General features: G+C 62.4%; 50 protein-coding genes (2 of these 50 cut by a window edge). 15 read left to right on the top strand and 35 right to left on the bottom strand.

All coding sequences use genetic code 11. The features are described from left to right. The 4 genes from truD to ACSSU5_RS16515 all read right to left on the bottom strand — a co-directional run. Nucleotides 1-26, bottom strand: the 5' portion of a protein-coding gene (truD, locus tag ACSSU5_RS16530) for a tRNA pseudouridine(13) synthase TruD (protein WP_492559302.1). It extends 1033 nt beyond the left edge of the window; only the first 26 of its 1059 coding nucleotides appear in the window; the start codon lies at nt 24-26; the stop codon falls past the left edge of the window. Beyond that, nucleotides 23-496 carry a 2-C-methyl-D-erythritol 2,4-cyclodiphosphate synthase gene (ispF, locus tag ACSSU5_RS16525; RefSeq protein ID WP_264309967.1) on the bottom strand — a complete coding sequence of 158 codons (474 nt, stop codon included), beginning with the start codon at nt 494-496 and terminating at the stop codon, nt 23-25. The genes truD and ispF overlap by 4 nt, the downstream gene beginning before the upstream one ends. A 65-nt stretch (nt 497-561) precedes the next feature. Beyond that, a complete protein-coding gene (gene fghA / locus ACSSU5_RS16520) occupies nt 562-1416 on the bottom strand; it encodes an S-formylglutathione hydrolase (protein WP_264309968.1) in 855 nt (284 codons plus the stop codon). Nucleotides 1417-1424: 8 nt separating this feature from the next. Further along, nucleotides 1425-2537 carry an S-(hydroxymethyl)glutathione dehydrogenase/class III alcohol dehydrogenase gene (locus tag ACSSU5_RS16515; RefSeq protein WP_264309969.1) on the bottom strand — a complete coding sequence of 371 codons (1113 nt, stop codon included), beginning with the start codon at nt 2535-2537 and terminating at the stop codon, nt 1425-1427. Nucleotides 2538-2644: 107 nt separating this feature from the next. Between ACSSU5_RS16515 and ACSSU5_RS16510 the strand changes: the two genes are divergently transcribed. Beyond that, complete coding sequence (locus tag ACSSU5_RS16510) at nt 2645-3541, top strand: LysR substrate-binding domain-containing protein (protein ID WP_492559301.1); 897 nt, start codon at nt 2645-2647, stop codon at nt 3539-3541. 131 nt (nt 3542-3672) lie between these two features. Here the strand turns inward: ACSSU5_RS16510 and ispD are convergent, their stop codons facing one another. The 23 genes from ispD to rpsB all read right to left on the bottom strand — a co-directional run bounded on the left by ispD (nt 3673) and on the right by rpsB (nt 29780). Beyond that, complete coding sequence (ispD, locus tag ACSSU5_RS16505) at nt 3673-4380, bottom strand: 2-C-methyl-D-erythritol 4-phosphate cytidylyltransferase (RefSeq protein ID WP_264309971.1); 708 nt, start codon at nt 4378-4380, stop codon at nt 3673-3675. Further along, nucleotides 4377-4658 carry a cell division protein FtsB gene (ftsB, locus tag ACSSU5_RS16500; RefSeq protein ID WP_004375443.1) on the bottom strand — a complete coding sequence of 94 codons (282 nt, stop codon included), beginning with the start codon at nt 4656-4658 and terminating at the stop codon, nt 4377-4379. The genes ispD and ftsB overlap by 4 nt, the downstream gene beginning before the upstream one ends. Nucleotides 4659-4827: 169 nt before the next feature. Then, nucleotides 4828-6117: a phosphopyruvate hydratase gene (gene eno / locus ACSSU5_RS16495; RefSeq protein ID WP_264309972.1), complete on the bottom strand. Its 1290-nt coding sequence runs from the start codon at nt 6115-6117 to the stop codon at nt 4828-4830. A gap of 153 nt (nt 6118-6270) precedes the next feature. Then, nucleotides 6271-7116 (bottom strand): 3-deoxy-8-phosphooctulonate synthase, encoded by an 846-nt coding sequence (kdsA, locus tag ACSSU5_RS16490; protein ID WP_264309973.1) that lies wholly within the window; start codon nt 7114-7116, stop codon nt 6271-6273. A gap of 3 nt (nt 7117-7119) precedes the next feature. Further along, nucleotides 7120-8748 carry a CTP synthase gene (gene pyrG, locus ACSSU5_RS16485; protein ID WP_264309974.1) on the bottom strand — a complete coding sequence of 543 codons (1629 nt, stop codon included), beginning with the start codon at nt 8746-8748 and terminating at the stop codon, nt 7120-7122. Nucleotides 8749-9017: 269 nt separating this feature from the next. Beyond that, nucleotides 9018-10301 carry a tRNA lysidine(34) synthetase TilS gene (gene tilS / locus ACSSU5_RS16480; protein WP_492559300.1) on the bottom strand — a complete coding sequence of 428 codons (1284 nt, stop codon included), beginning with the start codon at nt 10299-10301 and terminating at the stop codon, nt 9018-9020. A gap of 158 nt (nt 10302-10459) precedes the next feature. Beyond that, entirely contained in the window at nt 10460-11407 is a 948-nt protein-coding gene (locus tag ACSSU5_RS16475; RefSeq protein WP_492559299.1) for an acetyl-CoA carboxylase carboxyltransferase subunit alpha, read from the bottom strand. 105 nt (nt 11408-11512) lie between these two features. After that, nucleotides 11513-15037 carry a DNA polymerase III subunit alpha gene (dnaE, locus tag ACSSU5_RS16470; RefSeq protein ID WP_492559298.1) on the bottom strand — a complete coding sequence of 1175 codons (3525 nt, stop codon included), beginning with the start codon at nt 15035-15037 and terminating at the stop codon, nt 11513-11515. A 187-nt stretch (nt 15038-15224) separates the two neighbouring features. Next, on the bottom strand, nt 15225-15848 hold the full coding sequence (gene rnhB / locus ACSSU5_RS16465) for a ribonuclease HII (protein ID WP_264309978.1): 624 nt from the start codon (nt 15846-15848) through the stop codon (nt 15225-15227). Between the two features lies 1 nt (nt 15849). Next, the gene (lpxB, locus tag ACSSU5_RS16460; protein ID WP_264309979.1) at nt 15850-16977 is read right to left on the bottom strand and encodes a lipid-A-disaccharide synthase; all 1128 of its coding nucleotides are present in this window, start codon (nt 16975-16977) and stop codon (nt 15850-15852) included. 1 nt (nt 16978) lies between these two features. Beyond that, nucleotides 16979-17755, bottom strand: a complete 777-nt coding sequence (gene lpxA / locus ACSSU5_RS16455) for an acyl-ACP--UDP-N-acetylglucosamine O-acyltransferase (RefSeq protein ID WP_264309980.1) — start codon at nt 17753-17755, stop codon at nt 16979-16981. Then, nucleotides 17752-18192 (bottom strand): 3-hydroxyacyl-ACP dehydratase FabZ, encoded by a 441-nt coding sequence (gene fabZ / locus ACSSU5_RS16450; protein ID WP_008094893.1) that lies wholly within the window; start codon nt 18190-18192, stop codon nt 17752-17754. The genes lpxA and fabZ overlap by 4 nt, the downstream gene beginning before the upstream one ends. Nucleotides 18193-18304: 112 nt before the next feature. Further along, complete coding sequence (gene lpxD / locus ACSSU5_RS16445; protein WP_264309981.1) at nt 18305-19360, bottom strand: UDP-3-O-(3-hydroxymyristoyl)glucosamine N-acyltransferase; 1056 nt, start codon at nt 19358-19360, stop codon at nt 18305-18307. A 1-nt stretch (nt 19361) separates the two neighbouring features. Continuing rightward, a complete protein-coding gene (locus tag ACSSU5_RS16440) occupies nt 19362-19865 on the bottom strand; it encodes an OmpH/Skp family outer membrane protein (protein WP_027595800.1) in 504 nt (167 codons plus the stop codon). Nucleotides 19866-19909: 44 nt separating this feature from the next. Further along, a complete protein-coding gene (bamA, locus tag ACSSU5_RS16435) occupies nt 19910-22258 on the bottom strand; it encodes an outer membrane protein assembly factor BamA (protein ID WP_264309982.1) in 2349 nt (782 codons plus the stop codon). A gap of 74 nt (nt 22259-22332) precedes the next feature. Continuing rightward, on the bottom strand, nt 22333-23685 hold the full coding sequence (gene rseP, locus ACSSU5_RS16430; RefSeq protein WP_492559297.1) for an RIP metalloprotease RseP: 1353 nt from the start codon (nt 23683-23685) through the stop codon (nt 22333-22335). Nucleotides 23686-23745: 60 nt separating this feature from the next. Beyond that, nucleotides 23746-24936 (bottom strand): 1-deoxy-D-xylulose-5-phosphate reductoisomerase, encoded by a 1191-nt coding sequence (ispC, locus tag ACSSU5_RS16425; RefSeq protein WP_264309984.1) that lies wholly within the window; start codon nt 24934-24936, stop codon nt 23746-23748. Then, nucleotides 24933-25748 (bottom strand): phosphatidate cytidylyltransferase, encoded by an 816-nt coding sequence (locus ACSSU5_RS16420; RefSeq protein WP_264309985.1) that lies wholly within the window; start codon nt 25746-25748, stop codon nt 24933-24935. The genes ispC and ACSSU5_RS16420 overlap by 4 nt, the downstream gene beginning before the upstream one ends. Beyond that, the gene (uppS, locus tag ACSSU5_RS16415; RefSeq protein ID WP_027595795.1) at nt 25748-26503 is read right to left on the bottom strand and encodes a polyprenyl diphosphate synthase; all 756 of its coding nucleotides are present in this window, start codon (nt 26501-26503) and stop codon (nt 25748-25750) included. The genes ACSSU5_RS16420 and uppS overlap by 1 nt, the downstream gene beginning before the upstream one ends. 15 nt (nt 26504-26518) lie before the next feature. After that, the gene (gene frr / locus ACSSU5_RS16410; protein ID WP_264309986.1) at nt 26519-27076 is read right to left on the bottom strand and encodes a ribosome recycling factor; all 558 of its coding nucleotides are present in this window, start codon (nt 27074-27076) and stop codon (nt 26519-26521) included. Next, nucleotides 27073-27816 (bottom strand): UMP kinase, encoded by a 744-nt coding sequence (pyrH, locus tag ACSSU5_RS16405; protein WP_016392310.1) that lies wholly within the window; start codon nt 27814-27816, stop codon nt 27073-27075. The genes frr and pyrH overlap by 4 nt, the downstream gene beginning before the upstream one ends. Before the next feature lie 177 nt (nt 27817-27993). Beyond that, entirely contained in the window at nt 27994-28857 is an 864-nt protein-coding gene (tsf, locus tag ACSSU5_RS16400) for a translation elongation factor Ts (RefSeq protein ID WP_264309987.1), read from the bottom strand. A gap of 185 nt (nt 28858-29042) precedes the next feature. After that, entirely contained in the window at nt 29043-29780 is a 738-nt protein-coding gene (rpsB, locus tag ACSSU5_RS16395; RefSeq protein WP_027595792.1) for a 30S ribosomal protein S2, read from the bottom strand. Between the two features lie 345 nt (nt 29781-30125). Here rpsB and map point away from each other — a divergent pair, with 345 nt between their 5' ends. The 3 genes from map to dapC are packed head-to-tail and all read left to right on the top strand — an operon-like array spanning nt 30126 to nt 34875. Then, the gene (gene map / locus ACSSU5_RS16390) at nt 30126-30908 is read left to right on the top strand and encodes a type I methionyl aminopeptidase (protein ID WP_264309988.1); all 783 of its coding nucleotides are present in this window, start codon (nt 30126-30128) and stop codon (nt 30906-30908) included. 37 nt (nt 30909-30945) lie between these two features. Then, a complete protein-coding gene (locus tag ACSSU5_RS16385; protein WP_264309989.1) occupies nt 30946-33648 on the top strand; it encodes a [protein-PII] uridylyltransferase in 2703 nt (900 codons plus the stop codon). 30 nt (nt 33649-33678) lie between these two features. Further along, nucleotides 33679-34875 (top strand): succinyldiaminopimelate transaminase, encoded by a 1197-nt coding sequence (gene dapC / locus ACSSU5_RS16380; protein WP_264309990.1) that lies wholly within the window; start codon nt 33679-33681, stop codon nt 34873-34875. 35 nt (nt 34876-34910) lie between these two features. Here dapC and ACSSU5_RS16375 read toward each other — a convergent pair whose 3' ends face one another. Further along, a complete protein-coding gene (locus tag ACSSU5_RS16375) occupies nt 34911-36557 on the bottom strand; it encodes a Na+/H+ antiporter (RefSeq protein ID WP_264309991.1) in 1647 nt (548 codons plus the stop codon). A gap of 353 nt (nt 36558-36910) precedes the next feature. On the opposite strand from ACSSU5_RS16375, the gene ACSSU5_RS16370 reads away from it, so the two are divergent. From ACSSU5_RS16370 to ACSSU5_RS16355, 4 genes are all read left to right on the top strand, one after another. Then, the gene (locus ACSSU5_RS16370) at nt 36911-37258 is read left to right on the top strand and encodes an ArsC family reductase (protein WP_264309992.1); all 348 of its coding nucleotides are present in this window, start codon (nt 36911-36913) and stop codon (nt 37256-37258) included. 41 nt (nt 37259-37299) lie between these two features. Then, nucleotides 37300-38334 (top strand): 2,3,4,5-tetrahydropyridine-2,6-dicarboxylate N-succinyltransferase, encoded by a 1035-nt coding sequence (gene dapD / locus ACSSU5_RS16365; RefSeq protein WP_492559296.1) that lies wholly within the window; start codon nt 37300-37302, stop codon nt 38332-38334. Nucleotides 38335-38416: 82 nt separating this feature from the next. Then, the gene (locus ACSSU5_RS16360) at nt 38417-39622 is read left to right on the top strand and encodes a cysteine desulfurase (protein ID WP_492559295.1); all 1206 of its coding nucleotides are present in this window, start codon (nt 38417-38419) and stop codon (nt 39620-39622) included. After that, nucleotides 39619-40029 (top strand): SufE family protein, encoded by a 411-nt coding sequence (locus ACSSU5_RS16355; RefSeq protein WP_264309995.1) that lies wholly within the window; start codon nt 39619-39621, stop codon nt 40027-40029. Before ACSSU5_RS16360 ends, ACSSU5_RS16355 begins: the two co-directional genes overlap by 4 nt. A 108-nt stretch (nt 40030-40137) precedes the next feature. Here ACSSU5_RS16355 and tcdA read toward each other — a convergent pair whose 3' ends face one another. Next, complete coding sequence (gene tcdA, locus ACSSU5_RS16350; RefSeq protein WP_264309996.1) at nt 40138-40947, bottom strand: tRNA cyclic N6-threonylcarbamoyladenosine(37) synthase TcdA; 810 nt, start codon at nt 40945-40947, stop codon at nt 40138-40140. A 133-nt stretch (nt 40948-41080) separates the two neighbouring features. Between tcdA and ACSSU5_RS16345 the strand changes: the two genes are divergently transcribed. Continuing rightward, nucleotides 41081-43672 carry a glycosyltransferase gene (locus tag ACSSU5_RS16345; RefSeq protein WP_492559294.1) on the top strand — a complete coding sequence of 864 codons (2592 nt, stop codon included), beginning with the start codon at nt 41081-41083 and terminating at the stop codon, nt 43670-43672. Nucleotides 43673-43708: 36 nt separating this feature from the next. Here ACSSU5_RS16345 and ACSSU5_RS16340 read toward each other — a convergent pair whose 3' ends face one another. The 3 genes from ACSSU5_RS16340 to ACSSU5_RS16330 all read right to left on the bottom strand — a co-directional run bounded on the left by ACSSU5_RS16340 (nt 43709) and on the right by ACSSU5_RS16330 (nt 47539). Then, nucleotides 43709-46102: a fimbria/pilus outer membrane usher protein gene (locus ACSSU5_RS16340; protein WP_492559293.1), complete on the bottom strand. Its 2394-nt coding sequence runs from the start codon at nt 46100-46102 to the stop codon at nt 43709-43711. Next, nucleotides 46099-46815: a fimbria/pilus chaperone family protein gene (locus ACSSU5_RS16335; protein WP_492559292.1), complete on the bottom strand. Its 717-nt coding sequence runs from the start codon at nt 46813-46815 to the stop codon at nt 46099-46101. Before ACSSU5_RS16335 ends, ACSSU5_RS16340 begins: the two co-directional genes overlap by 4 nt. Nucleotides 46816-46888: 73 nt before the next feature. Continuing rightward, nucleotides 46889-47539 carry a DUF1120 domain-containing protein gene (locus ACSSU5_RS16330; protein WP_264310000.1) on the bottom strand — a complete coding sequence of 217 codons (651 nt, stop codon included), beginning with the start codon at nt 47537-47539 and terminating at the stop codon, nt 46889-46891. 208 nt (nt 47540-47747) lie between these two features. On the opposite strand from ACSSU5_RS16330, the gene dapE reads away from it, so the two are divergent. Genes dapE through ACSSU5_RS16315 form a run of 3 tightly spaced genes read left to right on the top strand, consistent with a single transcriptional unit; the run spans nt 47748 to nt 50106 of the window. Next, nucleotides 47748-48899 carry a succinyl-diaminopimelate desuccinylase gene (gene dapE / locus ACSSU5_RS16325; RefSeq protein WP_264310001.1) on the top strand — a complete coding sequence of 384 codons (1152 nt, stop codon included), beginning with the start codon at nt 47748-47750 and terminating at the stop codon, nt 48897-48899. Further along, on the top strand, nt 48899-49711 hold the full coding sequence (locus tag ACSSU5_RS16320; protein WP_492559291.1) for a putative RNA methyltransferase: 813 nt from the start codon (nt 48899-48901) through the stop codon (nt 49709-49711). The genes dapE and ACSSU5_RS16320 overlap by 1 nt, the downstream gene beginning before the upstream one ends. Nucleotides 49712-49728: 17 nt before the next feature. Continuing rightward, nucleotides 49729-50106 carry a hypothetical protein gene (locus ACSSU5_RS16315; RefSeq protein WP_264310003.1) on the top strand — a complete coding sequence of 126 codons (378 nt, stop codon included), beginning with the start codon at nt 49729-49731 and terminating at the stop codon, nt 50104-50106. A gap of 69 nt (nt 50107-50175) precedes the next feature. Here ACSSU5_RS16315 and ACSSU5_RS16310 read toward each other — a convergent pair whose 3' ends face one another. Then, nucleotides 50176-50385, bottom strand: coding sequence for a cold-shock protein (locus ACSSU5_RS16310; protein WP_027595776.1), 210 nt, complete (start codon nt 50383-50385; stop codon nt 50176-50178). Between the two features lie 232 nt (nt 50386-50617). Here ACSSU5_RS16310 and plsB point away from each other — a divergent pair, with 232 nt between their 5' ends. The 3 genes from plsB (at nt 50618) to ACSSU5_RS16295 (ending at nt 54302) form a co-directional block, all read left to right on the top strand. Beyond that, nucleotides 50618-53104, top strand: a complete 2487-nt coding sequence (plsB, locus tag ACSSU5_RS16305) for a glycerol-3-phosphate 1-O-acyltransferase PlsB (protein ID WP_264310004.1) — start codon at nt 50618-50620, stop codon at nt 53102-53104. 76 nt (nt 53105-53180) lie between these two features. Continuing rightward, entirely contained in the window at nt 53181-53579 is a 399-nt protein-coding gene (locus ACSSU5_RS16300) for a YbaY family lipoprotein (protein WP_492559290.1), read from the top strand. Nucleotides 53580-53612: 33 nt separating this feature from the next. After that, nucleotides 53613-54302, top strand: a complete 690-nt coding sequence (locus tag ACSSU5_RS16295; protein ID WP_264310006.1) for a DUF4197 domain-containing protein — start codon at nt 53613-53615, stop codon at nt 54300-54302. 132 nt (nt 54303-54434) lie between these two features. On the opposite strand, the gene ACSSU5_RS16290 is transcribed toward ACSSU5_RS16295, so the two are convergent. Together ACSSU5_RS16290 and ACSSU5_RS16285 are read right to left on the bottom strand one after the other, a co-directional pair. Next, a complete protein-coding gene (locus ACSSU5_RS16290; RefSeq protein WP_264310007.1) occupies nt 54435-57500 on the bottom strand; it encodes an efflux RND transporter permease subunit in 3066 nt (1021 codons plus the stop codon). 6 nt (nt 57501-57506) lie between these two features. Beyond that, nucleotides 57507-57671: the end of an efflux RND transporter periplasmic adaptor subunit gene (locus ACSSU5_RS16285; RefSeq protein WP_264310008.1), read on the bottom strand. 936 nt of this gene lie beyond the right edge of the window; only the last 165 of its 1101 coding nucleotides appear in the window; the start codon falls outside the window, past its right edge; the stop codon is at nt 57507-57509.

Below are 57671 nucleotides of genomic sequence, written 5' to 3'. Positions count from 1 at the left end.
GGGCCCAGCAGTTCCAGTTCGGTCATGCTGGCAGCAACAGGGCCACCGCGTGCACGGCGATACCCTCCTCACGGCCGGTGAAGCCCAGCTTTTCGGTGGTGGTGGCCTTGACGTTGACCTGGTCGAGCTCAGCCTGCAGGTCTTCGGCAATCAGCTGGCGCATGGTCTCGATGTGCGGGGCCATTTTCGGCGCCTGGGCGACGATGGTGGCGTCGACATTGCCGACCTTCCAACCCTTGGCCTGGACGATACCGACCACATGGCGCAACAAGGCACGGCTGTCGGCACCCTTGAATTGCGGATCGGTGTCAGGGAAGTGTTTGCCGATGTCGCCCAGCGCTGCGGCGCCAAGCAAGGCATCGCTCAGGGCGTGCAGCAGCACGTCACCGTCGGAATGGGCCAGAAGGCCATGTTTGTGGGGGATACGGACCCCGCCCAGGGTAATGAAATCACCGTCGCAGAAACGGTGCACATCGTAGCCATGGCCAATACGCATAGAAAAACGCCCTGATTGAGTCAGGGCGTGATTCTACCTGCTTTGTGCGGTATTGGGGCTGCGCCTTACACCCGGCCCAACGCCACCGCGTGATGGCGCAAGTGGTCTTCGATGAAGCTGGCGATGAAGTAGTAGCTGTGGTCATAACCCGGCTGCAGGCGCAGGGTCAGTGCATGCCCCCCTTTGCGTGCGGCTTGCTCCAGCGCCTCGGGCTTGAGCTGCTTCTCGAGGAAATCATCACGGTCGCCCTGGTCGACCAGCAACGGTGGGCAGCTGCCCGCTGGCGTTTCGGCCAGCAGTACGCTGGCATCCCACTCGCGCCAGCGTGCACGGTCGTCACCCAGGTAGCGGCTGAATGCCTTTTCGCCCCATGGGCAGTCCATTGGATTGCTGATGGGCGAGAACGCCGATATCGAGCGGTAGCGCCCAGGGTTACGCAAGGCGCACACCAACGCGCCATGCCCGCCCATCGAATGGCCACTGATGCTGCGCTGATCAGACGCTGGGAAGTGCGCTTCGATCAGAGCTGGCAGCTCCTCCACCACGTAATCATGCATACGGTAGTGCTGCGCCCAGGGTTGCTGGGTGGCATTGAGGTAGAAGCCGGCACCCAGGCCGAAGTCCCAAGCGCCATCGGGGTCGCCCGGCACCTGCTCGCCACGCGGGCTGGTGTCTGGCGCGACAATGATCAGCCCAAGCTCGGCAGCCAGGCGTTGGGCACCGGCCTTCTGCATGAAGTTCTCGTCGGTGCAGGTCAGGCCGCTGAGCCAGTACAGCACCGGCAGCTTCGCGCCCTGTTCGGCCTGTGGCGGCAGATACACGGCGAACACCATGTCGCAGCCGAGCACCTTGGAGTGATGCCGGTACCGCTTGTGCCAGCCGCCGAAGCTCTTCTGGCAAGAGATGTTGTCCAGGCTCATGGCAGACCTCAGAAGTGGATCACGCTGCGGATACTCTTGCCTTCGTGCATCAGGTCGAAAGCTTTGTTGATGTCTTCCAGGCCCATGGTGTGGGTGATGAACGTATCCAGCGGGATCTCGCCCTTCTCGGCCATTTCGACGTAGCTTGGCAGCTCGCTGCGGCCCCGCACACCACCGAACGCCGAACCGCGCCAGACGCGGCCGGTGACCAGCTGGAACGGACGGGTGGCGATTTCCTGGCCAGCACCGGCAACACCGATGATGACCGACTCACCCCAACCCTTGTGGCAGCATTCCAGCGCCGCACGCATCAGCTGAACGTTGCCGATGCACTCGAAGGAGAAGTCCACGCCACCGTCGGTGAGGTCGACGATCACGTCCTGGATCGGGCGGTCGTACTCTTTCGGGTTGATGCAATCGGTGGCACCCAGCTGACGGGCGATCTCGAACTTGGCCGGGTTGATGTCGATGGCAATGATGCGCGAGGCCTTGGCCTTGACTGCACCAATGATCGCCGACAGGCCGATGCCGCCGAGGCCGAAGATGGCCACGGTGTCCCCCGGTTTGACTTTGGCGGTATTGATGACCGCACCGATACCGGTGGTAACGCCGCAGCCGAGCAGGCAGACCTTCTCCAGCGGGGCTTCCTTCTGGATCTTGGCCACGGAGATTTCCGGCAGCACGGTGTACTCGGAGAAGGTCGAAGTTCCCATGTAGTGGAACAGCTGCTGGCCTTTATAGGAGAAGCGCGTGGTGCCGTCGGGCATCAGGCCCTTGCCCTGGGTGGCGCGGATGGCCTGGCACAGGTTGGTTTTGCCGGAGCGGCAGAATTTGCACTGGCCGCATTCAGGGGTGTACAGCGGAATGACATGGTCACCCACGGCCACCGAGGTCACGCCCTCGCCCACTGCCTCGACGATCGCGCCGCCTTCATGACCCAGGATCGAAGGGAAGATGCCCTCTGGGTCGGCGCCGGACAGGGTGTAGGCGTCGGTGTGGCAGACACCGCTGGCAACCACCCGCAGCAGCACTTCGCCGGCCTTGGGCATGGCTACGTCCACTTCGACGATTTCCAGGGGTTTCTTGGCTTCGAAGGCTACAGCAGCACGGGACTTGATCATCAAAGGTCTCCAGACAGAGGGTCAGTTCAGGCTGACAGTGTAATTCATGCTTTTTTGATGAATAATCAAGGCGAAGACAAAACATTATTGCCACTCAGGGATAATCAATGAGCAGCCGCTGGGAAGGCATCGACGAATTCGTCGCGGTGGCCGAGTCTGGCCAGTTCACTGCGGCGGCCGAGCGCCTGGGCGTGTCGTCATCGCATATCAGCCGCCAGATCGCCCGGCTGGAGGAGCGCCTGCAGACCCGCCTGCTGTACCGCAGTACCCGGCGCGTCACCTTGAGCGAGGCCGGGCAGACGTTTTTGCAGCATTGCCAGCGCCTGCAGGATGGCCGTGAAGAAGCCCTGCGGGCGATGGGCGACCTGGCCAGCGAACCCAAGGGGTTGCTGCGCATGACGTGTGCGGTGGCCTATGGCGAGCGCTTCATCGTGCCACTGGTGACGCGCTTCATGGCGTTGTACCCGCAACTGAGGGTGGAAGTGGAGTTGAGCAACCGCACGCTGGACTTGCTGCACGAAGGCATGGACCTGGCCATTCGCCTCGGCCGGCTCGCCGATTCCAGGCTGGTTGCCGCCCGCCTGGCGCCACGGCGCATGTATCTGTGCGCCTCGCCGGCTTATCTGGAACGTTACGGTCGGCCGCACAGCCTGTCGGAACTGGCACGGCACAATTGCCTGGTGGGGAGTTCGGACCTGTGGGCGCTACAGCAGGACGGTCGCGAGATCAGTCAGCGGGTGCAGGGCAACTGGCGCTGCAACAGCGGGCAGGCCGTGCTCGACGCGGCATTGCAGGGGATGGGCTTGTGCCAGCTGCCGGACTATTACGTGCTGGAGCACCTGAACACCGGGGCACTGGTATCGCTGCTGGAAGGGCATCAGCCGCCGAATACGGCGGTGTGGGCGTTGTATCCGCAGCAGCGGCATCTGTCGCCGAAGGTGCGGCGGCTGGTGGATTATCTGAAGGAAGGGTTGGCGGGGTTGCCGGAGTATCGACTGGGCTGAGGGGATGAGCTGGTTGTGCTGGCCTCTTCGCGGGCAAGCCCGCCCCCACAGGTACTGCACAGGGCTTGAAACTTGTGCTTTACCTGTGGGTGCGGGCTTGCCCGCGAAGATGCCAGTACAGAAGTACTGTGTCAGCGGCGCCCGGCCCAGCGCTGACGCAACCACTCAAGGTCTTCCGGCCGGGTCACCTTGATGTTGTCGCTACGCCCTTCGACCAACCTCGGCGCCTGGCCGGACCATTCGATGGCTGACGCCTCGTCGGTGACCACCACATCGGAAACCAGGCATTCGGCCAGCGCCCGGTGCAAGGCCCCCAGGCGAAACATCTGCGGCGTATACGCCTGCCAGATGGTGCTGCGATCCACAGTAGCGCTGACCCGCCCCTTGCTGTCGGCTCGCTTGAGGGTATCGCGCGCCGGCACCGCCAGCAGGCCACCCACCGGGTCATTGGCCAACTCCGTCAACAGCTTGTCCAGGTCGGTACGCGCAAGGTTCGGCCGCGCCGCATCGTGAACCAGCACCCAATCGCTGTCTGCAGCCCCTTGGGCATGCAGCAGCAGCAAGGCGTTGAGCACCGAGTCAGCTCGCTCACGACCACCCGCCGCGCGCTGGATACGCGGGTCGCTGGCACAGCGCAGGCCTGGCCAGTAAGGGTCGTGCTCGGCAACGCTGACCACCACGCCCTTGAGCGACGGATGGCCAAGAAAACAGTCGAGGCTATGCTCGAGAAGGGTCTGCCCACCCAATTGCAAGTACTGCTTGGGGCGGTCGGCAGCCATGCGGGCACCTACGCCCGCAGCAGGAATCACGGCCCAGAAGGCCGGTAATGTGTCAGTCATTTTTGCGGCAACTGGAAGAGGGTTTCGCCCTCTTTGACCATCCCCAATTCATGACGAGCCCGTTCTTCCACGGTCTCCATACCTTTCTTCAACTCCAGGACTTCTGCGTCAAGCACGCGGTTACGCTCAAGCAGACGCTCGTTTTCGGCATGCTGCTCGGCGATCTGCTGCTTGAGCTCGGTCACTTGCGCCAGGCTGCCGTTACCCACCCAAAGGCGGTACTGCAGGCCACCCAACAGCAGAAGCAGAACGAGGAACAACCAATAGGGACTGCGCATCAAGGTATCCAGGTTAAAAAGACCGCCGCGTACTGTTTACTTCGGGGCCTCGAATAGCACGAAGCCTGGCCGAGGCCAGGCTTCGTCGACAGAAACCCGTTGGAAGTGTAGGAACATTCAGTACGAATGTTCCGACAGCTCCGGCTGCTGTCTTTTTACCATCTCTTGCTTAACCGCGAAACTCGGTACGGCCACGGTAAACCGCCTTGGCACCCAGTTGCTCTTCGATGCGCAGCAGTTGGTTGTACTTGGATACGCGGTCGGAACGGCACAGCGAGCCGGTCTTGATCTGGCCAGCAGCGGTACCCACGGCCAGGTCGGCGATGGTCGAGTCTTCGGTTTCACCGGAACGGTGCGAAATCACCGCGGTGTAGCCGGCAGCCTTGGCCATCTGGATGGCTTCCAGGGTTTCGGTCAGCGAGCCGATCTGGTTGAACTTGATCAGGATCGAGTTACCGATGCCCTTCTCGATGCCTTCCTTGAGGATCTTGGTGTTGGTCACGAACAGGTCGTCACCGACCAGTTGCACCTTCTCGCCGATCTTGTCGGTGAGGATCTTCCAGCCAGCCCAGTCGGACTCGTCCAGGCCGTCTTCGATCGAGATGATCGGGAAGCGCTCGGTCAGGCCTTTCAGGTACTCGGCAAAGCCTTCGGCGTCAAACGACTTGCCTTCGCCAGACAGGTTGTACTTGCCGTCTTCATAGAACTCGGAAGCCGCGCAGTCCAGGGCCAGGGTCACGTCGGTGCCCAGCTTGTAGCCGGCTTTTTCAACAGCTTCGGCGATGGCGGCCAGCGCGTCTTCGTTGGACGCCAGGTTCGGCGCGAAGCCACCTTCGTCACCCACGGCAGTGTTCAGGCCGCGAGCCTTCAGTACAGCCTTCAGGTGATGGAAGATTTCGGTGCCCATGCGCAGGCCATCAGAGAAGGTCTTGGCGCCAACCGGCTGCACCATGAACTCCTGGATGTCGACGTTATTGTCGGCGTGCTCGCCACCGTTGATGATGTTCATCATCGGGACCGGCATCGAGTACTGGCCCGGAGTGCCGTTCAGGTTGGCGATGTGCGCGTACAGCGGCAGGTCCTGGTCCTGGGCAGCGGCCTTGGCAGCAGCCAGGGAAACGGCCAGGATGGCGTTTGCACCCAGCTTGGCTTTGTTTTCGGTACCGTCCAAGGCGATCATGGCATGGTCCAGGGCCTTCTGGTCAGAAGGATCCTTGCCCAGCAGCAGGTCACGGATCGGGCCGTTGATGTTGGCGACGGCTTTGAGCACGCCCTTGCCCAGGTAACGGCTCTTGTCGCCATCACGCAGCTCCAGCGCTTCGCGCGAGCCGGTGGAAGCACCGGACGGCGCGCAAGCGCTACCGATGATGCCGTTGTCGAGCAGTACATCGGCTTCCACGGTGGGGTTGCCACGCGAATCGAGAACTTCACGACCTTTGATGTCGACGATTTTTGCCATTGTTGTAAGCACTCCAGAATTGACGAAAACAACGCAGCTTAGGAAATCCTTGCACTTCACCAGGCGGGGTATGCAGCAGGCAGGCCTGATGAAGCACTCCCTGACCAAACGGTCAGGGAGAGAACGGGCGGTACTTTACCCGAGAAATGAGCTTTACGCGGTTTCTACCGTCGGAAAACTTTTCACCAGGTCGTCCAATTGCTTGAGCTGAGCCAGGAACGGCTCCAGCTTGTCCAGGCGCAGGGCGCATGGACCATCGCACTTGGCGTTGTCCGGATCGGGGTGGGCCTCGAGGAACAGACCGGCCAGGCCCTGGCTCATGCCGGCCTTGGCCAGGTCGGTAACCTGGGCGCGGCGGCCACCGGCAGAGTCCGAGCGACCGCCCGGCATCTGCAGGGCGTGGGTCACATCGAAGAATACCGGGTACTCGAACTGCTTCATGATGCCGAAGCCGAGCATGTCCACTACCAGGTTGTTGTAGCCGAAGCTCGAACCACGCTCGCAGAGGATCAACTGATCGTTACCGGCCTCTTCGCACTTGGCCAGGATGTGTTTCATTTCCTGGGGCGCGAGGAACTGGGCCTTCTTGATGTTGATCACCGCGCCGGTCTTGGCCATGGCCACCACCAGGTCGGTCTGGCGCGACAGGAAGGCCGGCAACTGGATGATGTCGCAGACCTTGGCCACCGGCTCGGCCTGGTAGGGCTCGTGCACATCGGTGATCACCGGCACGTTGAAGGTACGCTTGATCTCTTCGAAGATCTTCAGCCCCTCTTCCATGCCTGGGCCACGGTAGGACGACACCGACGAACGGTTAGCCTTGTCGAAGCTGGCCTTGAACACGTACGGGATGCCGAGCTTCTCGGTCACCCGCACGTACTCTTCGCAGACCTTCATTGCCAGGTCACGGGACTCCAGAACGTTCATGCCGCCGAACAGGACGAACGGCTTGTCGTTGGCGATCTCGATGTTACCGACGCGAATGATCTTCTGGGTCATTGATCAGGCCTTGTTCTTCTGAGCCAGGGCTGCCTTGACGAAACCACTGAACAGCGGGTGGCCGTCACGCGGGGTCGAGGTGAACTCCGGGTGGAACTGGCAGGCGACGAACCATGGGTGGTCCTTGGACTCGACCACTTCTACCAGCGCGCCGTCTTCGGAACGACCGGAGACCACCAGGCCTGCGTCGAGCATCTGTGGCAGCAGGTTGTTGTTCACTTCGTAACGGTGGCGGTGACGCTCGGTGATCACGTCCTTGCCGTAGCAGTCGTGAACCTTGGAACCCGAGACGATCTGGCAGTCCTGTGCGCCCAGGCGCATGGTACCGCCCAGGTCGGAAGCTTCGGTACGGGTCTCGACGGCACCGGTGGCATCCGCCCACTCGGTGATCAGGCCAACGACCGGGTGGCCGCTGCTGCGGTCGAACTCGGTGGAGTTGGCGTCTTTCCAGCCCATCACGTTACGGGCGAATTCGATCACGGCAACCTGCATGCCCAGGCAGATACCCAGGTATGGCACCTTGTTCTCACGGGCGTACTGCACCGCGGTGATCTTGCCTTCGACGCCGCGCAGGCCGAAACCGCCCGGTACCAGAATGGCATCGGCGCCTTCGAGCAGGCTGGTGCCCTGGTTCTCGATGTCTTCGGAATCGATGTAGCGCAGGTTGACCTTGGTGCGGTTGGTGATGCCGGCGTGGCTCATCGCTTCGATCAGCGACTTGTACGCATCCAGCAGCTCCATGTACTTGCCGACCATGGCGATGGTCACTTCGTGCTCTGGGTTGAGCTTAGCGTCGACGACCTTGTCCCACTCGGACAGGTCGGCGCTATCGCACTGCAAACCGAAGCGCTCGGTGACGAAATCATCCAGGCCCTGAGCATGCAGGATGCCTGGGATCTTGTAGATGGTATCGGCGTCTTCCAGCGCAATCACCGCACGCTCTTCAACGTTGGTGAACTGGGCGATCTTGCGGCGCGACGAGCTGTCGATCGGGTGATCGGAGCGGCATACCAGCACGTCAGGCTGCAGGCCGATGGAGCGCAGCTCCTTGACCGAGTGCTGGGTTGGCTTGGTCTTGGTCTCGCCCGCGGTGGCGATGTATGGGACCAGGGTCAGGTGCATCAGCATCGCGCGCTTGGCGCCAACTTCGAAACGCAACTGGCGGATGGCCTCGAGGAACGGCTGCGACTCGATGTCGCCGACGGTGCCGCCGATTTCAACCAGGGCCACGTCGGCATCGCCGGCGCCCTTGATGATGCGACGCTTGATCTCGTCGGTGATGTGCGGGATGACCTGGATGGTCGCGCCCAGGTAGTCACCACGGCGCTCCTTGCGCAGCACGTGCTCGTAGATACGGCCGGTGGTGAAGTTGTTGTTCTGGGTCATGGTCGTGCGGATGAACCGCTCGTAGTGGCCCAGGTCAAGGTCAGTCTCGGCGCCGTCATGGGTGACGAAGACTTCACCGTGCTGGAACGGACTCATGGTGCCAGGATCGACGTTGATGTACGGATCCAGCTTGAGCATGGTGACCTTGAGTCCCCGCGCTTCCAGGATGGCCGCCAGGGAAGCCGAGGCAATGCCTTTCCCCAATGAAGAAACAACACCGCCCGTGACGAATATGTAGCGCGTCATGAAAAACCCTAGAAGTCTGCGTTAAGGCGGCCAGCGCCGCCGGAGAAAGCGAAGGAAGGCCGAAGCCCCCGATCACCTGCGTCAATCACAGTGCATCTCGAAAAACTGCCGCGTCTGTACAAACCAGGGGTATCCCCGGCATGGAGCTCGCTCGTCATTTCCAGAATCAGCCCAGCAAAAAACTGCGTGGTAATCGGCAACTGCCGTGTTTCCGAGGAACGCACAGAAGTTGTATCAAGAAGGGAGGGTAGTCTACCGGAATGTACCCTTCAGCTCAAACCTTGCGCGTTCGTCGGAGGCTGCCAGTGCAGTTGGCAATTTGCCTGCCCGAGCTCGGGCAGACTGGCCACTGCCAGCAAACGCTCGCCTTGGTACAGCAATGGCAGGCGTGAACGCACGAAATGCGGCACCTGCAGCTCGTTGAGCAGGCGCTTGAGGTCGCGTCGGCCGCGCCCTGCAAACTCAAGCACTTCACCACCCTGGCGATAGCGAATAGTCAGGCCCGCCAGGGGCTTGGGCGCAGTCAACCGAACGCTGCCGTTGCCCGGTAACGCCAGCTCGCAGGCCGAGTCTGCCCAGGCGAACTCACCTTGCGGCGTCTGCAGCCAGTCACCGCTCAGCCACCAGATACGGCCGTTGCTGCGCACCAACCGGCCGTCGGCCAGACGCCAGCTCGGCTGCGCGTCGGCTGCGGCATCGCGCAGGTCGGCCCAGCCAGCCCAGTGGCGCGTATCCGGCAGCCGAGTGCGGCGGCTGAGCCAGTATTGCAGGGCATTGCGCTGACGAGCGGGTGACAACGCCGCGAGCACCGCAAGCGCTAAGGAATCGAGCCCCACCCAAGCCGCAGCAGCGCCCTCCTCGGCCAGGGCCAGATCGGCCTGAGCCACCTCATCCAGCAAACCCTGTGCTTCGCCCAGGTGCTCTGCGCAACGGGCCAGGTTCTGGCTGGCCTGCGGCCAGCGCTGCTGCAACACAGGGAACACTTCGCCGCGCAAATAGTTACGGGCAAAGGCGGTGTCGCGGTTGGAGGGGTCTTCGATCCAGGTCAGGCCCTGGGCTTGGGCGTAAGCTTGCAACTGTTGCTGCGCAGTGGCCAGCAACGGCCTGGCCAGGCAGCCCTGCCCCAGCGGACGCTGTACCGGCATCGCGGCCAAGCCACGCAACCCGGCGCCGCGCAGCAGGCGGAAGAGCAAGGTTTCGGCCTGGTCTTCGCGGTGTTGGCCAGTGAAGAGTACTTCACCGGGGCCGAGCACCTCCTTGAATGCCGTGTAACGGGCATCGCGGGCAGCTTGTTCGAGGCTGGCGCCGGGCGCGACCTGGACGTGGATCACACGCAGTTCGATGCCTAGGTTGGCGCAGATGTGCCGGCAATGGGATGGCCAGGCGTCAGCGGCGGGCTGCAGGCCGTGATGGATATGGATGGCGCGCAGCGGGGGTGCGGGGTGGGTACGGGCGTAATCGGCCAGCAGGTGCAGCAGGACGGTAGAGTCCAGGCCGCCAGAGAAGGCGATGTGCCAGGCAGGGGCTTGGAGCCAGGGGGTGAGGTTGATCAAGGGCGCCTCACATGATTCGGAATCGCCGGGGCACTGTGGGAGCGGGCTTGCCCCGCGAACAAGGGCGAAGCCCTTGCCATACGACTCCGTTGCCAGAGCCGGCCTCTTCGCGGGGCGAGCCCGCTCCCACAGGGGCCGCAAAGCGGCCCCGGTGTGTATCAGAGGCCGTAGCTCATCAGGCGCTCGTAACGACGGGCCAACAGCGCGTCATTGTCGAGCTTGCCCAGCATGTCCAGCTGCTGCACCAAGTCGGCACGGATGCTTTCAGCCATGGCGGCCGGGTCGCGGTGGGCGCCGCCCAGCGGCTCCGGGATGACCTTGTCGACGATGTTCAGGCTCTTCAGGCGCTCGGCCGTGATGCCCATGGCCTCGGCAGCATCGGCAGCCTTGTCGGCGGTCTTCCACAGGATCGAGGCGCAACCTTCCGGCGAGATTACCGAGTAGGTGGAGTACTGCAGCATGTTCAGCTGATCGCACACACCAATGGCCAGCGCACCGCCAGAACCACCCTCACCGATCACGGTGGCGATGATTGGCGTTTTCAGGCGCGCCATTACGCGCAGGTTCCAGGCGATAGCCTCACTCTGGTTGCGCTCTTCGGCATCGATACCTGGGTAAGCACCCGGGGTGTCGATGAAGGTCAGGATCGGCATCTTGAAGCGTTCGGCCATTTCCATCAGGCGGCACGCCTTGCGGTAGCCCTCAGGGCGCGGCATGCCAAAGTTGCGGCGTACTTTCTCGCGCACTTCACGGCCCTTCTGGTGGCCGATGACCATGACCGCCTTACCATCCAGACGGGCGGTACCGCCCACGATCGCAGCGTCGTCGGAGAAGTGACGGTCACCGTGCAGCTCTTCGAATTCGGTGAAGATGTGCTGCAGGTAGTCCAGGGTGTAAGGACGACGCGGGTGACGGGCCAGGCGGGCGATCTGCCAGCTGGTCAGGTTGCCGAAGATGCTTTCGGTCAGGGTATTGCTCTTGTCTTGCAGACGGGCAATTTCATCGCTGATGTTCAGCGAGTTGTCGTTACCCACCAGGCGCAGGCCTTCGATCTTGGCTTGCAGGTCGGCAATCGGCTGTTCGAAATCGAGGAAATTCGGGTTCATAGGCATCCGTCTTGGGTCTACGGCCAGGCGGCCGGCCGGTTGATCCGTTTGGCGCCCTACCTTAAGGGATCGGGCGCATTCAGGTCGAGATTAAAATTCGTCGATTCAACGATATTGCAGGAAGACGTTCTCACGCCCGAACTGGTCACGCAGCGCCTGAATCAGGCCGTCGGCCGGGTCGATCGACCACTCATCGGCAAACTGCAGCATGGCCTTGGCGTCACTGCCGGTGTATTCCAGGGTGATCGGGCAGCCGCCGCGGTGACGGGTGATCAGCTCACCCAGCCAGTTCAGGCGGTCGCCCTTGAGCGCGTCATGGGCGACTTTCAGGCGCAGGCTTTCGGCCAGGCGCGTGCGTGCATCCTCCATGGTCATTACCTGCTTGACCCGCAGGCGCAGGCCACCAGAGAAGTCATCGTTACTGACCTCACCTTCGACCACCACCATGGCATCGTTCTGCAGCAGTGACTGAGCCGCCATGAAGGAGTCGGCAAACAGCGAAGCCTCGATACGCCCGGAGCGGTCATCGAGGGTGACGAAGCCCATCTTGTCACCCTTTTTGTTCTTCATGACCCGCAACGCAACGATCATGCCAGCGATCGTCTGAGACTCTCGGGACGGCTTCAGGTCGATGATGCGCTGACGGGCAAAACGGCGAATCTCGCTTTCGTATTCGTCGATCGGGTGACCGGTCAGGTACAGGCCCAGCGTGTCTTTCTCGCCTTTGAGCCGCTCTTTGAGGGTCAGCTCGCGGACCTTGCGGTGGTTGGCATAGACGTCCGAGTCTGCCTCGACGAACAAGCCGCCAAACAGATCGACATGGCCGCTGTCGGCGGTACGTGCGGTCTGCTCTGCCGACTTGATCGCCTCTTCCAGCGCCGCCAGCAAAGTCGCACGGTTGCGGTCGATGTTGGCTTGGTACGCCTTGATTTCGTCATGGAAATACGGGCCGAGGCGGTCCAGCGCACCACTGCGGATCAGTGCATCGAGGGTGCGCTTGTTGACGCGCTTGAGGTCGACGCGATCGCAGAAATCGAACAAGTCCTTGAACGGGCCGCCCTGGGCACGCACTTCGACGATGGCCTCCACCGGCCCCTCGCCCACGCCCTTGATCGCACCCAAGCCATAGACAATACGGCCATCGTCATTGACGGTGAACTTGAAGTCGGAGGTGTTCACATCGGGCGCGTCGAGGCGCAGCTTCATGCTGCGCACTTCCTCGATCAGCACCACCACCTTGTCGGTGTTGTGCATATCCGCCGACAGTACCGCGGCCATGAACGGCGCCGGGTAGTGGGTTTTCAGCCAGGCAGTCTGGTAGGACACCAGACCGTAGGCGGCAGAGTGAGATTTGTTGAAGCCGTAACCGGCAAATTTCTCTACCAGGTCAAAGATGTTGCCTGCAAGATCGCCATCGATGCCGTTATTGGCACACCCTTCGATGAAACCGCCACGCTGCTTGGCCATCTCTTCGGGTTTTTTCTTACCCATGGCGCGACGCAGCATGTCGGCACCACCCAGGGTATAGCCGGCCATGACCTGGGCAATCTGCATCACCTGCTCTTGATACAAGATGATGCCGTAGGTGGGCGCCAGTACCGGCTGCAGGCCGTCATACTGGTAGTCGGGGTGCGGATAGGCCAGCTCGGCGCGGCCGTGCTTGCGGTTGATGAAGTCGTCCACCATGCCCGACTGCAACGGGCCTGGGCGGAACAGCGCCACCAGTGCGATGAGGTCTTCCAGGCAGTCCGGCTTGAGCTTTTTGATCAGCTCCTTCATGCCGCGCGATTCGAGCTGGAACACCGCCGTGGTCTCGGCTTTTTGTAGCAACTCGTAGGTCTTGCGGTCATCCAGCGGAATGAAGTCGATGTTCAGGTCCGGCAGGTCCTGCTTGGCCTGCTCACGGTTGATCGTCTCCATCGCCCATTTGATGATGGTCAGCGTGCGCAGGCCGAGGAAGTCGAACTTGACCAGCCCGGCGGCCTCGACATCGTCCTTGTCGAACTGGGTTACCAGGCCGCCGCCCTCTTCGTCACAGGCGATCGGCGAGAAGTCAGTCAGTTTGGTCGGCGCGATTACCACGCCACCGGCGTGCTTGCCGGTACCCCGCGTGACACCCTCGAGCTTGAGGGCCATGTCCCAGATCTCGCGGCCATCTTCGTCGCCCTTGAGGAAGTCGCGCAGGATTTCTTCCTGCTCGTACGCCTTTTCCAGGGTCATGCCGACTTCGAAGGGAATCATCTTCGACAGACGGTCGGCCAGGCCGTAGGACTTGCCCTGCACCCGCGCCACGTCACGCACCACCGCCTTGGCAGCCATGGTGCCGAAGGTGATGATCTGGCTGACCGCGTTACGCCCGTAGGCATCGGCCACGTATTCGATGACCCGGTCACGGCCATCCATGCAGAAGTCGACGTCGAAGTCGGGCATGGATACACGTTCAGGGTTGAGGAAGCGCTCGAACAGCAGGTCGTAGGCCAGCGGATCGAGGTCGGTGATCTTCAGCACGTAGGCCACCAGGGAACCAGCACCCGAGCCTCGGCCTGGGCCTACCGGCACACCGTTGTTCTTGGCCCACTTGATGAAGTCCATAACGATCAGGAAGTAGCCGGGGAAGCCCATCTGGATGATGATGTCCAGCTCGAACTTCAGGCGGTCCAGGTAGGTCTGGCGCTTCTCTTCATAGTCCGGGGTGGTCTCCTTGGGCCAGAGCACCGCCAGGCGCTCTTCCAGGCCTTCATGGGAGACATGGCGCAGGTAATCGTCGATGCCCATGCCATTGGGCGTCGGAAAGTCAGGCAGGAAGTGCTTGCCCAGTTGCACTTGAATGTTGCAGCGCTTGGCAATCTCGACGGTGTTGGCGATGGCGTCGGGCACGTCGCTGAACAGCTCGGCCATTTCGTCCGAGCTCTTGAGGTATTGCTGGTCGCTGTAGTTACGCGGGCGACGCGGGTCATCCAGGGTCCAGCCTTCGCCGATGCAGACACGGGTTTCGTGGGCGTCGTAGTCGGACTGCTTGATGAAGCGCACATCGTTGGTCGCCACCAGCGGCGCGCCGACCTTGTCGGCCAGGGCCACGGCGGCGTGCACGTATTCTTCGTCGCGGGCACGGTTGGTGCGCTGCACTTCTACGTAAAAGCGCTCGGGGAACATGCCCAGCCAGTCGCGCAGCAGGGCTTCGGCCTCCTCCATCCTGCCGCCCAGCAGCGCCGCGCCGATGTCGCCTTCCTTGCCTGCGGACAACGCGATTAGGCCTTCGCTGGCAGGGGCGATCCATTCACGCTGCAGAATCACCAGGCCGTTACGCTGGCCTTCGACCCAGCCACGCGAAATCAGCTCGGTGAGGTTGCGATACCCCTTGGGGTTCATCGCCAGGAAGCAGATGCGCGACAACGGTGCTTCCGGGTCGGCCCCGGCCAGCCACAAGTCGGCACCACAGATCGGCTTGATGCCGGCACCCATGGCGGTCTTGTAGAACTTCACCAGCGAGCACATGTTGCTCTGGTCGGTGATCGCCACCGCCGGCATGTTCATCCCCGCCAACGCCTTGGCCAGCGGCTTGATCCGCACCAGACCGTCGACCAGCGAGAATTCGGAGTGCACGCGAAGGTGAACGAAGGGAACCGACATGGATGATCCTGTAGCAGAACGACAAGGGCGGGATTGTAGCGTAAAAGCGAGGGGATTTTGGGGCTGCTGTGCAGCCCATTCGCGGGGCAAGCCCACTCCCACAGGTTCTGTGCCCAGCTTGAATACTGTGTCAGACCTGTGGGAGCGGGCTTGCCCCGCGAATGGGCCGCACAGCGGCCCAATTAGGCTAAATCAAGGAGTCAACAACGCCCTCACGGGCCTCCCAAGCCGCCCGCACAGGCGCAAAGGAGCGCCGATGAATGGGCGTAGGCCCAAGCCGTGCCAGGGCTTCAAGGTGCACCGGCGTCGGGTAGCCCTTGTGCCCACCCATGCCGTAGCCTGGATAGATCAGCTCGAACGCGCTCATCTCCCGATCACGCGTCACCTTGGCCAGGATCGATGCCGCCGCAATGGCCGGTACCTGGCTATCACCCTTGATCACCGGCGCCGCAGGTACCGCCAGCTTGGGGCAACGGTTGCCATCGATCAGGGCAAGCTTGGGCGTGACATGCAAACCCTCAACCGCACGCTGCATGGCCAGCATGGTGGCCTGAAGAATGTTCAGGCGGTCGATTTCCTCGACCTCGGCGCGGGCAATGCAAAAGCTCAGCGCCTTCTCGCAGATTTCGTCGAACAGCGCTTCGCGCTTGGCTTCGGTGAGTTTCTTCGAATCGTTGAGGCCCAGGATCGGCCGTGCCGGGTCGAGGATCACCGCAGCAGTGACCACCGCGCCGCACAGCGGGCCACGGCCGACTTCATCGACACCGGCGACCAGGTCTTCGACCAGGTTGAAATCCAGTCCTATTTGCATGTCAGCGGTCCTTGAGCAAGGCCAGTACCGCCTCGGCGGCCTGGTTGGAAGCATCCCGGCGCAGGGTGCGGTGAATCTCGTCGAAACGTTCGGTCTGCTGGCTGCCATCGGCCACCAAGGGGGCCAAGGTCTGCGCCAAGGCTTCGCTGGTGGCGTCATCCTGCAGCAGCTCGGGCACCAGCTCGCGCTGGGCCAGCAGGTTGGGCAGCGACACGTAAGGGCTTTTCACCAGACGCTTGAGAATCCAGTAGGTCAACGGGGCCAGGCGGTAGGCCACCACCATGGGCCGCTTGTACAGCAGTGCTTCCAAGGTGGCGGTACCCGAAGCAATCAGTACTGCATCGCAGGCCGCCAGGGCCTGGTGCGACTGGCCATCGAGCAGCGTCAGCGGCAGCTCGCGCCCTTCGAGCATCTGCTCGAGCTGGGCGCGTCGCGTGGCATTGGCACAAGGCAGCACGAAGCGCACACCGGGCACCCGCTCGCGCAAACGCTCGGCGGCATCGAGGAACAGCGCCCCCAGGCGCCCAACCTCACCGCCACGGCTTCCTGGCATCAGCGCCACCACCGGGCCTTGACCCAGGCCAAGCGCACTGCGCGCCGCTTGTCGATCCGCCTCAAGGGGGATGGTGTCCGCCAGCGGATGGCCGACGAACCGCACCGGTACGCCCTGCTCTTCGTAGAACCGCGCCTCGAAAGGCAGCAGCGTCAGCATCAGGTCGCAACCTTCGCGGATCTTCAGCACGCGCTTCTGCCGCCAGGCCCACACGGATGGGCTGACGTAGTGCACGGTCTTGATGCCGGCCTGACGCAGCTTCAATTCGATATTGAGGGTGAAATCAGGGGCATCGATGCCGATGAACACGTCGGGTTTTTCGGCGATCAGGGTCTGGATCAGCAGCTTGCGGCGCTTGAGCAGCTCACGCAGGCGCCCCAGCACCTCGACCAGGCCCATGACGGCCAGACGTTCCATGGGGAAATAGGATTGCAGGCCTTCGGCTTCCATCAAGGGGCCGCCAACGCCGATGAAACGTACGTCGGGATGGCGCGCCTTGAGGGCGCGCATCAAGCCGGAACCGAGAATATCGCCGCTGGCCTCACCCGCGACCAGGGCTACGCAAAGCTGGGCCATGTCAGCGCGTGATGCCGCGTGCGGAATTCAGGATCGACTGACGGAACAAATCGACCTCAGGGTGTTGGGCTGCCAGTTCGTCCAACGCCTTGATCGCGTCTTCGACGGTCAGGCCCTGACGGTAGACGATCTTGTAGCAACGACGCAGGATATGAATGACCTCGTCGCTGAACCCTCGGCGGCGCATGCCTTCGAAGTTCATGCTACGGGCTTCGGCCGGGCTGCCAAACACCGTGACGAAGGCAGGCACATCCTTGCCGATCGCCGTACCCATGCCAGAAAACGCATGAGCACCGATGTGGCAGTACTGGTGCACCAGGGTGTACCCGGACAGAATCGCCCAGTCGCCCACGTGAACATGCCCGGCCAGCGCGGTGTTGTTCACCAGAATGCAATGATTGCCGATGACACTGTCGTGACCGATGTGCGCGTAGGCCATGATCAGGTTGTGATCGCCGAGGGTGGTTTCGGCACGGTCCTGAACGGTCCCGCGGTGAATGGTCACGCCTTCGCGGATCACGTTGTGATCGCCGATCACCAGACGGGTCGGTTCCCCCTTGTACTTGAGGTCAGGGGTATCTTCGCCAATCGAGGAAAACTGGTAGATGCGGTTGTGCTTGCCGATACGGGTCGGCCCTTTGAGCACCACATGCGGGCCAATGATGGTGCCCTCCCCGACTTCGACGTCGGGGCCAACGATCGACCACGGGCCGACCTCGACGCCCTCGGCCAGCTTGGCCGAGGGGTCGATGATGGCCCGAGGATCAATCGAATTCATAGGGAGCGTTCCGCGCAAGTGATCTGTGCCGAGCAGACCGGTTTGCCGTCGACCAGGGCGCGGCATTCGAATTTCCAGATCATGCTCTTGCGGCTGAGGAACTTAGCTTCCAGCACAAGCTGGTCACCCGGCAATACCGGCTGACGGAAACGCAGTTTGTCGGAACCGACAAAGTAGTACAGGGTGCCATCAGCCGGCTTGGCATCGAGCATCTTGAAACCGAGGATACCGGCCGCCTGGGCCATGGCCTCGATGATCAGAACGCCCGGCATGATCGGGTGGGCCGGGAAATGGCCATTGAAGAACGGCTCGTTGATGCTGACATTCTTGTAGGCACGAATGCTCTGGGCCTCGAAGTCCAGATCCGTCACGCGATCCACCAGCAGGAACGGGTAACGGTGAGGCAGGTATTCGCGAATCTCGTTGATGTCCATCATTTCGGGGGGAAGCCTGTAATAAGAATAGGGAGCGCAGGTGCTGACCACGCGCTCCTTTTGCAGTCCAAAGAGAGCCAGCTAGCGTCTGTTCACTCTTGCTCAGGGAATGGTATCAGCCTTCTGATGCCGGCTGGCCGCCTGAGGTCACGGTATCGATGCGCTTTTCCACCTGCTGGAGACGCTTGGCGATGTCGTCCAGGTGGCGGATACGCGCGGCGCTCTTGCGCCAATCAGCCAACGGCTGCATGGCTGTGCCGGAAGAATAGGCACCCGGTTCGGTGATCGATCGGGTCACCATGGTCATCCCGGACACGAAAACGTTATCACAGACATCAATATGACCGACCATGCCGACACCGCCCGCGATGGTGCAATGCTTGCCAATGCGCGTGCTGCCGGAAATACCGACACAGGCAGCCATGGCGGTGTGCTCACCGATCTGGACGTTATGGGCGATCTGGATCTGGTTGTCGAGTTTGACCCCGTCGGCAATACGCGTGTCCGACAGCGCACCACGGTCCACTGCCGTGTTGACGCCGATTTCCACATCATCGCCGATGGTCACACCGCCGATCTGGGCGATCTTGCGCCAAATGCCCTTCTCGTTGGCGAAGCCGAAGCCCTCGCCACCGATCACCGCACCCGACTGGATGACGACACGCTTGCCGATGGTCACGTCATGGTACAGGGTGACCCGTGGCGCCAGCCAGCCACCCTCACCGATGACGCAGCGGGCACCGACAACGCAGTGGGCACCGATGCTGACGTTGGCAGCAATCTGCGCACCACTTTCGATGACGACGAACGGGCCGATGCTCGCACTGGCATCCACTTGTGCATCTTCAGCCACTACGGCGCTGGGATGAATTCCCGCCACAGCCTTGGGCTTGGGATCGAACAGGTGGGAAATGCGTGCATAGGCCAAGTACGGATCAGCGACGATCAGTGCGTTGCCCGCAAAGCCTTCGGCATCCGCCGCCTTGAGCAGCACCGCTGCCGCCTGGCTGTTATCCAGGAATTTGCGGTACTGCGGGTTGGCGAGGAAGCTCAATTGACCGGGCCCGGCCTCCTGCAAGGTGGCCAGTCCGGTAATTTTCAGCGTCTCGGGCCCCTTGAGGGTGGCACCGAGGGCTTCGGCCAGCTGGCCAAGCGTCATGGTCAAGGTCATATCAACGGGCTTGGTTCATACGCTCGATAACTTGGCGGGTGATGTCGTACTGAGGTTTGACATCGATGACCGCGCCACGCTCGAGAACCAGGTCGAAACCGCCCTTCTTGATCACTTCCTCGACAGCGCCATCCAGCTTCGGCTTGAGCTGCTTGAGCATGTCGCGGTCAGCAACGGCCTTGGCTTCGTTGAGTTCCTTGGACTGGAACTGGAAGTCGCGGGCCTTTTGCTTGAATTCGAGCTCCAGGCGCTCACGCTCCTGCTGCTGCATCTTGTCGCCGCCCTTGATCAGGCGGTCCTGGATGCCCTTGGCGCTGCTTTCCAGGCTCTTGAGCTTGGTCAGTTGCGGGCCGAACTTCTTCTCGGCATCGACCGCGTACTTCTTGGCGGCATCCGATTCAAGCAGGGCCATCTGATAGTTCAGGACGGCAACCTTCATTTCGGCGAAAGCCGGGGTGGCGACCAGCGCCGCGGCCAAGATGGCCAGTTGAGTCAACTTACGCACGATGCACTCCTGGATAAACCGTTGTCGTTATGCAAGGGCCGACCTTAGAAGGTCTGGCCCAGAGAGAATTGGAACACCTGGGTATCGGCGTCGTCCGGCTTCTTGATCGGCATTGCCAGGCTGAAGCTCAGTGGGCCCAGCGCAGTGATCCAGGTCACACCCAGACCCACCGAGCTGGCCATGCCCGAGAAACCGACCTTCTCGCAATCGGGTTTGCTGCCACAATTGGTGTCAAACACGTTACCCACGTCCCAGAACACGGAAGTGCGCAGCGAACGCTGGTCCTTGACGAACGGCAGCGGGAACAGCAATTCGACACCACCTTGGACCAACACGTTGCCACCGAACGGCAGCGGATCCTGGTCCGGGTCGCGGATGGTACCCGGGTTAGTGCCCTGACTCGGCGTGCTGCGCGGGCCCAGGCTGCTGTCCTTGAAACCACGGACAGAGTTGAAGCCACCCGCGTAGTAGTTCTCGTAGAACGGCAGGCCGGAAGTGCCACCGAAACCATCACCATAGCCCAGTTCGGTGTGCAGGCGCAGGGTGTAGTCGTTATTGATTGGCTTGAACAGCTGGCCACGGTAGTCGAGCTTGTAGAACGACAAGTCGCTGCCTGGAATGGTCGACTCAAGGGTCAGGCTCTGGGAGTGACCACGGGTTGCCAGTACGCCTTTGTTCAAGGTCGATTCGGACCAGCCGATGGACGCCTTGAAGTTCAGGAAGTTGTCGCCCTCATCTTTCAGGAAGTTGAAGATCTCGTCGACGGTGTATTTACCGGTCTTGATCTTGTCCTGCTGAACGCTCAGGCCATAGGTCAGGCGCGAGGTTTCGCTGATCGGGTAACCAAGGCTGACACCGGCACCAAGGCTGTCGACCGCATAGCTGGCAACGTCGACATCGAGGTCGTCATAGTCGGTGCTACGGTAGAAGGCGTTGTAGCCCAGGCTGACGCCGTCGGCGGTGAAGTAGGGGTCCACGAAGCCGAAGTTGTATCGGGTCTGGTATTCGGAGCGGGTCAGGCCGATGGAGACCTTGTTACCGGTACCCAGGAAGTTGCTCTGGCTGATCGAGCCACCGAGGATCAGACCGGCGCTCTGGGCGAAACCGACGCTGGCGGTGATCGAACCGGAGGCTTGCTCCTCGACGCTGTAGTTGACGTCGACCTGGTCATCGGTGCCTGGCACCGGTGGGGTCTCGACGTTGACTTCCTTGAAGAAGCCCAGACGCTCCAGACGGGTCTTGGACTGGTCGATCAGGTAGGTCGAAGCCCAGCCGCCTTCCATCTGACGCATCTCGCGACGCAGCACTTCGTCTTCGGTCTTGGTGTTGCCGCGATAGTTGATGCGGTTGACGTAGGCACGCTTGCCCGGGTCGACCACGAACATGATATCGACGGTGTGATCCTGGTCGTTCGGCTGTGGCACGCCGTTGACGTTGGCGAAGGTATAGCCTTCGTTACCCAGACGACGGGTGATCAGCTCGGACGTGGTGGTCATCACCTTGCGCGAGAATACCTGGCCCGGCTGCACCAGCAGCAGCGACTTGACCTGGTCTTCCGGTACCTTGAGGTCGCCGGAGAGCTTCACGTCACGGACAGTGTACTTCTCGCCTTCGTTGATGTTGACGGTGATGTAGACGTGCTTCTTGTCCGGCGTGATGGATACCTGGGTGGAGGCGATATCCATGTTGATGTAGCCGCGGTCCAGGTAGTAGGAACGCAGACGCTCCAGGTCACCGGAGAGTTTTTCACGGGCGTACTTGTCGTCGTTCTTGAAGAACGACAGCCAGTTGGTGGTTTTCAGCTCGAACAGCTGCGACAGCTCTTCGTCGTCGAAGACGTTGTTGCCCACCACGTTGATGTGCTGGATGGCGGCGACGGTGCCTTCGTTGATCTTGATTTTCAGCGCGACGCGGTTGCGCGGCTGCGGCACGACTTCAGCGTCAACCTCGGCCGAGTAGCGGCCCTGGGCCACGTACTGGCGCTGCAGCTCGTTACGCACACCTTCGAGGGTGGCGCGCTGGAAAATTTCACCTTCGGCCAGGCCCGACTGCTTCAGGCCTTTCATCAGGTCTTCGGTGCTGATCGCCTTGTTGCCTTCGATCTCGATGCTCGACACCGACGGGCGCTCGACCACGTTGATGATCAGGACATTGCCATCGCGGTTGAGCTGGATGTCCTGGAAGAAGCCAGTCTTGAACAGGGAACGGGTCGAATCCACGAGGCGCCGATCGTCGGCCTGGTCACCCACGTTCAGGGGCAAGGCACCGAAGACGCTGCCAGCGGATACCCGCTGCAGGCCGTTGACACGAATATCGGAGATGGTGAAGGACTCGGCGTGAACTTCAGCGATCATCAGTGCGGAGAGGACCGCAGTTAGCAGCAGACGTTTCATGAAGTCCTTTTATTCCAACTGGCAATAAACAACCCGCCGCGAAAAGACGGCAGGTTCGCAATTGAGCGAAGCTTTTAAAGTCGACCCAGATCGTTGATCAGGGCGAGCAACATCACCCCTATGACCAAACTGATACCGATCTGGACCCCCCAACCTTGCACCCGATCCGAGAGCGGACGACCGCGCGCCCACTCGACCAGGTAAAACAGCAAATGCCCCCCATCCAGTACTGGAATGGGCAGCAGGTTAAGAACCCCCAGGCTAATGCTCAGGTAGGCCAGGAAATTCAGGAAATCCCCCACGCCGGACTGGGCTGAAGCGCCCGCCACTTTAGCAATGGTTATCGGTCCGCTCAAGTTTTTTACCGAGAGCTCTCCGAACAGCATTTTCTTCAGCGACTCGAGGGTCAGGACGCTCATGTTCCAGGTGCGCGACAAGGCCTCGCCCACCGCTTCCAGCGGGCCAAAGCTGACTTCGCGGAGCATGTTGGCAGGCCATTCGCCACCTTTTACCCCTGCACCCAGGTAACCGCCCGCAGCCTTGCCCTCACCCTTGCGGGCCAGGGTTACCGGCACATCCAGCGCAGCACCATCGCGCTCGACACGTACCACGACCTTGGTTTGCGGATGGGCACGCACGGTGTCGACCACCTGCTGCCAGTCGGTCACAGACACACCGTCAAGGGCCAGCAGCTTGTCGCCCGTCTTGAGGCCGGCAGCGGCGGCCGGCCCTTTCGAATCAATCTCGGCCAGTACCGGGGTGATCACCGGCCGCCATGGGCGCAAGCCCAGGGACTGGATAGGGTCCGGCTCATCGGCGTTTTTCAGCCAGCGGTCCAGCTTGATCTGCAACTGGTGCTCGGCGCTGGCGCCGTCGTCGCGCACGCCCACCTGCAGCGTGCCGCTCTCGCCCAGGCGGCGAACCAGTTGCAGGTTGACTGCTGACCAACCGCTGGTCGGTTTGCCATCGATGGAAACAATTTCCTGACCTGCGGTCAGGCCGGCCGAGGCTGCCAGACTGCCCGCTTCGACCCCACCGATGACCGGGCGGATCTGCTGGGTGCCGAGCATGGCCAGCAGCCAGAAGAACACGATGGCCAGCAAGAAGTTGGCAATCGGGCCGGCAGCGACGATGGCGATGCGCTGACGCACGGTCTTGCGGGTGAACGACTGATCAAGCAGCGCTGGCGGTACATCGCCTTCGCGCTCATCGAGCATCTTGACGTAGCCGCCCAGCGGGAGCGCTGCGATCACGAACTCGGTGCCATGGCGGTCATGCCAACGCAACAACGGCGTGCCGAAACCCACCGAAAAACGCAGCACCTTGACGCCGCAACGGCGGGCTACCCAGAAGTGGCCGAATTCGTGAAACGTGACCAGAACACCCAAGGCCACCAGGGTGCCGACAATCATGTAGAGCGCAGTCATATCTTTCTCCAGATGACGTTCAGCAGAACGACTTTTCGCACAAGCCCTGGCAGGCCTGCATCAACGGCCGTGACGCCTCAACCACTCACGGGACAGCTCCCGGGCACGCTGGTCGGCGGCAAATACCGCATCCAGCGACGCCAGTGGCACTACAGGCTCCTGATCGAGCACCTGTTCGATCATACCCGCGATCTCCGGGAAGCGGATACGCCGCTGGAGAAATGCCTCGACCGCCACTTCGTTGGCCGCGTTGAGCACGGCGGGCGCGCTGTTGCCAGCCTCGGCAGCCTCGCGCGCCAGGCGCAGACACGGGAAGCGCTGTTCGTCGGGTGCCTGGAAATCCAGGCGCGCGATGGCGAACAGGTCCAGCGGAGCAACCCCGGAATCAATGCGCTCCGGCCAGGCCAGGGCATTGGCGATAGGCGTACGCATGTCCGGGTTACCCAGCTGGGCAAGCACCGAACCGTCCACGTAGTCCACCAACGAATGGATCACGCTCTGCGGGTGCACCACCACCTCGACCTTGGCGGGCGAGGCATCGAACAACCAGCAGGCCTCGATCAACTCAAGGCCCTTGTTCATCATGCTTGCCGAATCCACGGAGATCTTGCGCCCCATGGACCAGTTGGGGTGCGCGCACGCCTGCTCCGGGGTGACATCGGCCAGCGCTGCGGACGGTGTTTCGCGAAACGGGCCACCCGATGCCGTCAGCAGGATGCGGCGCACCCCTACCTGGCTCAGGCCACGGGCATAGTCGCCGGGCAGGCACTGGAAGATCGCATTGTGCTCGCTGTCGATCGGCAGCAGCACCGCACCGCTGCGCCGCACAGCCTCCATGAACAGCGCGCCGGACATCACCAGCGCCTCTTTATTGGCCAGCAGCACCTTCTTGCCCGCCTCGACGGCAGCCAAGGTCGGGCGCAACCCTGCCGCACCAACGATAGCAGCCATCACCGCATCCACCTCGGGCGCTGCGGCAACCTGGCAAAGCCCCGCCTCACCTTCCAGCACCTGAGTGGCGCAAGCGGCTGCCGCCAGGCCTTCGCGCAAGCGCGCAGCCCCTTCGGCGTTTGGCACTACCGCGTACTCGGGGCGATGCTGGACGCACAGCGCCAGCAGCTCATCGATGCGCGAGTAACCGCTCAGGGCGAATACCGAATAACGCTCAGGGTGACGTGCAATCACATCCAGCGTGCTCAGGCCAATGGAGCCCGTGGCACCCAGCACGGTAATGCGCTGGACCGCACTCACATCACACCCCATTCGGCAGCCCACAACAGCACCGCAAAGAGCGGGATGGCTGCGGTCAGGCTGTCGATGCGGTCAAGCACACCACCATGGCCGGGCAGCAGGTTGCTGCTGTCCTTGATGCCGGAACGGCGCTTGAACATGCTTTCGGTCAGGTCACCGATCACCGAGGCCATCACCACCAACGCGGCGCCCAGCAGGCCCAGCAGAATCTGACCGAAGCCCCACTCGCGACTGATACCGACCGCCAGCGTGATGATCAGGCTGACAGCCAGGCCGCCGTAGACGCCCTCCCAACTCTTGCCCGGACTGACCTGCGGGGCCAGCTTGCGCTTGCCGAAGGCACGCCCGGAGAAGTAGGCACCGATGTCGGCAGCCCATACCAGCACCATGACCGACAGAATCAGCCAGTTGCCCAGCGGCCAGTGCTTGAGCAGCACCAGCCCCTGCCACGCTGGCAGCAATACCAGCAGGCCGATCAGCAAGCGGCAGGCCGCACTGGCCCACAGTTCACTGCTGCGCGGATAGGTCAGCACCAGCCAGGTGGCAAGCCCCCACCAGATCACCGATGCACCGAGCACCCAGGGTGCCAGGTCGGGCATCAGGTGCAGCAGCATCAGCGCTCCGGCGACGACCGCGGCGTAGGCAATGCGCAGTGGCTGGGTCATCAACCCAGCCAGGCGCGCCCACTCCCAGGCGCCGAGGGTGACCACGAAGCCGATGAACAGGGCGAAATCCCCACCGTTGAGCAGGAAAAAGCCACCCAGCGCGACCGGCAGCAGGATCAGCGCAGTAATGATGCGTTGTTTAAGCATTAAGCACGAGCTCCAGCCTCGACCTGCTCGCTGGTCTTACCGAAGCGGCGCTGGCGCGAAGCGAAATCGGCCAGGGCATTGCGCATGGCCTCGTGTTTGAAGTCCGGCCAGTACAGGTCGGAGAAATACAGCTCGGCGTAGGCCAGCTGCCACAGCAGGAAATTGCTGATGCGCCGCTCGCCACCGGTGCGGATGCACAGGTCCGGCAACGGCAACTCGCCGGTGGACAGGCACGTTTGCAGCAGCCCCGGCGTAATATCGTCCGGACGCAGATGGCCTGCCTGTACTTCCCGCGCCAGGCGCTGGGCAGCCTGGGCGATATCCCACTGGCCACCGTAGTTGGCCGCGATCTGCAGGATGAAGCGGTTATTGCCGGCGGTCAGCGCTTCGGCCTCACGCATGGCAGCCTGCAGCTCGGGATGGAAACGTGAACGATCGCCGATGATGCGCAAACTGATGTTGTTCTCGTTGAGGCGACGCGCCTCACGGCGCAGGGCCGAGAAGAACAGTTCCATCAGCGCACCGACCTCTTCGGCGGGGCGCTGCCAGTTCTCGCTGGAGAAGGCGAACAGGGTCAGTACCTCGACCCCGGATTCGGCGCAGACTTCGATAACCGCGCGAACGGCATCGACGCCAGCCTTGTGCCCGGCAACGCCGGGCAGCAGGCGCTTCTTCGCCCAGCGGTTGTTGCCATCCATGATGATCGCGACGTGTCGCGGCACCGAGGACGGCGCCGCTGGCTTGGTCTTTTCCATTAAAAAACCTCGGCCTTAGACGGCCAACAGGTCCTTTTCCTTGGCCTTGAACGCAGCGTCGATTTCGGCGACGAACTTGTCGGTCAGCTTCTGGATTTCGTCAGCGGCGCGACGTTCTTCGTCTTCGCTGATTTCCTTGTCCTTGGTCAGCTTCTTGAGGTCGGCGAGCGCGTCACGGCGCACGTTACGCACGGCAACCTTGGCATCTTCGGCAACGCCGCTGGCCTGCTTGGTGTAACCCTTGCGGGTTTCCTCGGTCAGGGCAGGCATCGGTACACGGATGGTGGTACCGGCGCTGGACGGGTTCAGGCCCAGATCAGAGGTCAGGATGGCCTTCTCGATGGCTGCGCTGAGGTTCTTGTCGTGCGCAACGATCTTCAGGGTACGCGCGTCCTCGACAGTAATCGCGGCTACCTGGTTCAGCGGCATGTCGCTACCCCAGGCAGAGACCTTGACGCTGTCCAGGATGCTCGGGTGGGCACGACCGGTGCGGATGGCAGCCAGGTGGCGACCCAGCGCCTCGATGGACTTACCCATGCGATCCTGGGCATCTTTCTTGATAGCGTTGATCATTTTTGAACTTCCTCGATCAGAGTTCCTTCCGCGCCGCCATGCACGATGTTCAGCAGGGCGCCGGGCTTGTTCATGTTGAAGACGCGCAGCGGCATCTTGTGGTCGCGGCACAGACAGATTGCCGTCAGGTCCATCACTCCCAGCTTGCGATCCAGCACTTCATCGTAGGTCAGATGATCGAACTTCTCGGCATGCGGGTCCTTGAATGGATCTGCAGTGTATACACCATCGACCTTGGTTGCCTTCAATACCACGTCGGCATCGATTTCGATGGCGCGCAGGCAAGCGGCGGAATCGGTGGTGAAGAACGGGTTGCCGGTACCGGCAGCGAAGATTACGACTTCTTTAGCATTCAGGTGGCGCATGGCTTTGCGGCGATCATAGTGATCGGTCACGCCAACCATGGAGATGGCCGACATGACAATGGCGGTAATGTTCGCCCGCTCCAGCGCATCGCGCATGGCCAGGGCATTCATTACGGTCGCCAGCATGCCCATGTGGTCACCGGTGACGCGGTCCATGCCGGCTGCACTGAGCGCCGCACCACGGAACAGGTTGCCACCGCCGATCACCAAACCGACCTGAACACCGATGCCGACCAGTTGGCCGACTTCCAGCGCCATGCGATCCAGGACCTTGGGGTCGATCCCGAACTCTTCCGAGCCCATCAGGGCCTCGCCGCTAAGTTTGAGTAGAATGCGTTTATAGCGAGCCTGATAACCACTGCCCTGCTGAGCCATTGCGAATCTCTCCTGCGGCGTTTGTAAAATTCTGGCGGGCTGCTTGAGCCTGCGTGTAACTCTAACGTGACGCAGCGACTGCGTCAGCGAGTAACGGCTTCGAAAACCGCTCCCGCTTTGACAAAGAGGCTGCGCGCGTGAGCGGGCAGCCTCTTTGGGGCGACAGACGTGTCTGTCTTACTGCTTGGCAGCAGCTACCTGAGCGGCAACTTCTTCAGCGAAGTTGTCGACTGGCTTCTCGATGCCTTCGCCGACCTTGAAGTAGGTGAAGGAAACGATTTCAGCACCGGCTTTCTTGGCCAGCTCGCCAACCTTGACTTCCGGGTTCATGACGAAGGCTTGCTCTTTCAGCGAGGCTTCGGCCTTGAACTTGGTGATACGGCCGTTGATCATGTTCTCAACGATGTTTTCCGGCTTGCCGGCGATCTTGTCGGCGTTCAGTTGCAGGAAGACATTCTTCTCGCGCTCGATGGCCTCGGCGGAGATTTCCGATGCATCCAGGAACTCCGGGTTCGAAGCTGCAACGTGCATGGCGATGTTCTTGGCCAGCTCGACGTCGCCGCCTTTCAGGACAACAACGGCACCGATCTTGTTGCCGTGCAGGTAAGCACCAACAACGTCACCTTCAACGCGCGCCAGGCGGCGGATGTTGACGTTTTCGCCGCACTTGGCGACCAGGGCTTCACGAGCAGTTTCGCGCGAAGCGATCAGCGGGGCTGCGTCGGTCAGCTTCTGAGCGAAGGCTTCTTCCAGGCTTTCGGCTACGAAGTTCTTGAAGTCGTCTTGCAGGGCCAGGAAGTCGGTCTGCGAGTTGACTTCCAGCAGGACGGCGGTTTTGCCGTCGGTCTTGACGGCGATAGCGCCTTCAGCAGCGACGTTGCCAGCCTTTTTGGCGGCCTTGATGGCGCCCGAGGCACGCATGTCGTCAATGGCTTTTTCGATGTCGCCGCCGGCCTTTTCCAGGGCCTTTTTGCAATCCATCATGCCTTCGCCGGTACGCTCGCGCAGTTCTTTGACCAGCGCTGCAGTAATTGCTGCCATTTCAAAATCCTCTTGGAAAGTTTTTCAACCATTCCACCCGCTCGTCACGGGCGTTCAATTCTGCAAATCCGCTGTTGTTATCTCAGCCAGCCCATAATGCGGGGCGGTAGCTGACAGCAGGATTTCAAGGTGGCAAAAAGGGGGCAAAGCCCCCTTTTCGCGTGCCAAGTAGACGCTAGCGCCTATTACTCAGCAGCAGGTGCAGCCGCTTCTTCAGCGTAGACTTCGGTGCCGCCAGCAACGTTGTTGCGGCCGCGGATGATGGCGTCGGCCATCGAAGTCATGTACAGCTCGATAGCGCGAATGGCGTCATCGTTACCTGGGATGATGTAGTCAACACCTTCCGGGCTGCTGTTGGTATCGACAACGCCGATAACCGGGATGCCCAGCTTGTTGGCTTCGGTGATAGCAATGCGCTCGTGGTCAACGTCGATCACGAACAGGGCATCAGGCAGGCCGCCCATGTCCTTGATACCACCCAGGCTGCGGTCCAGCTTTTCCAGATCGCGCGAACGCATCAGGGCTTCTTTCTTGGTCAGCTTGGCAAAGGTGCCATCTTCGGCCTGAGTTTCCAGGTCGCGCAGACGCTTGATCGAAGCACGGATGGTTTTGTAGTTGGTCAGCATGCCGCCCAACCAGCGGTGGTCAACGTATGGCGAACCGGCACGAGCAGCTTGCTCGGCAACGATCTTGCCGGCGGAACGCTTGGTGCCGACGAACATGATCTTGTTCTTGCCCTGGGCCAGACGCTCTACGAAGGCCAGAGCCTCGTTGAACATTGGCAGGGTTTTTTCCAGGTTGATGATGTGGATCTTGTTACGCGCGCCGAAAATGTACTTGCCCATTTTCGGGTTCCAGTAACGGGTCTGGTGGCCGAAGTGCACACCGGCCTTCAGCATATCGCGCATGTTGACTTGGGACATGATAGTTCCTTGATAAGTCGGGTTGGGCCTCCACGCATCCCAATGACCAACCCACAAATTTTGCAATTCGGGGCACCCAGGTCATCGTGTCGACACGTGTGTGGGTTTAGGCTTACGGGGTCGTCCCCGAAAGCGGCGCATTTTATACCACAGACCGCGAGCGAACGGAACCCGAATACTGTCGCGTCCGTCAGCGGCTTTTGCAGCACCCAAGCTTTCAGGCCAGAATGCCCTCTATAGACAGCAGCTTGGCCGGCTTTATCCCGACCGATTGCCGCCCTGCTCTGCTAGAATCCGGCCTTTCCCGTTTGTTCGCGCCGTGCACGGCGCCGTAGAGAGCCTGTAATGACCGTCACCATCAAGACCGCAGAAGACATCGAGAAGATGCGCATCGCCGGCCGCCTGGCCGCCGACGTGCTGGAAATGATCGAAGAGCACGTCAAGCCCGGTGTCACCACCGAAGAACTGGACCGCCTGTGCCATGACTACATCGTCAACGTCCAGCAGGCCATCCCGGCGCCGCTCAACTACAAGGGCTACCCCAAGTCGATCTGCACCTCGATCAACCATGTGGTCTGCCACGGCATCCCCAACGACAAGCCGCTCAAGGACGGTGACACGCTCAACATCGACGTCACCGTGATCAAGGACGGCTACCACGGCGACACCAGCCGCATGTTCCACGTCGGCAACGTGCCGGTCTGGGCCGAGCGCCTGTCCAAGGTCACCCAGGAATGCATGTACAAGGCCATCGAACTGGTCAAGCCTGGCTGCCGCCTGGGCGACATCGGCGAAGTAATCCAGAAGCATGCTGAAAAGAACGGCTTCTCGGTGGTGCGCGAGTTCTGCGGCCACGGCATCGGCAAGGTGTTCCACGAAGAGCCGCAGATTCTGCACTACGGCCGCGCCGGCACCGGCATGGAACTCAAAGAAGGCATGACCTTCACCATCGAGCCGATGATCAACCAGGGCAAGGCCGACACCAAGGTCCTGGGCGACGGCTGGACCGCCATCACCAAGGACCGCAAGCTCTCGGCCCAGTGGGAGCACACCCTGGTGGTGACCGCGACCGGCTACGAGATCTTCACCCTGCGCAAGGACGACACCATCGCGCGCACCTCGGCCTGAGTCCGCGCCAGGCACCCCACGACAGGAACGCGACGCAATGCCCCAGGTGGATCCCGAGCTGTTCGACCGCGGCCAGTTCCAGGCGGAACTGGCCCTCAAGGCGAGCCCCATCGCCGCCTTCAAGAAAGCCATCCGCCAGGCGGGCGAGGTGCTCGACAAGCGTTTTCGCGATGGCCGCGAAATCCGCCGACTGATCGAGGACCGCGCCTGGCTCGTCGACAACATCCTGCAACAAGCCTGGAACCAGTTCGACTGGGGCGACCAGAGCGGCATCGCCCTGGTCGCGGTGGGCGGCTACGGGCGCGGTGAACTGCACCCACACTCGGACATCGACCTGCTGATTTTGCTGGGCGCCGCCGAGCACGAACACTACCGAGAGGCCATCGAACGCTTTCTCACCCTGCTCTGGGACATCGGCCTGGAAGTGGGCCAGAGCGTGCGCACCGTCGACGAATGTGCCGAACAGGCGCGTGCCGACCTGACGGTTATTACCAACATGATGGAAAGCCGCACCGTCGCCGGCCCCGAAGCCTTGCGCCAGCGCATGCTGGAAGTTACCAGCACCGAGCACATGTGGCCGAGCAAGGAGTTCTTCCTGGCCAAGCGCGCCGAACTCAAGGCGCGCCACCACAAGTACAACGACACCGAATACAACCTTGAACCCAACGTCAAGGGCTCGCCCGGTGGCCTTCGCGACATCCAGACCGTGCTCTGGGTGGCCCGCCGCCAATACGGCACCCTGAACCTGCACGCCCTGGCCGGCGAAGGTTTTTTGCTAGAAAGCGAGAACGAACTGCTGGCCTCCTCCCAGGACTTCCTGTGGAAGGTGCGCTATGCCCTGCACATGCTGGCCGGGCGCTCCGAAGACCGCTTGCTGTTCGATCACCAGCGCAGCATCGCCGCCCTGCTGGGCTACAGCGACGAGAACCCCAAGCGCGCGATCGAGCAGTTCATGCAGCAGTACTACCGGGTGGTGATGAGCATCAGCCAACTGTGCGACCTGATCATCCAGCACTTCGAGGAAGTCATCCTCGCCGACGAGGACAGTGGCACCACCCAACCCTTGAATGCGCGCTTTCGCCTGCATGACGGCTACATAGAAGCGGCCACGCCGAACGTGTTCAAACGCACGCCGTTCGCCATGCTGGAGATCTTCGTGCTGATGGCCCAGCACCCAGAGATCAAAGGGGTACGCGCCGATACCGTGCGCTTGCTGCGCGAACACCGGCACCTGATCGACGAAACCTTCCGCCATGACATCCGCAACACCAGCCTGTTCATCGAGCTGTTCAAGTGCGAGATCGGCATCCACCGCAACCTACGCCGGATGAACCGCTACGGCATCCTTGGTCGCTACTTGCCCGAGTTCGGCCTGATCGTCGGGCAAATGCAGCATGACCTGTTCCACATCTATACCGTCGATGCGCACACGCTCAACCTGATCAAGCACCTGCGCAAACTGCAATACACGCCGGTTTCCGAAAAATTCCCGCTGGCCAGCAAGCTCATGGGCCGCCTGCCCAAACCCGAGCTGATCTACCTGGCCGGGCTTTACCATGACATCGGCAAGGGCCGCCAGGGCGACCATTCGGAGCTGGGCGCGGTGGACGCGCAAACGTTCTGCGAACGCCACCAGCTGCCCGCCTGGGACAGCCGCCTGATCGTCTGGCTGGTGCTGAACCACCTGGTGATGTCCACCACCGCCCAGCGCAAGGACCTGTCCGACCCGCAGGTGATCAACGACTTTGCCCTGCACGTGGGTGACGAGACGCGCCTGGACTACCTCTACGTGCTGACCGTGGCCGACATCAACGCGACCAACCCCAGCCTGTGGAACTCCTGGCGCGCCAGCCTGCTGCGCCAGCTGTACACCGAGACCAAGCGCGCCCTGCGCCGTGGCCTGGAAAACCCGTTGGACCGCGAAGAGCAGATCCGCCAGACGCAAAGCGCCGCGCTGGACATTCTCGTGCGCGAAGGCATCGACCCGGACGACGTCGAGCAACTCTGGTCTCAGCTGGGCGACGACTACTTCCTCAAGCACAACGCTGCCGATGTGGCCTGGCACACGGATGCCATCCTCCAGCAGCCCGCCGACGGCGGGCCGCTGGTACTGATCAAGGAAACCACCCAGCGCGAGTTCGAGGGCGGTACGCAGATCTTCATCTATGCCCCTGACCAGCACGACTTCTTCGCCGTGACCGTGGCGGCCATGTCGCAGCTCAACCTGAACATCCATGACGCGCGGATCATCACTTCAAGCAGCCAGTTCACCCTCGACACCTACATCGTGCTCGACAACGACGGCGGCTCTATCGGCGACAACCCGCAGCGGGTCAAGCAGATTCGCGATGGCCTCACCGAAGCGCTGCGCAACCCCGAGGACTACCCGACGATCATTCAGCGCCGGGTACCGCGCCAGCTCAAGCACTTCAATTTCCCGCCCCAGGTGACCATCCTCAACGATGCCCAGCGGCCGGTGACCATCCTTGAGATCACCGCGCCTGACCGCCCGGGCCTGCTGGCCAGGATCGGGCGCATCTTCCTGGAGTTCGACCTGTCGCTGCAAAACGCCAAGATCGCCACCCTAGGCGAGCGCGTGGAAGACGTGTTCTTCATCACCGACGCCGACAACCAGCCGCTGTCAGACCCGCAATTATGCAGCCGCCTGCAGGAAGCCATCGTGCAACAACTGCAGGCAGGCCAGGCGAGCGACACCAGCCCGACCCGCGTGACCTTTTAACGATTAGACGATTGACGAGACCTTGCGCCGATGAACCATGCCCTGACCCAGCTTCAGCCCTACCCGTTCGAGAAACTCCGTGCCCTGCTGGGCAGCGTAAAGCCTGCGGCGGACAAACGCGCCATCGCCCTGTCGATCGGTGAGCCGAAGCACGCCTCGCCGGCGTTCGTCGCCCAGGCCATGACCGACAACCTCGACAAGCTGGCGGTGTACCCCAGCACCATCGGCCTGCCAGCCTTGCGCCAGGCCATCGGCCAGTGGTGCGAGCGCCGTTTCGGCGTGCCAACCGGCTGGCTGGATGCCGACCGCCACATCCTGCCGGTCAACGGTACCCGTGAAGCGCTGTTCGCCTTCACCCAGGCCGTGGTCAACCGCGCCGATAACGGCCTGGTGGTCAGCCCCAACCCCTTCTACCAGATCTACGAAGGTGCGGCCCTGCTCGCAGGTGCCACCCCGCATTACCTGCCGTGCCTGGAAAACAACGGCTTCAACCCGGATTTCGATGCGGTACCCGCTGACGTCTGGAAGCGCTGCCAGATCCTGTTCCTGTGCTCGCCGGGCAACCCCACCGGCGCGCTGGTGCCGATGGACACCCTGAAGAAACTGATCGCCCTGGCCGACGAGCACGATTTCGTGATTGCCGCCGACGAGTGCTACAGCGAGCTGTACTTCGACGAAGACGCGCCACCACCGGGCCTGCTTAGCGCCTGCGCCGAGCTTGGCCGCAGCGACTTCAAACGTTGCGTGGTGTTCCACAGCCTGTCCAAGCGCTCCAACCTGCCGGGCCTGCGTTCGGGCTTTGTCGCAGGTGATGCCGAAATCATCAAACCCTTCCTGCTGTACCGCACCTACCACGGCTGCGCCATGCCGGTGCAGACCCAGTTGGCCAGCATCGCCGCCTGGCAGGACGAAGCGCACGTGCGCGAAAACCGTGACCAGTACCGCGCCAAGTACGATGCCGTGCTGGATATCCTGCAGCCGGTGATGGATGTGCAACGCCCGGATGGCAGCTTTTACCTGTGGGCCAAGGTGCCGGGCTGCGATGCCGAGTTCACCCGTGACCTGTTCGAAGCCCAGCATGTGACCGTAGTGCCGGGGTCGTACCTGTCGCGTGAAGTGGATGGCGTGAACCCAGGCGCTGGCCGCGTGCGCATGGCGTTGGTTGCGCCGCTGGCCGAGTGCATCGAGGCGGCCGAGCGGATTCGCGCGTTTCTGCAAAACCGCTGATAGCGCCGCGGGGCCGCTTGGCGGCCCCTCGCGTTCTAGCGGACCGCGCCCAGGTTCGCCTCGCTCATGTCCAGTTCCCCCAGCACCTGACGCACCACTTCATCGCCCACCAGGTGCTGGCGATGCAGGTTATACAGCTCCAGCCGCTGCGCCCGCAGCGCGCGCAAGCGCAAACGCCGCTCAAGCAAATCCATCTGCTCGGCCAATGCCCTTGCCTCCGCTGTATCGTTGTAACTGTCCAACTCGTCCCGGTATTCAGCCATCAAGCGCGCCTTTAGCTCGGTCGCCAAGGTCGCCTGCGCGGCATCCTGGGGTGCATTGGCATCGATCACTTCTTCAGCTTCCAAAGCATGAATCGCGGCCTCCGCCGTACGCCGCCAGGCTTCCTGTACCTCCTGATGCAGTCGCTCGTCCGGGCTCTTGGTAATCCCGCGAAGCAAGATAGGCAGGGCGATACAAGCACTGATCAGCGACAACAGGATCACACCGGCTGCAATGAAAATCAGCAAGTCGCGTTCGGGAAACGCCTTGCCGGCCCCCATCAACAGTGGCACCGACATCACACCGGCCAACGTAACCGCACCTCGCACGCCGCCGAGGGTCAGTAGCCAGCAGGAACGCGCCGTGGGCATCAGCACCAGCGCAGGCTTGCCTCGCCAACGGCGCACCACACCAATTGCCCGCCAGATGCTCTGCACCCAGATGAAGCGCAGCAGGATCAACGCCGCGAAGATCGCCAGCACATCCAGGCAACGCCAGGCCAGCGTCGGCCACACAGTGGCTTCGTGGCTCACGACAGCCTTGATGATGTCCGGCAACTGCAGGCCGAGCAGCAGGAAAATCAGGCCATTGAAGGCAAACTCCAGCAACGACCACACACTGCGGTTGAGCAAGCGGGTACTGGTCTGGCGCGGCAGCAGGTCGAGCCAGCTCTGCATCATGCCGGCAGCCACCGCCGAAAGGATGCCAGACACCCCCAGGCGCTCGGCCAGCACGTAGGCGGCAAAGGGCAGCAACAGCATGAAGACCACGTGCGTGGCGGGGTCGTCCCAACCTCGGGCGATCATCCAGGCGCGCAGACGGCCAATCAGCCAGCTCAGCGCCACGCCAACCGCCAGGCCGCCTAGGGCCACCAGGACGAAACTGAAGCTGGCATCAGCCAACGAGAACACACCGGTGATCGCCGCTGCCAGGGCAAACTTGAACGTCACCAGGCCCGAGGCGTCGTTCATCAGCGCTTCGCCCTGCAGCATGTGCATCAGCGGCGTGGGCAAACGGTCCTGGGTGATGGCCGACACCGCAACGGCGTCGGTAGGCGACAGCACCGCCGCCAGGGCGAAGGCCACCGGCAGCGGGATGCTTGGCAGCAGCCAGTGAATGAAGTATCCGGCGCCGACCACGGTAAACAGCACCAGCCCCACCGCCAGCGCGACCACCGGCCCGCGAATGCGCCAAAGTTCGCGCTTGGGAATACGCCAGCCATCGGCGAACAGCAGCGGTGGCAGGAACAGGAAGAGGAACAGCTCCGGGTCCAGGGCCACGTGCAGCCCCAGGGTCGGCCAGGCCAACAGCGCACCGGCGGCGATCTGCACCAGTGGCAGGGGCAGCGGGATCATCCGCCCGACCAGCTTCGACACGCTGACCAGCGTGAGCAGAATGAGGACGGTATAGGCTGACTGCATCCGTGAAAGCTTCCTTTGTGAATCAATAACCATAGCGGGGCGAAACATCGCCATTGAAACAATATGTTAGCGGCGTATGGCAACGTAGGGCCGCTGCACGATAGTCGCAGGCCCGGCGTGAATATGTAACACAATGATGCATGTGTTTGAGTGACGGGGAGCATGGCTGAAGCGCTCCGGCGCCTATGAGATCGAGCGCCGCCCGCGCGGCGCTCGATCTCATAGGCGCTACACCTCCCAAGCCCTACCCATTCGCCCACACCCCGTGGCGCTCACCGAATCGTTCCCGCATAATCCCGCGACTGACCTTCGAAAAATGGAGAAATTGGGGAACCTTTGCCCCAATGTGCACAATGACTTACACGCTCTACGGCATCAAAGCCTGTGACACCATGAAAAAGGCGCGCACCTGGCTAGAAGACAAAGCCATCGGCTACGAATTCCACGACTACAAGACCCAGGGCATCGACCGTGACAGCCTGAACCGCTGGTGCGACGAGCACGGCTGGGAAGTCATCCTCAACCGTGCCGGTACCACCTTCCGCAAGCTCGACGATGCCAGCAAGGCCGATATCGACCAGGCCAAGGCTGTCGAGTTGATGCTTGCCCAGCCCTCGATGATCAAGCGCCCGGTACTCGACCTGGGCGAGCGCACCCTGGTTGGTTTCAAACCTGAATTGTATGCCGCAGCACTGGCCTGAGCCCGCCTGCGCCTCCACCCTATTTCGCACGAGGTAATCACATGTCCAATACCCTGTTCAGCCTGGCCTTCGGTGTCGGCTCCCAGAACCGCCAGGGCACCTGGCTTGAAGTCTTCTACGCACAACCGCTGGTCAACCCGAGCGCCGAACTGATCGCGGCCGTTGCCCCGATCCTCGGCTACGAAGGCGGCAACCAGGCCATTGCGTTCAGCAACGCTCAAGCGGCGCAACTGGCCGAAGCCGTGAAAGGAATCGATGCCGCCCAGGCTGCCCTGCTGACCCGCCTGGCCGAAAGCCACAAGCCGCTGGTCGCCACCCTGCTGGCCGATGACGCGGCCCTGACCTCGACCCCAGAGGCCTACCTCAAGCTGCACCTGCTGTCGCACCGCCTGGTCAAGCCGCACGGTGTGAGCCTGGCCGGTATCTTCCCACTGCTGCCAAACGTTGCCTGGACCAACCAGGGCGCCGTCGACCTGGCCGAGCTGGCCGAGCTGCAACTGGAAGCGCGCCTGAAAGGCGAGCTGCTGGAAGTGTTCTCGGTGGACAAGTTCCCGAAGATGACCGACTACGTGGTCCCGGCTGGCGTGCGTATCGCCGACACCGCCCGTGTGCGCCTGGGCGCCTATATCGGCGAAGGCACCACCATCATGCACGAGGGCTTCGTCAACTTTAACGCCGGCACCGAAGGCCCAGGCATGATCGAAGGCCGTGTCTCGGCGGGCGTGTTCGTCGGCAAGGGTTCGGACCTGGGCGGCGGCTGCTCGACCATGGGCACCCTGTCCGGCGGCGGCAACATCGTCATCAAGGTCGGCGAAGGCTGCCTGATCGGCGCCAACGCCGGTATCGGCATCCCGCTGGGCGACCGCAACACCGTCGAAGCCGGCCTGTACATCACTGCTGGCACCAAGGTGAACCTGCTCGACGAAAACAACGAGCTGGTTAAAGTGGTCAAGGCCCGCGACCTGGCCGGCCAGACCGACCTGCTGTTCCGCCGCAACTCGCTGAACGGCGCGGTGGAATGCAAGACCCACAAGTCGGCCATCGAGCTGAACGAGGCGTTGCACGCCCACAACTGAGAACTCCCCACGGGTTCGAAGTGTTAAGATCGGGTCTGGCGCACTCACGCCAGACCCGATTTTCATTCCAGGCCCCGTGATCATGTTCCAGCCCTCCCCCTGGCGTGCCGACTTCCCCGCCATCGCCGCCCTGCAACGGCAGCACCAGACCTACCTGGACAGCGCCGCCACCACCCAGAAGCCCCAGGCCCTGCTCGATGCCTTGAGCCACTACTACGGCCACGGCGCCGCCAACGTACACCGTACCCAGCACCTGCCCGGCGCGCTGGCAACCCAGGCGTTCGAAACCAGCCGTGACAAGGTTGCCGCCTGGCTCAATGCCGCCGAATCGCGGCAGATCATCTTCACCCACGGCGCCACCTCGGCGCTGAACCTGCTGGCCTATGGCCTTGAACACCGTTTCGAAGCAGGCGAAGAAATTGCCGTCAGCGCCCTGGAGCACCACGCCAACCTACTGCCCTGGCAGCAACTGGCGCAGCGGCGCAACATGCGTCTGGTTGTGCTGCCAGTGGACGCGCATGGCCGCATCGACCTCGACCAGGCCTTGCAGCTGATTGGCCCGCGCACGCGCGTGCTTGCCGTCAGCCAGTTGTCCAATGTGCTGGGCACCTGGCAGCCGCTGCCAGCTTTGCTCGCCCATGCTCGCGCGCAAGGCGCGCTGACCGTGGTCGATGGCGCCCAGGGTGTGGTGCACGGGCGCCACGATGTGCAGCAGTTGGGCTGTGACTTCTACGTGTTCTCCAGCCATAAGTTGTACGGCCCTGAAGGCGTCGGCGTGCTCTATGGCCGCCCGCAGGCGCTGGAGCTGCTGCGCCACTGGCAGTTCGGCGGCGAAATGGTGCAACTGGCCGACTACCACAACGCCAGCTTCCGCCCGGCCCCGCTGGGCTTCGAGGCAGGTACTCCGCCCATCGCTGGTGTGATCGGCCTGGGCGCGACCCTTGATTACCTGGCCAGCCTGGATGCCATAGCGGTCAACAATCATGAATCCAGCCTTCATCAGCACCTGTTGCGCGGGTTGGCCGACCGTGAGGGTGTGCGGGTGCTAGGCTCACCCCAGGCGGCCCTGGCCAGCTTCGTCATCGACGGCGTGCACAATGCCGACATCGCTCATCTGCTGACCGAACAGGGCATTGCGGTGCGCGCCGGCCATCACTGCGCCATGCCATTGCTCAAAGGGCTGGGGCTGGAAGGGGCGATTCGGGTGTCGCTGGGGCTGTACAACGACAGCGACGACCTGCAGCGTTTCTTCGTCGCCCTCGATCAAGGCCTGGAGTTGCTGCGGTGAACCTGCCCGTGGCCGCCCAAGCGGCGCTGGACAGTTTCGAACAGGCCCGTGGCTGGGAGCAACGTGCGCGTCTACTGATGCAGTGGGGTGATCGTCTTGAACCGCTGAGCGACGCCGACAAATGCGACAGCAACCGCGTACATGGCTGCGAAAGCTTGGTGTGGCTGGTGGCTGAACAGCATGACGGCCAGTGGCAGTTCAAGGCCAGCAGCGATGCGCGGTTGCTGCGCGGGCTGCTGGCATTGCTGCTGATACGGGTGCAAGGCTTGGCCACTAGCGAGCTGGCTGATCTGGATTTGCGCGACTGGTTCAACCAGCTAGGGCTGGAGCGGCAACTGTCACCCTCGCGCAGCAATGGGCTGCATGCGGTGTTGCTGCGGATGGCAGAACTCACTTCCAGCCACTGAACGGTGGGACTTTCTTCGCGGGCAAGCCCGCTCCTACAGGAACTGCACAGGCCCTGAGTAGTGCACAGCCTCTGTGGGAGCGAGCTTGCCCGCGAAAAGGGAACCGGTTTACTCGGCTTTGACCCGCTCCGAAGGCCGCCTGGCCCCCGCCACCAGTTTTTCCACCGCCTTGCTCGCCGCGACCATGCCAAATGTCGCGGTCACCATCATCACCGCGCCAAAACCACCCGAGCAGTCCAAGCGCACGCCCTCACCGACGAAGCTCTTCTGCAGGCAAACGCTGCCATCGCCCTTGGGGTATCGCAGCTGCTCGCTGGAAAACACACACGGCACGGCGTAGTTACGGCTGACATTACGCGAAAAGTTGTAGTCGCGGCGCAAGGTAGAGCGCACCCGCGAGGCCAGCGGGTCGTTGAAGGTCTTGTTGAGGTCACCGACCTGGATTTGCGTCGGGTCGATCTGCCCACCTGCGCCACCGGTGGTGACGATGCCGATCTTGCGCCGCTTGCACCAGCCAATCAGTGCAGCCTTGGCCATCACACTGTCGATGCAGTCGATGACGAAGTCGAGCTCCTCGGTGATGTACTCGGCCATGGTATCGCGGGTAACGAAGTCAGCTACCGCATGCACCGTGCAAGCCGGGTTGATCGCCCGCAGGCGCTCGGCCATGACCTCGACCTTGGGCCGACCCACTTGCCCTTCCAAGGCATGGGCCTGACGATTGGTATTGCTGACGCAGACATCGTCAAGGTCGAACAGGGTAATCTCGCCCACGCCACTGCGCGCCAACGCCTCGGCCGCCCACGAGCCCACCCCGCCGATACCGACGATCGCTACATGGGCCTGTTTCAGCCGTTGCAGGCCATCGTCGCCATACAACCGGGCAACGCCGGCAAAGCGTGGATCTTCTGTGCTCATCTTGCTACCCCGAAGCTCATACCTCAAAAATCGGCGCGCATTATATGCCAACGGCGCCAGTGGCCTCCATCGTTAGGAAAGTGCCGGCCAATCCTGCTTTAATATTCAATCAATTCGACAGATCTGGAAGACAATGTCATCACGCAAATTCGGCCTCAACCTGGTTGTGGTCCTGGCCATCGCTGCGCTGTTCACCGGGTTCTGGGCGCTGATCAACCGCCCCGTTTCCGCGCCAGCCTGGCCGGAACAGATCTCCGGCTTCTCGTACTCGCCGTTCCGCCTGGGGGAAAGCCCGCAAAAGGGCCAATACCCCAGCGACGACGAGATGCGCCAAGACCTGGAACAGATGAGCAAGCTGACCGACAGCATCCGCATCTATACCGTGGAAGGCACCCAGTCGGACATCCCGCGCCTGGCCGAGGAATTCGGCCTGCGGGTGACCTTGGGTATCTGGATCAGCCCCGACCTTGAACGCAACGAGCGTGAAATCGCCACCGCCATCGAACTGGCCAACACCTCGCGCAGTGTGGTGCGGGTGGTGGTTGGCAACGAGGCCCTGTTCCGCGAAGAAGTCACCCCCGAAGCGCTGATTCAGTACCTGGACCGGGTACGCGCAGCCGTCAAGGTCCCGGTCACCACCAGTGAGCAATGGCATATCTGGAAGGAACACCCGGAGTTGGCCAAGCACGTCGACCTGATCGCCGCGCACATTCTGCCTTACTGGGAGTTCGTGCCGATGCAGGACTCGGTGGAGTTCGTGCTCGACCGCGCCCGCGACCTCAAGCAGCAGTTCCCACGCAAGCCACTGCTGCTCTCGGAAGTCGGCTGGCCGAGCAACGGCCGCATGCGCGGTGGCGCCGATGCCACCCAGGCCGACCAGGCCATCTACCTGCGCACCCTGGTCAACACCCTCAACCGCCGTGGCTACAACTACTTTGTCATCGAGGCCTACGACCAGCCCTGGAAAGCCAGTGACGAAGGTTCGGTGGGGGCGTACTGGGGCGTGTTCAACGCCGAACGCCAGCAGAAGTTCAACTTCGATGGGCCGGTGGTCGCCATCCCACAGTGGCGTGCCCTGGCGGTCGCTTCGGTGGTGCTGGCGATGATTGCCCTGATGGTGCTGTTCATCGACGGCTCGGCCTTGCGCCAACGCGGCCGGACCTTCCTGACCTTCATCACCTTCCTGTGCGGATCGGTGCTGGTGTGGATTGCCTACGACTACAGCCAGCAATACAGCACCTGGTTCAGCCTGACCGTGGGCGTGCTACTGGCCCTGGGTGCGTTGGGCGTGTTCATCGTCCTGCTCACAGAGGCCCACGAACTGGCCGAGGCGGTATGGATACACAAACGCCGTCGTGAATTCCTGCCCGTGCAGACCGACAGCGCCTACCGGCCCAAAGTGTCGGTGCATGTACCGTGCTACAACGAGCCACCGGAAATGGTCAAGCAGACCCTCGACGCCCTGGCCGCGCTGGACTACCCCGACTATGAAGTGCTGGTGATCGACAACAACACCAAAGACCCGGCCGTGTGGGAGCCACTGAAGGCGCACTGCGAGAAGCTCGGCGAGCGTTTCAAGTTCTTCCATGTCGCGCCCCTGGCCGGCTTCAAGGGGGGTGCGCTCAATTACCTGATCCCACACACTGCCAAGGACGCCGAAGTGATCGCGGTGATCGACTCGGACTACTGCGTCGACCGCAACTGGCTCAAGCACATGGTGCCGCATTTCGCCGACCCGAAGATCGCGGTGGTGCAGTCACCGCAGGACTACCGCGACCAGCACGAAAGTGCCTTCAAGAAGCTGTGCTACAGCGAGTACAAGGGCTTTTTCCACATCGGCATGGTCACCCGCAACGACCGTGACGCGATCATCCAGCACGGCACCATGACCATGACCCGGCGCTCGGTCCTGGAAGAGCTCGGCTGGGCCGAGTGGTGCATCTGCGAGGATGCCGAGCTGGGCCTGCGGGTGTTCGAAAAAGGCCTGTCGGCCGCCTACGCCCACAACAGCTACGGCAAGGGCCTTATGCCCGACACCTTCATCGACTTCAAGAAGCAGCGCTTCCGCTGGGCCTACGGCGCCATCCAGATCATCAAGCACCATGCCGGCGCCCTGCTGCGTGGCAAGGGCAGCGAACTGACTCGCGGCCAGCGCTACCACTTCCTGGCCGGCTGGCTGCCGTGGATCGCCGACGGCATGAACATCTTCTTCACCGTCGGCGCACTGCTGTGGTCGGCGGCGATGATCATCGTCCCACACCGGGTCGACCCGCCGCTGATGATCTTCGCCATCCCGCCGCTGGCGCTGTTCTTCTTCAAGGTCGGCAAGATCATCTTCCTGTACCGCCGGGCGGTCGGGGTCAACCTCAAGGATGCCTTCGCCGCCGCGCTGGCGGGGCTGGCGTTGTCGCACACCATTGCCAAGGCGGTGTTGTACGGGTTCTTCACCAGCAGCATGCCATTCTTCCGCACGCCCAAGAATGCCGACAGCCATGGTGTGCTGGTGGCGCTCTCCGAAGCACGCGAAGAACTGTTCATCATGCTGCTGTTGTGGGGCGCGGCGCTGGGCATCTATCTGGTGCAAGGGCTGCCAAGCTCGGACATGCGCTTCTGGGTCGCGATGCTGCTGGTGCAATCGTTGCCGTACCTGGCGGCATTGGTGATGGCATTGCTGTCGTCGTTGCCAAAACCTGCCGAGAACAACGTCGAAGCACAAGCCACGTGAAACAGGCCGGGGCCGCCTTGCGGCCCTGGTTACGCCTCAGGTCACATGGCAAAGTGCCGAGACGGATTCGTAGTACTGATCCGGGTCCGGGCGGTCGCTGAGCTCGAACTCCAAGGCGCAGCCCGCATCATCCGCCAACGTGACGTGATAACGCTCATCGGCCTGGTAGTCATGCAAGAAGATCAGCCCGCCTGACTGAACCGTGGTGACGAAACTGCCCGCCGCGTTCACTACCGACGCCCCATCCCGCAGGGCCTGGCCGTCGGTGCGCATCGCCTGCAACAAGGCCCTACGCGTCTGCTCGACCTGGAAGTCCAGCTGGGCGACAGCGCCGCGCCCGGCCCGAATGATGCCCAGGCTGTTCGCTATTTCTACGTTGCGTGGCAGGCTTTGGGTGCGCACCTGCACCCGGCTGTCGGAATAAGGCCGCACCTGCGCGGCCACTGCCCGGCCCTTGCCATCGGTTTGCACAGGCCCGCCAGGTGTATCCAGTTGCACCCCCGCCAGCCCACCGACGTTTATCAATGCGAACGTGTCCTGAAGTGGGTAGGGAGAAAAAGTCACCCCTTGTTCGTGCGCGAGCGCCCCACCGCGCAGGTTGGCACTGAAGACACGGGCACCTTCGCCACGGCTTGAGTAATCCACTTGCGCCTGATTGAAGCCTGTCGTCAACGATGCACCCACGGCCGATTGCACAGCCTGATGGCGGCTGTCGTGGTTCCCACCCACTCGATAGGAAAAGCGCTCGTTGACACGCTCCCGCAACACCGCGGACGAACGGTAGTCACCTCGCGCACCCCTTGACGAGGTATGCAGCCTACGGTTCCCTCCCAGCGGCAGGCTCATGCTCAGGTAGGCGAGTCGGCCATCATGCCCAGCCCCCTTCAGTTGCCAGTCGACACCTGCCGACAGCGACAGTTGGCCAATACCCCCTGCCCAATTGAGGTAACCACGGCCGACAGGTTGACCATTTCGAACGCGCGACTGGCTGATGCCGGTACTGAAGGCACCTGCCCTGGTCCCGCTCCAGGAAAACCCGACACTGACCTGGTCGCGCTGTCGAGCGGACTCGCTGGTCCCTTCCGCCGTCTCGAGGATATCGCGGTAGGCACGGCCCTGCACCCCATAAGCAACGTTGGCCCGTACGCCATCGCTCACTCGCTGGGTGACTGCGAACTGGCCTTGAAGACCTGTTCCGCCATTGGCGGCCCGCGAATGGCGCAAGGTCCACTGTGCCTGCGTTTGCGGCCACGGTTGCATGCCAAGGGCAAAACCGCTGGCATGATACTGCTCGGTCGCCAACAGGCCACTGGCCACGGTCACCCCCTTGAACAGGCCCCCGCTCCACCCCGCACCCAGGGCCCAAGGCCCAGGCGAACGCTCGCTGTCTCGCAACTGCCCAGCCCCGAACTGGAAGCCGTCAGACAGGCCGTCACTCAGGGGCGTGGCAGGCAGGGTGACATGACGTTGCTCACCGTCGGCTTCGTGCACGGTCATTTCCAGGTCTGCGAACGCATCGGCCTGTTCGGGGCTCTCGAAAGAGAATGGCCCTGGCGGAACCACGCTTGTGTAAACCAGGCGGTTGCGTTGACGGACCTCCACCCGTGCCTGGGTCCGCGCAATACCCTGGATTTCGCGCCGCTGACGCAGGTGGCTCAACGCTTTCTCGGAAAACACCTGCACACCCTGTACCGATACCCCCGAGAGCACAGGGTTGAACAAGTGAATCTGGCCGGCCTGCAACACGGCAGCGTGCGTTGCGAGGGTACGCTGGGCATAGGCATCCAGTGCAACGAACTGCCTGGTTTGGCTGTTGTAACTGCCCAGCTGGCGGCTTCGCACTATCCAGTCACCCATGTTGGCCCCCAGTTCGGTGCGCGCCGTCCAGGCCTGGTGCTTGGCACCCGCAGCGCGGCTGTCCAGCAGCGAGACATCATAATTAACAAGGCCTGCCACGCCCCCGGTGTCATAAGGTGCAAGGCCAGCATCCCGACCGATCGGCAACAACGCCTGCGTGGGCACGATCAGGCTGACGGTGGCGGTCTGCGGGTTTACCTGCAGCTCGCTTTGCGGATAAAGGCCGGCCAAGTCGATGCAGCGTGATGGCGAGTGCTCGCTCCCCACTGGCGGTGCTTGCATGCCGGCCGCTTCGAACAGGGCTGCATCAAGGCACAGGTCGCCCTCTTCGAGAAACGCTGCGTAAACCTGCCCAGCACGTTTGCCATTCACCTGCAGGCTCACCTTGTGCTGGCCTGGCGTAAAGCGAGGCGCATCCTGAAAGTAGGCTGCCAGCTCGGCGCTCAAACCTCGCTGGCGCAACAGTTCAGGGTCAAAAGTGGCGCCGGCACTGGCCCTGCTATCAGCTATCGGCAAAGCGCAACAGAGTGTCAACAGGCAACGTCTGACGGCCGCATGAATGCCCCCATTCACTGATCGCCCCTGAGTACCGGGGCATGGAAATCGTCAACCGCGTAGCCGTAGACCGTGGCGGGGAACAAGCGAACCTGATCGGTGCCTGCGTCGATTGGCGACGCCAGCCGCACGTCGAGCGACTCACCGGGCAGCACGTAGGTTCGCGGCAGGTATCCCGGCTGGTTGCCCGGCATCAGCCTGACTTCCTGGGCCAGGCGTACCACGTAGGACGTGGGGTTTTTGACCTGCAACGTCTCTGGACCAACGCGCCACTGCAAGCCCTCCCAGGGGGAACGATGGCGCGCAAGGCCTTTGGGGTGAATGATCACCGGCAAGTTTTGCCGCACGCTTACGCCAACACGGGCCACCTCGTTGCTGCCGCCCGGTTGCTGGCGTACGCCTTCGAATACCACGCGTTTCAGCCGCTGTGTCTGCAGGGGCACGCCTGAACGCAGCAAAAACCGCACGCGCTGTTCCTGGCCGGCCTCCACACGCCATACAGGCTGAGTCAGAAACAGCAGCGGTTCCTCGTCTTCGGGTAGGTTCTGCAGCGTCACCAACAACAGCGCAGGGAATGGGTCGTCGTTGCGCACGGTGATCGACGCCTCGCCATCGGCCTCATTGACGATCACCACGGAAGTCTCAGGGATCATGCCATCGGCATGCACCGCACCGGCGGCGGCCATCAGCATGGCGCACAGACAAAGTGACAAACTCGTTGGCAAACTCATGGTCATGCTCTGTTTTTGGCAACAGACATAAACGCCTACCAACGGATCGGCAGGCGCAAGGCCTGGACGCCCGCTAGAGGTAGGTTACTTCGAGGGTCGAAGCGCCATCGATGTGGATATCGTCCGCCAGAGAGAGAGCGGCCAAACCATTTACACGCATGTCGATTTGCAGATCTGCACTCAAATGGCGAATGGCAGTAGGCACTTCAGCGCCTACCGCAAAGCCATGAAATCGGCCCTCACTACCGTTATAGATGTGGGAAAACGAAGTGTTGCTATCAGGCTGCCAGGTGGCGCCACTGTCCGAGGTAACCAGTCGCCGTACTGAGCTGCTGCCATCGGCGATATAGCTGTTGGCTAGGGTTTGTATGAAGTACGTACCGATCCGTTGCCCATCGTTTAGCCCCAGGCCGAAGGCACGGGGGTCGCCTTCGGTCCAGCTCGCACTGCCAGCACGGTTGTCGATAGCACGCAAGGCGAACCGGGTAGGCGCATCACAGTTCACGTTCAATTGCTGAGTCGGCGACCTGAACTGCGTTTGACGTAACTGGGCAAGCTGGTCGGGCGTAATGACGCCGAAATCAAAAACTCCACCCCCACTCAATGACGGCGTGCAGGCCCCCGGTTTGATAACCCCGGTGACGATGATGTCGGTCGTGGTCGCAAGCGCAACGCTACTTGAACTCAAGGCCGCCGTAAGGACAATCCACTGTTTGATGCTCATGGTTGATTTCTGCTCTCTATGTTTAGGTAAGCCCGCAAGGGCGGAGCAGAACTTAGCGGCTCACCGGCCACAATCTCAGAGAGAAATCCATCCATGTTCCCCAAGCACTGCCCTGGCGAAGTGAATGCGTCGACTCAGCACTCTTCATTGAAGGTTTTGCTTTAAACTATCGCCCCTTTGCCAGCCTTGCCCGCTTCCGGAGTTCCCCATGACGGCCCCTGCCGAGCTCTCGCCTACCCTTCAACTGGCCTGCGACCTGATCCGTCGCCCCTCGGTCACCCCCGTCGATGCCGACTGCCAGGCGCAGATGATGAACCGCCTGGGCGCCGTAGGTTTCCAGCTCGAACCCATGCGCATCGAGGACGTCGACAACTTCTGGGCCACCCATGGCCACCAGGACGGTCCGGTGCTGTGCTTCGCCGGCCACACCGACGTAGTGCCGACCGGCCCGGTGCAGCAGTGGCAACACGAGCCGTTTGAAGCACTGATCGATGCCGATGGCATGCTTTGCGGCCGTGGCGCTGCCGACATGAAAGGCAGCCTGGCGTCGATGGTGGTGGCCAGCGAGCGCTTCGTACGTGATTACCCTGATCACCGTGGCAAGGTCGCGTTCCTGATCACCAGCGACGAAGAAGGCCCGGCCCACCATGGCACCAAGGCTGTGGTAGAGCGCCTGAAAGCGCGCAACGAGCGCCTGGACTGGTGCATCGTCGGCGAGCCATCGAGCACTACTCTGCTCGGCGATGTGGTCAAGAACGGCCGCCGTGGCTCGCTGGGCGCCAAGCTGACCGTGCGTGGCAAGCAAGGCCATGTGGCCTACCCGCACCTGGCGCGCAACCCGATCCACCTGGCCGCCCCTGCTCTGGCAGAGCTGGCAGCCGAGCACTGGGACGAAGGCAACGCGTTCTTCCCACCGACCAGCTTCCAGATCTCCAACCTCAATTCCGGCACTGGCGCCACCAATGTGGTGCCCGGCGAGCTGACCGCGCTATTCAACTTCCGCTTCTCCACCGAGTCGACCGTCGAAGGCTTGCAGCAGCGGGTGGCGGCGATCCTCGACAAGCACCAGCTTGACTGGAGCGTTGACTGGGCGCTGTCCGGCTTGCCCTTCCTCACCGAGCCGGGCGAGTTGCTCGATGCCGTGGCGGCCAGCATCAAGGCGGTCACCGACCGTGATACACAGCCGTCCACCAGCGGCGGTACCTCGGACGGCCGTTTCATCGCCACCATGGGCACCCAGGTGGTTGAGCTCGGCCCGGTCAACGCCACCATTCACCAGGTCGATGAGCGGATCCTGGCCAGTGACCTCGACCTGCTGACCGAGATCTACTACCAGACCCTGGTCCGGTTGCTCGCCTGATGCTTGCCTGCCCTCTCTGCCAGGCAGCCCTGTCGCGGCTCGACAACGGCGTGGTGTGCCCTGCCGGCCACCGCTTCGACCGCGCCCGCCAGGGTTACCTGAACCTGCTGCCAGTGCAGCACAAGAACAGCCGTGACCCCGGTGACAATCAGGCCATGGTCGAGGCCCGACGCGACTTCCTCGACGCCGGCCACTACGCCCCGGTGGCCCGTCGCCTGGCCGAGCTGGCCGCCGAGCGCCAGCCTGGCGCCTGGCTGGACATCGGCTGCGGTGAAGGTTATTACACCGCGCAGCTCGCCCACGCCCTGCCCGACGCCGACGGCTACGCCCTGGACATCTCGCGCGAAGCGGTCAAACGCGCGTGTCGGCGTGATTCGTCGGTGACCTGGATGGTCGCCAGCATGGCCCGCGTCCCCCTGGCAGACGCCAGCTGCCAGTTCATCGCCAGCGTGTTCAGCCCGCTGGACTGGGACGAAGCCAAACGGCTGCTCAGCCCCGGCGGTGGCCTGATGCGGGTCGGCCCGACCAGCGGCCACCTGATGGAGCTGCGCGAAGTGCTCTACGATGAAGTGCGTCCGTACGCCGACGACAAGCACCTTGCCCTGGTGCCGGAAGGCATGGCCCATGCGCACAGCGAAACCCTCGAGTTCCGCCTGAGCCTGGTTGCGCCCAAGGCACGTGCCGACCTGCTGGCCATGACCCCACACGGCTGGCGCGCCAGCGCCGAAAAACGGGCACAGGTGATCGACCAGCCCGAGCCGTTCGAGGTCACGGTTTCCATGCGTTATGACTATTTCGTGCGCCAAGACTGAGTACACCCGGAGCCCTTATGCGCCAACCTGATATCGAGATTTACCTGAAGGACGCCGACGTCGACCACAAGCAGATTGCCGAGTGGCTCACCCAGGCCGTCGGCCCTTGCAGCGAATGGCAGCAGAAAGGCCAGACCTTCAAGTGCAAGGCCGGTAACATTCCAGTCACCTGGTTACCCAAGGCTGTAGGGAAATGGAACAGCCTTTATTTGGAAAGCGACCAGACGCCCTGGGCTGATGACGTTGCCTGCGCCCGCGCCGCCCATGCCGCACTTGGCGTCGAAGTACGCTGCGCACCGGGTGGCTGGGTCGAGGAAGACGGTGAAGAAGATGCCGATCGCTGGATCCGCATCAGCGCCGACGGTGAAGAGGAAATCACCTGGCGCACCAGCTGAACGGGCTGGAAAGATCGCATCAGGCTGCAAGTGACACGGACTTGCAGCTTGAGGCTTACCACATGAGGCTCAGAGCCCTACTACGTCCTCGGCTTGCAGGCCTTTCTGGCCCTGCACGCAGGCGTACTCGACCTGCTGCCCTTCGACCAGGGTACGATGCCCCTCACCGCGGATCGCCCGATAGTGGACGAACACATCCGCACCACCTTCGCGCTGAATGAAGCCATAGCCCTTGGCATCGTTGAACCACTTTACATTCCCAGTCTCACGAGACGACATCTGAACTACTCCGGATTTTTATTGTGAAGATCGCCTTGTAGGCACGCAGTCATCACCACGTGCCGACGCCGCTTGCCGAAATATCCTGCAAGTGGCAGGCCGAGTATATGACACAGATTAAAAAAAATTGATGACGCTCCCGCTTTTTGCCGGTTTTTGCTGAACTTACGCACATACAGCAGACTAAATGGCTGGATACTCACCTGAAAATCATTCCCAGGGCACACACCTCATGACCCGTTCCCCCCTGCGCCGCCTGATCTTCGGCGCCCTGCGTCGCCTGTTGTACCTGTGGGTGCGCTCCGAGACCATCAACCAGTCGTCGCTGACGCTCAAGCTCGACCGCAGCCGCCCAGTGTTCTATGCCCTGCCCTCGCCCTCGTTGACCGACCTGGCGGTACTCGACCGCGAATGCACCAAAGCAGGGCTGCCACGCCCCGTGCTGCCGGTCGCCGTGGGCACCCTGCACGAGCCGGCCGGGTTCTTCTACCTGACACCCGACCCCGATTGGCTAGGCCGTCAGGACAAAAGCGGTGCCCCACCCACCCTAGAACGCCTGGTCGCGGCCGTGACCCAGCATGCCGAGGAAGATGCGCAGATCATCCCGGTGAGCGTGTTCTGGGGCCAGAGCCCGGCCAGTGAGTCCAGCCCGTGGAAGTTGCTGTTCGCCGACAGCTGGGCAGTCACCGGGCGCCTGCGCCGGCTACTGACCGTGCTGATTCTGGGGCGCAAGACCCGGGTACAGTTCTCCGCACCCATCCACCTGCGTGAACTCGTGCAGCACAACAAAGGCCATGAGCGCACCGTGCGCATGGCCCAGCGCCTGATGCGCGTGCACTTCCGTAACCTCAAGACGGCAGTGATCGGCCCGGACATCTCGCACCGACGCAACCTGGTCAAGGGCCTGGTGCATGCGCCACAAGTGCGCCAAGCCATCAGCGACGAGGCCGAGCGCGAGGGCATCCCGCTGGCCAAGGCCGAGGCCCAAGCGCTGCGCTATGGCAATGAAATCGCCTCGGACTACACCTACACCGCGATCCGCTTCCTCGAAGTGGTACTGAGCTGGTTCTGGAACAAGATCTACGACGGCATCAAGGTCAACCACATCGAGCAGGTGCAAGGCATCGCCCCTGGCCACGAAGTGATCTACGTACCCTGCCACCGTAGCCATATCGATTACTTGCTGCTGTCGTACCTGCTGTTCCGCAATGGCCTCACCCCTCCACACGTGGCTGCCGGCATCAACCTCAACATGCCGGTGGTCGGCAGCCTGCTACGCCGGGGCGGGGCCTTTTTCATGCGCCGCACCTTCAAGGGCAACCCGCTCTATACCGCCGTGTTCAACGAATACCTGCACACGTTGTTCAGCAAAGGGTTCCCGGTGGAGTACTTCGTCGAAGGCGGCCGCTCGCGTACCGGGCGCATGCTGCAACCGCGCACCGGCATGCTGGCGATCACCTTGCGCAGCTTCTTGCGCTCATCACGCACGCCTATCGTCTTCGTGCCGGTGTACATCGGCTATGAGCGCGTACTCGAAGGCCGCACCTACCTGGGCGAATTGCGCGGCGCGAGCAAGAAGAAGGAATCGATCTTCGACATCTTCAAGGTCTTCAGTGCGCTCAAACAGCGGTTCGGCCAGGTCTACGTCAACTTCGGCGAGCCCATCCGCCTGGCCGGTTTCCTCGACGAACAGCAACCCGGCTGGCGTGAGCAAGAGCACGGCCCACAGTTCCGCCCGGCCTGGCTGAACGAAACCACCACACGTCTGGGCGAAACCGTGGCCCGTCGCCTCAATGAGGCCGCGGCGATCAACCCGGTCAACCTGGTGGCCCTGGCACTGCTGTCCACCAGCCGCCACGCCCTCGACGAACGCGCTCTGAGCCGCGTACTGGACCTGTACCTGGCGCTGTTGCGCAAGGTGCCCTACTCGCCCCATACCACCTTGCCGGAAGGTGACGGCCTGGCGCTGATCGAGCATGTGAAAGGCATGAAGCTGCTGGCCGAACAGAAGGACGCCCTGGGCCGCATCCTTTATCTGGATGAAGCCGATGCAGTGCTGATGACCTATTACCGCAACAACGTCTTGCACATCTTCGCCCTGCCAGCCCTGCTGGCCAGCTTCTTCCTCAGCAGCTCACGCATGAGCCGCGAACTGCTGGGCCAGTATGTCAAGGCGCTGTACCCGTACTTGCAGACCGAGCTGTTCCTGCGCTGGACACCAGAACAGCTGGACGAGGTGATCGACCAGTGGCTCGCGGCACTGGTCGAACAAGGCTTGTTGCGCCAGGAAAACGATATGTACCTGCGCCCGGCTCCCAGCTCGCGCCCGTTCGTGTTGCTGACCTTGCTGGCCCGCAACATCACCCAGACCTTGCAGCGGTTCTACATGGCCACCTCGCTGCTGCTCAACAGCGGCCAGCACACCTTGAGTGCCGAAGAACTGGAAGACCTCTGCGTGATGATGGCCCAGCGCCTGTCGATTCTGCATGGCCTGAATGCCCCGGAATTCTTCGACAAGGCCCTGTTCCGCCACTTCATCCAGACGTTGATCGAGCAAGGTGTGCTGCAAGCGGACGCGCAGGGCAAGCTGGGCTACCACGACAAACTTGCCGAGCTGGCCGAAGGCGTGGCCAAACGCGTGCTGTCGGCGGAACTGCGCCTGTCGATCCGCCAGGTGGCCTTGCACCGCGACGACTCCCTGGAAACTTCCACGCTCTGAGGCTTCATCTGCCGCGCAAATCCGCTAAAGTCCCTGGGGTTGGCCACAAGCCAGCGCCAAGGACTACGGAGAATCCATGAAAAAGCTCTTTATGCTGTGTTGTGCATCCCTGCTCGCAGCCTGCTCCAGCCACACCCCGTCGACCCAGGCTAGCCTGGATGGCGAAGTCTTCTACCTGCAGCGCATCGCCCTGCCCCCTGCCGCCACCCTGAGCGTGAGCTTGCAGGACGTGTCGCTGATGGACGCACCGGCAGTGACCCTGGCCAGCCAGGCCGGCCCGATCAAAGGCAACGTGCCGCTGCCGTTCCACCTCACCTACGACCCAGCCCAGGTCAAGCCCGGCCACCGCTATGCGGTCAGCGCGCGTATCGAGCTGGACGGCAAACTGCTGTTCATCAACACCGAACACCACGGCGTGAAGCTCGACGGCAGCGACCCGCAGCCCGTGCGGATCAAAGTCGATCCGGTTCGCTGACACCCGTACATTTCTGTTCACAAGGAACGCTTCATGATCCGCTCCTCCCTGCGCTTCACCACCCTCTGCGCCGGCCTGCTGCTGTCGGCCAGCGCCCTGGCCCTGTCGCTGGGCGACCTGACCCAGAAGGACGCCACCGGTGGCCTGAAAGACGCCCTGACCCAAGGCGCGCAAATTGCCGTCAAGCAACTGAGCACCCCTGGCGGCTTCAACAACAACCCGGATGTGCGCATCGAACTGCCGGGCAACCTCGGCAAGGCCGCCAAGGCCATGAAGATGTTCGGCAAGGGTGATCAGGTCGACGCGCTGGAAACCAGCATGAACAAAGCCGCTGAGGCTGCCGTGCCACAAGCACAGGCAATCCTGGTCGATGCCGTCAAGAAGATGAGCGTGACCGATGCCAAGGGCATCCTCAGCGGTGGCGACGACTCGGCCACCCAGTACCTGAACAAGAGCAGCCGCGAACAGATCCGCGCCAAGTTCCTGCCCATCGTCAAGCAAGCCACCGACAAGGTGGGCCTGGCCCAGCAGTACAACAGCTTTGCCGGGCAGGCGGTGGCATTGGGCGTGGTCGACGCCAAAAGCGCCAGCATCGAAAACTACGTGACCGAGAAGGCGCTGGACGGCCTGTTCGAGATGATTGGCAAGCAGGAGCAGAGCATTCGCCAGAACCCGGCCGAGGCGGCTACCAGCTTGGCCAAGAAGGTATTTGGCGTGCTGTGATGGCCAAGGGGCTGCTTTGCAGCCCATTCGCGGGACAAGCCCACAGATATCCCACTGTTCCTGAGAGCAGTGGGATATCTGTGGGAGCGGGCTTGTCCCGCGAATGGAGGGCAACGCCCTCCCCTGCGATCTTCAGTCTTTCCTGACCCTGAACCACGCCGCATACAACGCCGGCAAGAACAGCAGGGTCAACGCGGTCGCCACAATCAACCCGCCCATGATCGCCACCGCCATCGGCCCGTAGAACACACTGCGCGACAGCGGAATCATCGCCAGCACTGCCGCCAGCGCGGTCAGCACGATCGGGCGGAAACGCCGCACCGTGGCCTCGATGATCGCCTGCCAACGCTCCATCCCCGCCGCGATGTCCTGTTCGATCTGGTCCACCAGAATCACCGAGTTGCGCATGATCATCCCCGCCAGGGCAATGGTGCCGAGCATGGCGACGAAGCCGAACGGCTGGCGGAACACCAGCAGGAACAAGGTCACGCCAATCAAGCCCAGGGGCGCGGTCAGGAACACCATCACCGTGCGCGAGAAGCTGCGCAGCTGGATCATCAGCAAACTCAACACCACCACGATGAACAGCGGCATGCCGGCGTTCACCGATTTCTGCCCGCGCTCGGAGTCCTCCACCGTGCCGCCCACCTCAAGCAGGTAGCCATCCGGCAGTTTGGCCTTGATGGCCTGCAGCGTCGGTTCGATCTGGCGTACCAGCGTCGCGGGCTGCTCCTTGTCATAGATGTCGGCGCGCACGGTCACGGTTGGCAAGCGGTTGCGATGCCAGATGATGCCTTCCTCGAAGCCGTACTCCAGCGTCGCCACCTGTGACAGCGCCACGCTCTGACCATTGTCGGTGGGCAACGCCAGGCTGCCGAGGTTAGCCAGCTCGCTGCGTTCCTTGTGGGTGCCACGCAGCAGGATCTCGATCAATTCGTTGTCTTCGCGGTACTGGCTGACCGTGGTGCCGGTCAGCGAGCTCTGCAGGAAGGTCGACAACTGCGTGGTGCTCACCCCGAGGGCGCGCGCACGGTCCTGGTCGATTTCCAGGAACACCGCCTTGCTTGGCTCTTCCCAATCCAGGTGCACGTTCACCACATGCGGGTTTTCACGCACCTTGTCCGCCACTTCGCGGGCCAGGGCACGGGCTACCTCGATGTGCTCGCCGGTCACCCTGAACTGCACTGGGTAGCCCACCGGTGGGCCGTTCTCCAAGCGCGTGACACGGCCCCGCAAGTCGGGGAACTGCTGGTCCATGGTGTTGATCAGCCAACTGCGCAGGCGCTCACGGTCTTCCATCGACTTGGCCAGTACGACGAACTGGGCAAAGCTGGCGGCCGGCAGTTGCTGGTCCAGAGGCAGGTAGAAGCGCGGGGAACCGGTACCGACGTAGGCCACGTAATTGTCGATGCCCTCCTGCTGCTTGAGCAGGGCCTCAAGTTGCTTGACCCGTTCGGCGGTGTTGGCCAGCGATGCACCTTCGGCCAGTTTCAGGTCGACCATCAGCTCTGGGCGCCCGGAGGCCGGGAAGAACTGTTGCGGCACGAAACGGAACAGCAGAATGCTGCCGACAAACGCCGCGATGGTCAGCAGGATGACCGTCTTGCGTCGCCGTACGCACCACTCCACCACACGCCGCACGCGCTGGTAAAACGGCGTGGCATAGGGGTCTGGCGCGTGCCCGTCACTGCCATGGCGCGCTGCATGCAGCTTGGCCAGGTCCGGCAGCAGCCGCTCGCCCAGGTACGGCACGAACACCACCGCGGCAACCCATGAGGTCAGCAGCGCGATGGTCACCACTTGGAAGATCGAGCGGGTGTACTCGCCCGTACTGGAGGCCGCCGTGGCGATAGGCAGGAAGCCCGCCGCCGTGATCAGGGTGCCGGTGAGCATCGGGAAGGCCGTGCTGCTCCAGGCATAGCTCGCGGCCTTGAACCGGTCGTAGCCTTGCTCCATCTTGATCGCCATCATTTCCACGGCAATGATCGCGTCGTCCACCAGCAAGCCCAGCGCCAGTACCAGGGCACCGAGCGAGATCTTGTGCAAACCGATGCCGAAGTAGTGCATGGCGGCAAAGGTCATGGCCAATACCAGCGGGATGGCCAACGCCACGACCAACCCGGTGCGCAGGCCCAGGGAGAAGAAGCTCACCAGCAGCACGATGATCAACGCCTCGACCAGCACCTGGACGAACTCGCCAACGCCAGCCTTGACCGCCGCAGGCTGGTCCGAGACCTTGCGCAGTTCCATACCGGCCGGCAGGTTGTGCGCCAGGCGCTCGAACTCGCCCTCCAAGGCCTTACCCAGCACCAGGATATCGCCGCCGTCCTTCATCGAGACCGCCAGGCCGATGGCGTCCTCACCCATGAAGCGCATGCGCGGTGCGGGTGGGTCGTTGAAGCCCCGGTGCACCTCGGCCACGTCACCAATACGGAAGGTGCGATCGCCTACCCGAATCGGGAACTGGCGGATCTGCTCGACACTGTCGAAGCGCCCGCTCACCCGCAGTTGCAGGCGCTCGCTAGGCGTCTCGAAGAAGCCGGCGGTGCTCACCGCGTTCTGCTCTTGCAGCGCCTGCTGGACGGCCTCCAGTGGCACGCCAAGGGTCGCCAGCTTGAGGTTGGACAGCTCGATCCAGATTTTCTCGTCCTGCAGCCCAACCAGCTCGACCTTGCCGACGTCCTTGACCCGTTGCAGCTGGATCTGGATGCGGTCGGCGTAGTCCTTGAGCACCGCATAGTCGAAGCCCGCGCCGGTCAGCGCATAGATATTGCCGAACGTAGTGCCGAATTCGTCATTGAAGAACGGGCCCTGGATTTCCGGTGGCAGCGTGTGGCGGATGTCCGCGACTTTCTTGCGAATCTGATACCACAGCTCGGGGATATCCTTGGAATGTAGCGAATCGCGGGCCATGAAGGTCACCTGCGACTCGCCTGGGCGGGAGAACGAGACGATCTTCTCGTACTCGCCGGTTTCCATCAGCTTCTTCTCGATGCGTTCGGTGACCTGGCGCGACACTTCCTCGGCCGTGGCGCCGGGCCATACGGTGCGAACGACCATGGCCTTGAAGGTAAACGGCGGGTCCTCGCTCTGGCCCAGCTTGGTGTAGGACATGGCGCCAATGGCAGCCAGCAGGATCATCAGGAACAGTACGATCTGGCGATTGCGCAGCGCCCAGGCGGAAAGGTTGAAACCCATCGGGACTTACTCCTTGGCCGTCAGGTTCACTACACGGTTGGTGCGGTCCACGGGGCGCACCGCCTGCCCCTCGCGCAGCACATGGCCACCGGCGGCGACCACCCAGTCGCCGGGTTTCAAGCCTTCGAGCACTGGGACGCTGTCGGTGCCATAAGGCCCCAGGCGTACCAC

The sequence above is a fragment of the Pseudomonas sp. E1MeOHC2 genome (genome assembly GCF_058745025.1).
This window is presented reverse-complemented; position numbering and strand designations above follow the sequence as displayed.

Excerpts from the sequence above, each read along its gene's own strand:
- ispF (WP_264309967.1), bottom strand. The coding sequence starts at position 496 with ATGCGTATTGGCCATGGCTACGATGTGCACCGTTTCTGCGACGGTGAT.
- fghA (WP_264309968.1), bottom strand. The coding sequence starts at position 1,416 with ATGAGCCTGGACAACATCTCTTGCCAGAAGAGCTTCGGCGGCTGGCAC.
- ACSSU5_RS16515 (WP_264309969.1), bottom strand. The coding sequence starts at position 2,537 with ATGATCAAGTCCCGTGCTGCTGTAGCCTTCGAAGCCAAGAAACCCCTG.
- ACSSU5_RS16510 (WP_492559301.1), top strand. The coding sequence starts at position 2,645 with ATGAGCAGCCGCTGGGAAGGCATCGACGAATTCGTCGCGGTGGCCGAG.
- ispD (WP_264309971.1), bottom strand. The coding sequence starts at position 4,380 with ATGACTGACACATTACCGGCCTTCTGGGCCGTGATTCCTGCTGCGGGC.
- ftsB (WP_004375443.1), bottom strand. The coding sequence starts at position 4,658 with ATGCGCAGTCCCTATTGGTTGTTCCTCGTTCTGCTTCTGCTGTTGGGT.
- eno (WP_264309972.1), bottom strand. The coding sequence starts at position 6,117 with ATGGCAAAAATCGTCGACATCAAAGGTCGTGAAGTTCTCGATTCGCGT.
- kdsA (WP_264309973.1), bottom strand. The coding sequence starts at position 7,116 with ATGACCCAGAAGATCATTCGCGTCGGTAACATCGAGATCGCCAACGAC.
- pyrG (WP_264309974.1), bottom strand. The coding sequence starts at position 8,748 with ATGACGCGCTACATATTCGTCACGGGCGGTGTTGTTTCTTCATTGGGG.
- ACSSU5_RS16475 (WP_492559299.1), bottom strand. The coding sequence starts at position 11,407 with ATGAACCCGAATTTCCTCGATTTCGAACAGCCGATTGCCGACCTGCAA.
- dnaE (WP_492559298.1), bottom strand. The coding sequence starts at position 15,037 with ATGTCGGTTCCCTTCGTTCACCTTCGCGTGCACTCCGAATTCTCGCTG.
- rnhB (WP_264309978.1), bottom strand. The coding sequence starts at position 15,848 with ATGCAAATAGGACTGGATTTCAACCTGGTCGAAGACCTGGTCGCCGGT.
- lpxB (WP_264309979.1), bottom strand. The coding sequence starts at position 16,977 with ATGGCCCAGCTTTGCGTAGCCCTGGTCGCGGGTGAGGCCAGCGGCGAT.
- lpxA (WP_264309980.1), bottom strand. The coding sequence starts at position 17,755 with ATGAATTCGATTGATCCTCGGGCCATCATCGACCCCTCGGCCAAGCTG.
- fabZ (WP_008094893.1), bottom strand. The coding sequence starts at position 18,192 with ATGATGGACATCAACGAGATTCGCGAATACCTGCCTCACCGTTACCCG.
- lpxD (WP_264309981.1), bottom strand. The coding sequence starts at position 19,360 with ATGACCTTGACCATGACGCTTGGCCAGCTGGCCGAAGCCCTCGGTGCC.
- bamA (WP_264309982.1), bottom strand. The coding sequence starts at position 22,258 with ATGAAACGTCTGCTGCTAACTGCGGTCCTCTCCGCACTGATGATCGCT.
- rseP (WP_492559297.1), bottom strand. The coding sequence starts at position 23,685 with ATGACTGCGCTCTACATGATTGTCGGCACCCTGGTGGCCTTGGGTGTT.
- ACSSU5_RS16420 (WP_264309985.1), bottom strand. The coding sequence starts at position 25,748 with ATGCTTAAACAACGCATCATTACTGCGCTGATCCTGCTGCCGGTCGCG.
- uppS (WP_027595795.1), bottom strand. The coding sequence starts at position 26,503 with ATGGAAAAGACCAAGCCAGCGGCGCCGTCCTCGGTGCCGCGACACGTC.
- frr (WP_264309986.1), bottom strand. The coding sequence starts at position 27,076 with ATGATCAACGCTATCAAGAAAGATGCCCAGGATCGCATGGGTAAGTCC.
- pyrH (WP_016392310.1), bottom strand. The coding sequence starts at position 27,816 with ATGGCTCAGCAGGGCAGTGGTTATCAGGCTCGCTATAAACGCATTCTA.
- tsf (WP_264309987.1), bottom strand. The coding sequence starts at position 28,857 with ATGGCAGCAATTACTGCAGCGCTGGTCAAAGAACTGCGCGAGCGTACC.
- rpsB (WP_027595792.1), bottom strand. The coding sequence starts at position 29,780 with ATGTCCCAAGTCAACATGCGCGATATGCTGAAGGCCGGTGTGCACTTC.
- map (WP_264309988.1), top strand. The coding sequence starts at position 30,126 with ATGACCGTCACCATCAAGACCGCAGAAGACATCGAGAAGATGCGCATC.
- ACSSU5_RS16385 (WP_264309989.1), top strand. The coding sequence starts at position 30,946 with ATGCCCCAGGTGGATCCCGAGCTGTTCGACCGCGGCCAGTTCCAGGCG.
- dapC (WP_264309990.1), top strand. The coding sequence starts at position 33,679 with ATGAACCATGCCCTGACCCAGCTTCAGCCCTACCCGTTCGAGAAACTC.
- ACSSU5_RS16375 (WP_264309991.1), bottom strand. The coding sequence starts at position 36,557 with ATGCAGTCAGCCTATACCGTCCTCATTCTGCTCACGCTGGTCAGCGTG.
- ACSSU5_RS16370 (WP_264309992.1), top strand. The coding sequence starts at position 36,911 with ATGACTTACACGCTCTACGGCATCAAAGCCTGTGACACCATGAAAAAG.
- dapD (WP_492559296.1), top strand. The coding sequence starts at position 37,300 with ATGTCCAATACCCTGTTCAGCCTGGCCTTCGGTGTCGGCTCCCAGAAC.
- ACSSU5_RS16360 (WP_492559295.1), top strand. The coding sequence starts at position 38,417 with ATGTTCCAGCCCTCCCCCTGGCGTGCCGACTTCCCCGCCATCGCCGCC.
- tcdA (WP_264309996.1), bottom strand. The coding sequence starts at position 40,947 with ATGAGCACAGAAGATCCACGCTTTGCCGGCGTTGCCCGGTTGTATGGC.
- ACSSU5_RS16345 (WP_492559294.1), top strand. The coding sequence starts at position 41,081 with ATGTCATCACGCAAATTCGGCCTCAACCTGGTTGTGGTCCTGGCCATC.
- ACSSU5_RS16335 (WP_492559292.1), bottom strand. The coding sequence starts at position 46,815 with ATGAGTTTGCCAACGAGTTTGTCACTTTGTCTGTGCGCCATGCTGATG.
- ACSSU5_RS16330 (WP_264310000.1), bottom strand. The coding sequence starts at position 47,539 with ATGAGCATCAAACAGTGGATTGTCCTTACGGCGGCCTTGAGTTCAAGT.
- dapE (WP_264310001.1), top strand. The coding sequence starts at position 47,748 with ATGACGGCCCCTGCCGAGCTCTCGCCTACCCTTCAACTGGCCTGCGAC.
- ACSSU5_RS16320 (WP_492559291.1), top strand. The coding sequence starts at position 48,899 with ATGCTTGCCTGCCCTCTCTGCCAGGCAGCCCTGTCGCGGCTCGACAAC.
- ACSSU5_RS16315 (WP_264310003.1), top strand. The coding sequence starts at position 49,729 with ATGCGCCAACCTGATATCGAGATTTACCTGAAGGACGCCGACGTCGAC.
- ACSSU5_RS16310 (WP_027595776.1), bottom strand. The coding sequence starts at position 50,385 with ATGTCGTCTCGTGAGACTGGGAATGTAAAGTGGTTCAACGATGCCAAG.
- plsB (WP_264310004.1), top strand. The coding sequence starts at position 50,618 with ATGACCCGTTCCCCCCTGCGCCGCCTGATCTTCGGCGCCCTGCGTCGC.
- ACSSU5_RS16300 (WP_492559290.1), top strand. The coding sequence starts at position 53,181 with ATGAAAAAGCTCTTTATGCTGTGTTGTGCATCCCTGCTCGCAGCCTGC.
- ACSSU5_RS16295 (WP_264310006.1), top strand. The coding sequence starts at position 53,613 with ATGATCCGCTCCTCCCTGCGCTTCACCACCCTCTGCGCCGGCCTGCTG.
- ACSSU5_RS16290 (WP_264310007.1), bottom strand. The coding sequence starts at position 57,500 with ATGGGTTTCAACCTTTCCGCCTGGGCGCTGCGCAATCGCCAGATCGTA.